Consider the following 56,628-nt stretch of genomic DNA (forward strand, 5'->3'; position numbering starts at 1 on the left):
TGCTCACCACCCTGGTCGCGCCCAGCGCCGGAAAGGCATGGGTCGCCGGGCGCGAGGTGAGTGCCGACCCGGTCGGCGTGAGGTCCCGCATCGGTGTGGTCTCCCAGGCCAACACCCTGGACCGCGCGCTCACCGTGGCGGACAACCTCGCCTTCCGCGGCCGCTATTTCGGCATGCCCGCCGCCGAAGGCGCGCGGGTTCCAGGATTCCTGGACGTCAGGCCGCAGGAACTCGTATGCGACTACTGGATCCTAGGCCCCCTGTGTACGGGTTCGGCCTCTACATCGGCACCCGGAAAGCCTTCGCCGCCCTCATCGCCGCAGCCGGCCTCGCCCTTCCCCTCCTCACCCCCACACCCGCCTCGGCTGCCACCACCACCAGCCGCTTCGCGAACTACCGCTACGGTGACTGCCTGCGCGAGACCTCCGAAACCGGCCTCAAGGGCGACCGCTGCACCACCGGACGCGGCAGCCTCCTGTGGCAGTGGACCGGCCGCCTCAACACCAGCACCACTCTTAAGAACAACTTCTGGGGCCGCTGCCTCGACAGCAATGACCGGGGCGACGTCTACCCCCTGCGCTGTAACGGCGGCTCATACCAGAAGTGGCGCACCGTCCAGCCCGCCGCCCGCAGCGCCATCATGCTCCAAAGCGTCGGCACGGGCCGCTGCCTCTACCAACAGGACAACGGCTACTACCGCACTGCCCGCTGCGACCGAAACGCCCAGAACCAGCGCTTCACCATCGGCTGAACGGATCACCCGACCGCTTCCAGATGCCGCCGGGCGAGCAGCTCTTCTTTTACGCGAGGCCGGAAGACGGTCCCAATATCATCAGCGCACTCGTCACTGGCGCCTAGGCCTGTCGAGGGTACAGCGTGACGTCAGCCGTCCAGCCCTCGTTGAACCGGCTGGTCAACGAAGTGCACCGCAAGACCCCGGCCGCCTGCCATGGCAAGGCCGGGGTCTCGTGCCACCGGACGCGGAGCCGCGAGCAGTAGCTGCTACAAACCCGGCGCCGCAACACACAGCTGTTCATCGGCCGAGCCCGGCGGCGCCTCAGCCGAATCACGTAGCCGGATAGGGCCGCGGGAAGCCCCGGCGGACATAGCCCTCAGCCGACGCAGCGCTTCAGCGTGGCCACGGCGCCGTCGTCGCCGGTGAGCACAGCGGCCGTCAGCTTGTCTGGTTGCCGGGTGCGATGCCGGTCATCGGGACCTGCCTTGCTCATGAGCCGACGGTAGGTTCCATTTCTCAGGTATCCGTAAGAGCGCGGTCCCCAGCGACGCTCTAATCCTGGCCTCAGGTTGATCGGGGACAATGAGCGGCAAAAACATCGACTGGAAGGGGGCGGGCCGGCGTGCGGATCATGATCGCGGATGATGAAGCGGCCATCCGTGAGTCGCTGGAGCGGGTGCTCCAGGTCGAGGGTTACGACACCAGCACCGTCGCCAACGGTTTCGCCGTGCTCGACGGGGTCGGTGGGGCCGACGGCGACACGCTGGATCTGCTGATCCTCGACGTGATGATGCCCCGCCTCGGCGGGCTGGAGACCTGCCGGCGGTTGCGGGCCGCGGGTCGGGATCTGCCGGTGCTGATGCTGACCGCCCGTGACCAGGTCTCCGACCGGGTCACGGGGCTGGACGCGGGCGCCGACGACTACCTGCCCAAGCCGTTCGCCACCGAGGAGCTGCTGGCCCGGGTGCGGGCCCTGCTGCGCCGGCGCACGCCGACCGACGGGGAGTCGCAGATCCTGTCGTTCGCCGACGTCCGGCTCGATCCCGACAGGTTCGAGGCGTGGCGTGGCGGGCGGCCGCTGCGCCTGACCCAAACCGAGTTCTCCCTCCTGCAGGTCCTCATGAGCAACGCGACCCGGGTCTTGACCCGCGACGCGCTGTTCGAGGCGATCTGGGGTTTCGACATGAGCGCCACCGCCAACAACCTCCAGGTGTACGTGAGCTACCTGCGCCGCAAGATGGAGGCCGAGGGTGAGCCGCGATTGATCTACACGCTGCGCGGCCTGGGTTACGTGCTGCGGGAGACTCCTCCGTGAGCAGGCCCGCCGGCCGGGAACCGCGCCGGCTGACCCGATGGTGGCGCCGGCGGTCCCTGCGGGCCAGGCTGACGGTGATCGCGGCGACGGCCATCGCGGTCAGCGTGTTCGTGGCCTTCCAGGTGGCCAGCGAACTACTGGGCTGGGAGCTGCAGGACAGCGCCAAGAATCAGCTGCGCGCCGACTCCCGCGTCCTGGCGACGAACGCGCAGCGCGCCGGTCTGGCGCAGGTCCAGCTACCGCCGTATCCGGGATCCGGTCGGCTGGTGCGGGTCATCCTGCCCGACGGCTCGACCCGGACGCCGGCCGGCCAACCCGCGCTGCCCCCGGTCGGCGAGCACGCCGAGCGGGTGGCGCAGGGCGCGTCGGCCGACCTGATGGAGTCGAACGACAGCGACGAGGACGGCTACCGCATCTACACGCTGCGGGCGGGCGACGGCGCGGTCCAGGTGGCCCAGGTCGCCGACGACAGCCCGATCAACCAGTTCGGGTTCGGCATGCTGCTGATCGGGCTGCTCTGCGTGGTCGGCGGCACCCTTGTCGGGCGGACCGTGGCGCGGACCGGGCTGGCACCGATCGACCGGCTGACCGCCGCCGCGGTACGTGTCGCGCACACCCGGGATCTCGACGCCGACATCCCGGATGAGGGCGGCGGGGAGATCCGGCGGCTGATCCAGTCGATCAACGACATGCTCGCCGCGCTCCGGGACTCCCGGCGGGCCCAGCGACTGCTCGCCGAGGACGCCGCCCACGAGCTCAAGACCCCGCTCACCAGCCTGCGCCTCAACGTCGAGCTGCTGATCCGGCTCGATCGGCGCGGCACCCTGGACAGCGCACTGCCGGCGGCGAGCCGGACCCGGCTGCTCAACGATCTCGGCGCCCAGGTGGCCGAGTTGAGCACCCTTGTCGCCGAGCTGACCGACCTGGCGCGCGGTGACGTCAGCGACGAGAACACCGAGCTGCTCGACCTCGCCGACGTGGTGGCGGCCGCCGCGACCCGGGCATGTTCCCGCGCGCCCGACATCGAGGTCGCGCTCGACGTGACCTCCGTGTGGGTGAGCGGGCGTCCCGCTGCGCTTGAGCGGGCGGTGCTCAACCTCATTGACAACGCCGGCAAGTGGTCCCCCGCGGACCAGCCGGTCCAGGTCCGGCTCCGTGCCGAGGGCGCGTCGGTGGTGCTTGAGGTCGACGACGCCGGGCCGGGCATCGACGCCGCCGACGTACCGCGGGTGTTCGACCGGTTCTACCGTGCCGAAAGCGCCCGGGCGTTGCCGGGATCCGGTCTGGGGCTGTCGATCGTGCGGCGGGTCGTCGACGCCCACGGCGGCCGGGCCGGCGTCGCCCGCTCCGCACGCGGTGGCGCGCTGCTTCGGGTCGACCTTCCGGCCGCGGCCCCGCCCGCCCCGATCGCGCGGCTCACCGCCGGGGAGGACACCGCGGCGTGCTGACCCGCCCGGCGGCGCGGCGCAGGACAAGGGACGGCGGCCCTCGGGCATGGCCCCGCGCGGCTCACCGTCGAGGCAGGACACCGCGATGCGCCGGCCCCAGCCCCGGCGTGTGGCGCAGGACCAAAGGGCGGCGGCCGTCGGGCCCATGAAAAAATCCGGGACGGGCCTGGGGCCCGTTCCGGATCTCGTCCGTGCCGCCGTGCTCACCGTTGCAGCGCGGGCTCCTCGTCGTCGGCGAGCGGCTGTTGACCGTCCGGCAGCTTTGCCGCTGGACGGGACAGCCGGCTCGGCCACCAGATCCGCCGGCCGATCAGCAAAGTGAGAGCGGGTACCAGGACCGACCGCACCAGCAGGGCGTCGAGCAGCACGCCGAAGGCGACCAGGAACCCGACCTCGATCAGCATCACCAGCGGAAGTGACGCGAGGACCGCGAACGTGGCCGCCAGGACCAGGCCTGCCGAGGTGATGACGCCACCGGTGGCCGAGAGGGCTTTGAGCATGCCCTCTCTGGTGCCGAGACGCACGGTCTCCTCCCGGGCCCGGCTGGCCAGGAAGATGTTGTAGTCGACGCCGAGCGCCACCAGGAACAGGAATGCCAGCAGCGGCACCGAATAGTCGACACCCTCGAACCCGAGGATCGTGTCGAAGACGAACACGCTGCCGCCGAAGGCCGCGGCGAATGAGACGATCACGGTGGCCATCAGGACCAGCGGGGCCAGGATCGCGCGCAGCAGCAGCCCGAGGACGATCAGGACGACGGCGAGCACCAGCGGGATCACCAGCTTCTCGTCGCGGCTGGTGGTCACCTCGGTGTCGAGGTTCTCCGCACTCGGCCCGCCGACGATCGCCTCCGCCCCGCGCACCGCGTGCACGGCGGTGCGCACCCGCTTGATCGTGTCGTACTCCGCGGCGGTGTCCGGCGCGTCCTTCGGGAACACGGAGATGTTGGCCCAGCCACCGCTGGCCTGCTCCGGGATGGCCAGGGCCACCCCGCGAGTGTCCTTGACGATGTCGAGCACCCGCTCCTGGTGCGCCGGCCGCGTGAAGACCGTCATCGGCTGGCCGCCGAGCTCCGGGAAGTGCTGGCGGAGAACGGTGAAGCCGGTGACCGACTCCGGCGCGGACAGGAACTGGTCCTGCTCCCGCAGGGCGCCCGTGTTGCCCGCCAGCCCGAGGGCGAGCACGCCGAGGACTCCGAGCGAGCCGAGCGTCGCCACCCACCGGCGGCGGCTGATGGCGGCGCCGAGCCGTCCCCACAGCCCCGGCTTCTCCTCCACGGCCGTGCTGAACCGCGGGATGGCCGGCCAGAAGATCCGCCTGCCGAGCACCACGAGCACCGCCGGGAACAGCGTCAGCATGGCCACCAGCGCGCACAGGATGCCGGCCGCACCGATCGGGCCCAACCCGCTGGTGCTGTTCAGGTCCGCGACAAGCAGGCAGAGCAGGCCGGCGACCACGGTGGCCGCGGACGCGACGATGGCCGGCGCCGCGCCGCGTAGCGCGTGGACCATCGCGACCCGGACGTTCTCATGGTGGTGCAGTGCCTCCCGATATCGAGCGATGAGCAACAGCGCGTAGTCCGTGCCGACGCCGAATACCAGGATCGTCAGCAGCGCCGAGTTCTGGTCGTTGACCACGATGCCGAAGCCCTTGACGAGCAGGTAGACGGTCCCCATCGCGGTAAGTGCGGCCGCGCCCACGGCCAGCAGCGGGATGATCCACAACACCGGGCTGCGGTAGGTGAGGATGAGCAGGAGCGTGACGACGACGATGGTGGTGAGGAGGACCTGCACGTCGATGCCGTCGAAGACGGCGTCCATGTCGCCGTCGATCGCGCCCGGGCCGGTCACGTCGAGTTCCAGGCCGGCGGGGCGGTCCTTCGCGGCGTCACGCAACGGGCCGACGATGTCCTCCGGCGCGCCGTAGGCCGTGCTCACATCTAGGGTGAACATCATCGCCTTGCGGTCGGTGGAGGGACTCGTCGGTGAGCCCTCGTCGTCCTCGTCGGCCGCCGCCGGCGCCTTCGGCGGGTACCGCTTGGCAAGGGTGTTGTAGTGGCGCTCGACCGTCGCGCGGTCGGCGTCGGTCATGCCGCCGGCGCGGTGGTACACGAAGACGAACGTGTTGTTGTCACCGCCGGGGAGACTGTCGTCCAGCACCGCCACCTTGGTGGACTCGGCACTGGCCGGCAGGGTGTCCACGGCGCTGTCGGTGGTGACCGAGCTCAACTTTCCACTCAGCGGCACCATGCCCGCCACCAGCACCAACCACAAGCCAATCACCAACCACGGCACCCACCGGCCTGCCAACCGACCGGCCGGGGCTTCCCCCGACGGCGCTGCGTTGACTGCCATCACTAGCCTCCTACATACGGGTTGCATCGCTTATCTGGATGCCTACTTCGTACTGAGCGAACCTGAGACGACTGTTAATACGGCGCTCAGGCCGGTTGGCCGAACCATGTGCCCAACGCACGCACCAGCGTGGTGGCGTCGAGGTCCTGCCCGGTCGGCAAGGCCCAGGCGACACAGCCGTCGGGCCGAATGAGCAACGCGTCGACGTCCACCCGGCCCGTGCGGGCGGTGGCGGTGTTGACCCGTCCGCTGCACGCGGACGCGGCGTCGCGGGCCTCCGCGCGGTCGACGAGGTCGAGCAGGGGCCCACGCCCCTCACGCAGCAGGTCCGCCGACCGGTTCACCGCGGTGACGACGTCCGGGTCGGGCCGCTCCGGCGTCAACTTCATGTCCGGGCACAGGGTGCCGACGAACCGGTGGTCGTCGCCCAGGTCGTACCGGGCGTCCATGCCGGCGAGCGGGTCGGCGACGTACCGGTGGGCGTCGTCGAGGTCCATCAGGTCGGAGAACATCTCCCACAGCGCCCTCGTCTGCGGGCCGGGTCGCATCAGGGCTCCTGTCGGGCTGGTGGGGCGGATCCGCAGCGACCGGGTGGTGCGGCTGCCGAAGCCCTCGATCAAGGAGTACGCCCTGGTCTGTCCCCAGGGCGGGCGACCGCCGAAGCACGGCAAGGAGTTCCGCTTCGCCGACCCCGAGACCTGGCCCGAGGCGGCGATCACCACCGTCACCGACACCACCAACTACGGCAAGGCCGAAGCCAAGGCGTGGGACCGGGTCCACCCGAGGCTGGCAGAGCGTGCCGGTCGGCCCATCGCGCCCGCGCCCGTTGCCATCGGTTCGGAGGCGGAGGCCCTGTCGGCGGCGGGGGCGCAGGCGGTGCAGACACACGATCACGGTGGGGGACGTATCGCCCGCCTGGCAGGCGAACGGCAGCCTCCACAACGGCACTTGGCATGACGTCTCTGTTGGAGCGCCGGGCCTCGGTGTACGCGCCGACGAGTGGAACGGTTGTCCTGCGCCACCGGACCTTGAGCGCGTGCCATCGCAGGTTGAGTGACCCGTCAGTCCCACGAGTTGACGCCCAGAGCCCACATCGGCAACTGGCCCCTGCTCTTGGCCACGCTGATACTCAGCGCGCTGCTCGCCTCCGCACTCGGACTGCTGCTCGGCACCGCGATCGACGCCTCCGCCTTCGGGGCGCTGCTCGGCCTGTTCCTGGCCGCGGCCACCATGCTGGGCTGCGTCTCCTACCCGTGGACCGCTCTGCACCCGATCCGCTGGGTCCAGGTCCTGACCCTCGCCAACCCGCTCGTCTACATGAGCGAGGGCCTGCGCGCCAACCTCACACCCTCCACCCGTCACATGCCCACCTGGGCCTACCTCACCGCCCTCACCCTCGGCACCGCCGCTCTGGGGCACCTCGCCCTGCGCCGCTTCGCCCGTCGGGTACAGACCTGACGATCGATCCGGCGTCGGACCGGGCCACCGTCATCCGGAGATCCCCGAACCGCGGGCGCGCGGTCCGAGGAACAGCCCGCCGCTCGCGTCGATGACCTGCCCGGTGATCCAGCCCGCCGCGTCGGAGGCGAGGAACGCGACCACGTCGGCGACGTCGTCGGGCCCGCCCAGCCGGCCCAGCGCCGTCGTCGCGGCGATGAGTTCGGTCAGGCCCGACGCTTCGAAGAACGATCCGTTGGCCGCCGTCCGAGTGGCGCCGGGAGCAACCGCGTTCACCGTGATTCCCCGGGCCCCGAGTTCGTTGGCCAACGTCATGCTCATCGTCTCGATCGCGCCCTTGGTCATGGCGAAGGACGTCTGAGCGGGGTTGGCCATCCGGGTCGCCACCGACGAGATGGTGACGATGCGGCCACCGTCGCGGAACAGGGGCAACGCCCGCTGGATGATGAAATAGGGCGCTCGCACGTTCACCGCGAAGAGGTGGTCGAACTCGCTGCGCGTCGTCACTCCGAGCGGGCCGGCGGGCGCCGCCGCGGCGTTGTTGACGAGGATGTCGAGGGGCCGCCCGGCCAGACCTTCCTCGACTCCTGCGAAAAGCGTCTCGATATCGTCGTCCACGCCCAGCTCTGCCCGGACGGTGAGCGCGGTGCCCCCGGCACTCTCGATCTCGTCGACCGTCGCTGTCGCACCGTCCTCGTCCGTGCCGAAATGCACAAGGACCACGGCTCCCCTCGCCGCCAGTCGGACGGCGATCGCCTGCCCGATGCCGCGCGATGCTCCGGTCACAAGAGCCGTCCTGCCGACCAGATCGCTCATGTCATCACCATCTCCTCAGAGTTGACGCTCCGTCATTTGGTGAGCCGGCCATAGCGGTTGGCGAGTGCGAAGAACGCCTCCTTCGGTTCCCAGGGCATGCCGGGGTAGGTGCGCGTATCGGCGGGGTGGCCGCTGTGCTCGTCGAGGATCTTGACGATGCCGTAGGAGGCGAGGTCCTCGTCCGGTCCCGAGGGGCGGTGGGGAGTGGCGAAACCGGCGAAGCTGAACCAGAAGACGGAGTCGACGCCCTCCTCCTCGAAGACGGTCATGAGGTCATCGAGGTAACGGACTTGCTCGTCGCGGTAGGTGGCGGCGTTGCGCAGGCCACGGAAGGCGTCCAGGCCCACCACGTCGAACGGGGTCCAGTCCACATCGTCCAGGGGGCAGGAGGCGTAGCTCACGCGACCGGCGAACAGGGGCCGTACGGTGTCGACGACCTCACCCAGGAAGGCGTTGACCTTGGCGGGGACGCCCTGGAGCGCGGCTTCGCGGCCGGGGCCCGCCAGGGCCGGGACGCGCTCCTCGAAGGTGTCGCCGGGCAGGTATCCGCGGGCGAACAGGCTCAGCTCACAACCCGCGACGAGGACGGCCTCGGCACCGTCACGGCGCAACCGCTCCGCGCGCTCGGCACAGTCCGCGAACAGGGGCAGCATCTCGGCGTTCGTCAGCTCGCAGGGGAACGGCGAGAACCATACCTCCAGCCCCTCCTGCGCCGCATACCGCGCCGTGGTCTCGATCCGGTCCGGGTCTCCGCCCGTGATACGGACCGCGGTGCAGTGCAGGTCCTTCGCGATGACCCGCATGTCCCGTTCGGCGTCCCGCGAGTCGAAGACGGGGCGTGAGGAATCGCCGTTGGGAAAGGTGCCGGTGTCGTAGTGGATGCCCTTGCCGCGCAGCATGCCGGATGCCTCCGAGGGGTCGACGTGACGGATTCGGCACGATCCTCCAGGTTCCAGCCGCGTCAGAGTCAAACAGGCCGGGGCTCCGGTTCGGCCGCGGTTCGACCTGGCCGGCTTGCGCAGGCCACCGAGTGTCAGCACCTGTAAAAGTCACCGGAGCAGCGCCCCGGACGACGAAGATCCGGGCGCTGCTTTGGTGGGTGGTCGGCGTCAGCGCAGCGGGGTGGCGGTGCTGTCGCGGGTGATCAGTTCGGGCAGCGGCACCTGTACGGTGCGCGGCGCCGAGCCGTCCAGCAGGGCGAGCAGTTCACGGGCGGCGGTGCGCCCGAACGCCATGCTGTCCCGGGACAGCGCGGACAGCCACGGTGTGACCATCCGGCACAGCGCGGAGTCCTCCCAGGCCACCACCGACAGATCCCGCGGCACGGCGAAGCCCAGTTCGGCCGCGGCGGCGATACCGGCCACCGCCATCACGTCGTTGTCGTAGATCAGCGCCGTGGGCGGGGTGGCGGCGGCCAGCACCCGCCGGGTGACGGCCGCGCCCTCGGCGTCCGAGTAGTCCGTGGTCAGCGAGCGGACCTCGGTCAGTCCCCGGCGTTCGGTCTCGGCCCGCAGGCTGCGCACCCGCCGCTGGGTGTGGGCGAGATGGGGCAGTCCGGCGATGTGCGCGATCCGGCGGTGGCCGAGTGTGTGCAGGGTGTCCACGATCGCGGCCATCGCGCCGGCGTCGTCGGCCCACACCGCCGACAGCCCGGAGGACGGCTCGTCGGGGCCTCCGCCGATCACCACGGCGGGCAGGCCGAGTTCGGCCAGCAGTCCGGGCCGTGGATCGTCGGTGCGGGGGTCCACCATCAGGACGCCGTCCACCCGGTGCTCCGCCCACCAGGCGCGGTAGACACCGCATTCGTCGACGATGTCCTCGACCACCTGGAAGAGCAGTCCCAGGTGCCGCTCGGCCAGCACCTCCTGGATTCCGGCGACCAGTTGCAGGAAGAACGAGTCGACGCCGAGGGTGTGCGCGGGACGGGCCAGCACGAAGCCGACCGTGGCGGCGCCCTCCCCGGACAGCTGACGGGCGGCGGTGCTCGGCCGCCAGCCCAGCTGCTCGGCCACCCGGCGGACCCGGGCGCGGGTGACCTCCGAGACCCCCGGCCGGTCGTTGAGGGCGAAGGAGACCGCGCTCTCGGAGACCCCGGCGCGCCGCGCAATGTCCTTCATCGTCGGCCGGCGTGCCGGCGAACGCTTGCCTGCCACCACTGACTTCCCATCCGCCTCGACACTAATGCGCTTGAGTCAGCCCACTCTAAAGCGCATTAGTGATCGCTGGCAAGATGCCTGTCACACCCATCTGACCTGCATGTTCGTGAAGTGGTGCACATTTCACGACAGGAATCCATTGACTTTTCCGGTCGGGACGATGCAAGGTCTCCGGCTGTACCCCGTGGCCGGCATCGTCGCCGTAGCCCGTCGTGTGAAGGAGACCCAGCCGTGCGCATATCCCGCAGAGTCCTCGCCACCGCTGCCGTCACCGCGGCCCTGCTGCCGCTGACCGCCTGCGGCTCAGGAAACGGCGGCAGTTCGTCCGGCGGCGGCTCGGGCAAGATCGAAGGAGACATCTCCTTCCAGACCTGGAACCTGCGCGCCAACTTCAAGTCCTACTTCGAGGGCCTGATCGCCGACTTCGAGAAGAAGTACCCCGGCACCCATGTGAAGTGGATCGACCAGCCCGCCGAGGGCTACGCGGACAAGATCAGCGCGGACGCCGCCGCCGGCACCCTGCCCGATGTCGTCAACGTCTCCCCCGACCTCGCCGCCCCGCTCGCCAAGGCCGGCCTCGCCCTCGACCTGGACAAGGACAAGGCGGCGGCGAAGTTCAAGAGCGAGTACCTGCCCGGCGCGTGGGCCGGCACCGAGACCCCCGGCCTGTCGGGCACCTACGCCTTCCCCTGGTACCTCAACACCGGGCCGCTGTTCTACAACAAGGCCCTGTTCAAGGATGCCGGGCTCGACCCCGACCAGCCGCCGAAGACGTACGACGAACTGTTCGAGGACGGCCTGGAGATCGCGAAGAAGTCCGGCGGCAAGGTCGCCACCCTCGCCAACGTGCCCACCATCGAGGACTTCGGCCGCTACGGCGTGGAGCTGATGAACAAGCAGGGCACCGCCTTCGCCTTCAACGACGCCAAGGGTGTGGAACTGCTCACCAAGTACAAGGAGTTGTACGACGCCAAGGCGCTGGACTCGCAGGCCCTGACCGCCACCCCGGAGTCGGCCGGCCAGAAGTTCCTCACCGGGGCGGTCGCCATGAACCCGGGCAGCGCGCTGGACCTGAAGAACTTCAAGACCCAGGCCCCGAGCCTGTACAAGAACATCGGCATCACCGACCAGATCACCAGCACCGGCCACGCCAACATGTACGTCATGGGCCTGCTGGTGAACTCGCAGTCCCAGCGGAAGCCCGCCGCGGTGGCCTTCGCGCACTTCATCACGAATGCCGAGAACCAGATGTCGTTCGCGAAGAAGGTCGCCATCTTCCCGAGCACCGCGGGCTCCCTCGACGACCCGTACTTCACCAAGGAGGACGGCACCGACGAGACCCGGGTCCGGGTCGCCGCCGCCAAGTCCCTGAAGACGGCGGTGAACTACACACCGGTGCTGTTCAGCGAGCAGATGAAGACCGCGCTGCGCAACGAGGTCGCCAAGGCCCTGCAGGGCAAGCAGAGCCCCGAGGCAGCGCTCGACAACGCTGTCAAGGCGTGTGACCGGCTTCTCCAGCAGGGCTGATCCAACATGGCCGAGTCACCGTCCGCGCCGCGCACCGCACGCTCCCGGGTACGGCGCCAACTGCCCACCAGTCCATGGCTGTTCGCCGCTCCCGGGCTCCTGATCACGGGCGCGCTGGTGCTGTACCCGTTCGTGTCGACGGTGGTGAACTCCTTCACCGACCGCCGCACCCTCATCCCGGGCCGGTTCGTCGGCCTCGCCAACTACCGCGAGCTGCTGCACGACGACATGTTCTGGATCGCCCTGCGCAACAGCACCCTGTATGTGCTCGGGGTGGTGCCGGCGCTGGTGGTCCTGCCGCTGCTGCTCGCCCTGCTGGTGCAGAAGAACATCCCCGGCATCGCGTTCTTCCGCTCCGCCTTCTACACCCCCGTCGTCGCCTCGATCGTCGTCGTCGGACTGATCTGGGTGTGGCTGCTGGACGAGCGCGGACTGATCAACTCGCTGCTGGACATGATCGGCGCGGGGCCGGTCGGCTTCCTCAGCGACCAGTGGCTGCTGCTGCTCAGCGCCATGGCCGTGACGGTGTGGAAGGGTCTCGGCTACTACATGATCATTTATCTGGCGGCGCTCGCGAACGTGCCGCGCGAGCTGCACGAGGCCGCCGCGGTGGACGGCGCGGGGGCGGTGCGCCGCTTCCTGTCGGTCACGGTCCCCGCCGTACGCTCCACCATGGTCCTGGTCGCCGCCCTGGCGTCGGTCTCGGCGTTCAAGGTGTTCTCCGAGGTGTACCTGATGGCGGGCCCGAACGGCGGCCCGGCCGGCGAGGACACCACCTTGGTGATGCTCGTCCAGCGCACCGGCACCGGCCTGTCCGGCCGGGTCGGCTACTCCTCGGCGATCTCGGTGGTGGTCTTCGTCGTCACCGTCGTCCTGATGCTGCTGGTTCTGCGCGCCGACCGGAAGGACGAGGCACGAGCATGAGTGAGAAGACCCGTACCCCCCGCCGCGCCTCGTGGCGCACCGACGAGCACGGCCGGCGCCTGCGCGCATGGGAACTCCTCCTGCGCTACGGGCTGTTGCTCGCCGTGCTGGCCCTGACGGTCGGCCCGTTCCTGTGGCAGCTGTCCACCTCGCTGAAGGGCCCGGCGGACGACATCTACTCCTCCCCGCCGTCCTTCCTGCCCGAGCACCCCACGCTGCGCAACTACGGCCGGGTCGCCGACATCGTCCCGGTGTGGGACTACGCGCTGAACTCGCTGAAGGTGGCCGCCGGCAACGTCGTCACCAACTGCGTGGGCTCGGCCCTGGCCGGCTATGCCCTGGCCAGGCTGCGCTACCGGGGCCGCGGCGCCGCCACGCTGGTGTTCATCCTGGCCATGCTGGTGCCGGCGGAGAGCATCATCATCGCCCAGTTCACTACCATGCGCTCGCTCGGGCTGAACAACACGCTGATCGGTGTGCTCCTGCCCGCGTCGATCAGCTCGTTGAACGTCCTGCTCATGCGCAACGCCTTCCTCAGCCTGCCCCACGAGGTGGAGGAGGCGGCGTACGTCGACGGCGCCAACGTCTGGCAGCGGTTCCTGCGGATCGCGCTGCCGTCGGTGAAGGGCACCCTCGCGGTCGTGGCGATCTTCGCCTTCATGGGCGCCTGGGACGACTTCCTGTGGCCGCTCATCGTGCTCAGCGACTCCTCCAAGTTCACGCTGACCGTCGGCCTCAACTACCTGCACGGCACCTTCGCCAACGACCAACGGCTGGTCGCCGCCGGCACCGTGATCGCCGTGGCACCGCTGATCGTGCTCTTCGCCTGCCTCCAGCGCTACTTCTTCCGCGGGGTCGGGGAGGGCGCCGTCAAGGGCTGAACCCCGGTCCGCCCCCGCACACCTGCCCGCACGCCCCCGGCCCGCCCCGCACACCTGCCCGCACACCCCCACACCCCCGCACCCCTCACAGACCGCATCCCCCACACCCACCGCACCCCTCACACGCCCGCATCACCTAGGACTCCCGCATGCCTTCATCCGTGCGCTTCGGCGTCAACTACACGCCCAGCGAGGGATGGTTCCACCACTGGCTCGACTTCGACCTGGACTCCGTGCGCGCCGACCTCGACTCGATCGCCGCGCTCGGCCTCGACCACATCCGGGTGTTCCCGCTGTGGCCCTACTTCCAGCCCAACCGCACCCTGATCCGCCCGCGCGCCGTCGAGCAGCTCGTCGCCCTCGCCGACGCGGCGGCGGACCGCGGCCTCGACGTCAACGTCGACGGACTACAGGGACACCTGAGCAGCTTCGACTTCCTGCCCGCCTGGACCCGCACCTGGCACCGCCGCAACCTCTTCACCGACCCGGACGTCGTCGGCGGCCAGGCCGCCTATCTGCGCACCCTCGCCGCCGCCCTCGCCGACCGGCCCAACTTCATCGGCATGACCGTCGGCAACGAGGTCAACCAGTTCTCCGCCGATCCGCACCCCGACCCCGACCGGGCCACACCGGAGCAGATCGACGCCTGGCTGGAGCGCATGCTCGCCGCCTGCGAGGAGGGCGCCCCCGGCCGGCTGCACCTGCACGCCGAGTACGACGCCACCTGGTACCAGCACGACCAGCCCTTCACCCCGGCCCAGGCGGCCCGCCTGGGCGAGATCACCGCCGTGCACTCCTGGGTGTTCAACGGCACCGCCCAGCGGCACGGCCGTACCTCGGTGCCCACCGAGCACCACGCCGCGTATCTGGTCGAGCTGAGCAAGGCCTGGGCCGGCGCGGCACATCGGCCGGTGTGGCTGCAGGAGGTCGGGGCGCCCGCACCGCTGATCCCGGCCGAGCACGCGGCCGCCTTCACCGAGGCGACCGTCGCGAACGTCCTGGACTGCCCCGACCTGTGGGGCGTGACCTGGTGGTGCTCCCACGACGTCTCCCGCGACCTGGCCGACTTCCCCGAGCTGGAGTACGGCCTTGGCCTGATGACCAACGACCGCAGGCCCAAGGACCTGGCGCATGCGCTGGCCAGCGCCGCCCGCGACAGCACATACGCCCCGGCCCCGCGCACCACCGCGCTGGCCGTCCCCGCCGATCCCGCCCGCCGCTCCGCGCTGGCCCCGGGCGGCGCGGTGTACGACGCCTTCTTCCGGCTGACCGCCGACGGCGCCCGGCCCGCGGCCGTACTCGACGTACGCGCCGAGGACGCCGGCCATCTGCGCTCCCGTGGCATCACCGAGGTGGTCACGGCCGAGCAGGTGCTGCGCGCACCGGGCGCGGACGGCCGGGAGTGACACGGCCGGGGCCCACCGTCCACCCTGGTAACCACCCGCTGATGTACGACCTGTGGAGCAGCCCGCATGCATGACGACCGCAGCCTGGTCGAGGCCCGCCTCAAGCGTGTCCTCGACGAGCGCATACGTCCCGCCGTCCACCCCGAGTCCGTGCCGCTGGATGTCGCGGTGTGGCATGCGCCCGGCGAGCCCGTGCCGGTCGCCGAGGGCCTTGCGGCCGGGCCCGAGCCGATCGAGGTGGGCGCCCGCTGGGGTGCTCCGTGGGGCACCAGCTGGTTCCGGGTGACCGGGACCGTGCCCGAGTCCTGGGCCGGCCGTACCGTCGAGGCGCTGCTGGACCTCGGCTTCGACGAGAACATGCCCGGTTTCCAGTGCGAGGGCCTGGTCTACCGGCCCGACGGCACCCCGGTTAAGGGACTCAACCCGCGCAACCAGTGGGTCCGCATCGGCGCCCCCGTCGCGGGCGGCGAGGAGGTACGGCTGCACATCGAGGCCGCCTCCAACCCCGTCATCCTCGATTACCACCCCTTCCTGCCCACTCGGCTCGGCGACAGGGAGACCGCGGGCGGCGAGCCGCAGTACACGCTGACCCGCATGGACCTCGCCGTGTTCGACGAGACGGTGTGGCAGCTGGTCATCGACCTGGAAGTGCTCGGCGAGCTGATGCCCGAACTCCCCGTGGACTCCGCCCGCCGCTACGACATCCTGCGCGCCGTGGAACGGGCGCTCGACGCGGTCGACCTGCAGGACGTGGGCGGCACCGCGGCCCGCGCCCGGCAGGAGCTGGCCGGTGTCCTCGCCGCCCCCGCCGTGCCCTCGGCGCACCGGATCAGCGCGGTCGGGCACGCCCACATCGACTCGGCGTGGCTGTGGCCGCTGCGCGAGACGGTGCGCAAGGTGGCCCGTACGACGTCCAACATGACCGCTCTGATCGAGGACGAGCCCGAGTTCGTGTTCGCCATGTCCCAGGCCCAGCAGTGGGCGTGGGTCAAGGAGCACCGGCCCGAGGTGTGGGCGCGGGTGAAGAAGGCGGTGGCCGAGGGGCGGTTCGTGCCGGCCGGCGGGATGTGGGTGGAGTCCGACACCAACATGCCCGGCTCGGAGGCGATGGCCCGCCAGTTCGTGCACGGCAAACGGTTCTTCCTCGACGAGTTCGGCATCGAGAACGACGAGGCGTGGCTGCCCGACACCTTCGGCTTCGCCGCCGGCCTGCCGCAGATCATCAAGGCGGCGGGCGCCAAGTGGCTGCTCACCCAGAAGATCTCCTGGTCGCAGACGAACACGTTCCCGCACCACACCTTCCGGTGGGAGGGCATCGACGGCACCCGGATCTTCACCCACTTCCCGCCGGTGGACACCTACAACTGCGCCATGAAGGGCAGCGAGATCGCCCACGCGGCCCGCAACTTCAAGGACAAGGGCCGCGCCCGGCGCTCCCTGGCCCCCACCGGCTGGGGCGACGGCGGTGGCGGCACCACCCGGGAGATGGTCGCCAAGGCCGCCCGGCTGCGCGACCTCGAAGGCTCGGCGCGCGTCGTCTGGGAGACACCTGAGGCGTTCTTCGAGAAGGCGCAGGCCGAATACCCCGACGCGCCCGTGTGGGTGGGCGAGCTGTATCTGGAACTGCACCGCGCCACCCTGACCAGCCAGGCGCAGACCAAGCAGGGCAACCGGCGCAGCGAGCATCTGCTGCGGGAGGCCGAACTGTGGGCGGCCACAGCCGCGGTGCGCACCGGATTCCCTTATCCCTACGAGGAGTTGGACCGGATCTGGAAGACGGTCCTGCTGCACCAGTTCCACGACATCCTGCCCGGCTCCTCCATCGCCTGGGTGCACCGGGAGGCCCGCGCCACCTACACGCGCCTCGCCGGGGAGCTGAACGGCATCATCGACGCGGCCCAGCGGGCGCTGGCCGGTGACGGCGGCACGGAGCTGGTGTTCAACGCGGCCCCGCACACCCGCGCCGGGATCCCGGCGGGCGGCGCCGCCGCGCCGGCCGCCGAGGGCGCGACGACGCTGAGCGCGCGTGAGGCCGGCGGGTTCACCCTGGACAACGGGCTGCTGCGGATCGGGATCGACGCCGACGGCCTGGTGGTGTCCGCGTACGACATCGACGCCGACCGGGAGAGCGTCGCCCCGGGCCGGGCCGCGAACCTGCTCCAGATCCACCCGGACTTTCCGAACATGTGGGACGCCTGGGACGTGGACGAGTTCTACCGCAACACCGTCACCGACCTCACCGACGCCGACACGGTCACGGCGGGCGAGGACGGCGTCTCCGTGCGCGTCGTACGCTCCTTCGGCGCCTCGAAGGTCACCCAGGTGCTGGCCCTGCCGCCCGGGGAGCGGCGGCTGGTCGTGGACACGGAGGTGGACTGGCACGAGACGGAGAAGTTCCTCAAGCTGGCCTTCCCGCTGGACGTGCACGCCGAACGGTACGCGTCCGAGACCCAGTTCGGGCACGTGTACCGCCCCACCCACACCAACACCTCCTGGGAAGCGGCCAAGTTCGAGGCCTGCAACCACCGCTTCGTGCACCTGGCCGAGCCGGGCTGGGGCGTCGCGGTCGTCAACGACTCCACGTACGGCCATGACGTGACCCGCACCGTCCGCACCGACGAAGACGGCGGTACGACCACCACGGTGCGGGTCTCCCTGCTGCGCGCCCCGCGCTTCCCCGACCCGGAGACCGACCAGGGCATCCACCGCTTCCGGCACGCGCTGGTGCCCGGCGCGGCCATCGGCGACGCGGTCCGCGAAGGCTGGCGTATCAACCTGCCCGAACGCCGCGTCGAGGGCGCGGGGGAGGTCGCTCCGCTGGTCACGGTGGACGACGACGCGGTCGTCATCACGGCGGTGAAGCTGGCCGACGACGGCAGCGGTGACATCGTGGTCCGCTTCCACGAGGCGCACGGCGGGCGGGCCCGCGCCACGCTCACGGCCGGCTTCGAGGTCGCGGACGTCACGGTCACCGACCTCCTGGAGCGACCGCTGCCCGATGCGACCACTCCCGACCGGGACGGCGCACACATTGCCGTACGACTGCGCCCGTTCGAGCTGGTGACCCTGCGGCTGCGCCGCGGCTGAGCACACGGGGCGGGGCCGCCCGGGATCACCGGGCGGCCCCGGCTCCACGCACAGCACTGCCGTCAGCGGCGATCACGGTCAATCGTTATCATCGATTTCATGACGACTACCGAGACGACACCGCAGCCACGCGAGCGCATCCTGCGGGCCGCCGCCGACCTGTTGGAGGCCGGCGGGCGCGAGGCGGTCTCCACCCGCGCGGTCAGCGCCGCCGCCGGGGTGCAGGCCCAGACGATCTACCGGCAGTTCGGCGACATGCAGGGACTGCTCGACGAGGTCGCACGACGGGGCTACGCCGCCTACCTCGCCGACAAACAGGCCAACCTCACCGCCGGCGACCCGGTCGAGCAACTGCGCCGCGGCTGGGACCTGCACATCGCCTTCGGGCGCGCCCACCCCGCCCTGTACCGGCTCCTGTACACCGACCCCCGCCCGGGTGAGGGCGCGGCCGTCATGGGCGAGGCCCACGACATCCTGGTCCGGCTGGTCACCCGGGTCGCCGAGGCGGGCCGGCTGCGGATGGGCGTGGAGGCCGCCGCCGCGATGATCCACGCCGCCGGCATCGGGGTGACGGTCACCCTGATCAGCGCCGAGGCGGCGGGGCTGAGCACCGCGCACGAGGGCCTGTCGGAGGCCACCCGGGACGCGGTGTTCGCCGCCCTGATCAGCGACGAGGAGTCGAGCGCCGGCGCCGCGGACAGCCGTGCCGTGCGGGGTGCCCGGCACGCGGTGGCGCTCAAGGCCCTACTGGACGAGGACGGCACGGACGGCGCGGACGGCACGGACGGCACGGACACCCGGTCGTTCACGCCCGGCGAGCACCTGCTGCTGAGCGAATGGCTGACGCGCCTGGCCGCACCGGCCGGTACGGAGGCCCGCTAGGGCAGGCGCCGTGACGCCGTCGCGCCCGCGCTGTCTTCACCACTCGGCGAAGCTCCCGTCGGGATGGCGCCAGACCGGGTTGCGCCACGCCGCCGCCGAGGCATCGGCCTGCCGTACGGCGGCCTCGTCCACGGTGATGCCGAGTCCGGGCAGCGTGGTGCGGCGGGCGTGGCCGTCGGTGAAGCGGAACGGGGCCGGGTCGAGCACGTAGGACAGCAGATCGGCGCTCTTGTTGTAGTGGATGCCGAGACTCTGCTCCTGGATGAGGAAATTCGGCGTGGCGAACGCGACCTGGAGGCTGGCCGCGAGGGCGAGCGGGCCGAGCGGACAGTGCGGCGCGAGCAGCGCGCCGAACGTCTCGGCGAGGGCGGCGATGCGGTGCACCTCGGAGATGCCTCCGGCGTGCGAGAGGTCGGGCTGGGCCACGGCGATGCCGGCCTGTAGCGCGGGAAGGAACTCGGCGCGTGAGAAGAGCCGTTCACCGGTCGCGATCGGCACGGCGGTCGACTCCACGAGCCGCGGCAGCAGATGCGTCTGCTCGGGCAGCACCGGCTCCTCGGCGAAGAGCGGGTGCAGGGGCGCGATCAGCTCCAGCACCCGGCGCGCCCCCGCGGGGGTGAACCGCCCGTGGAAGTCGATCGCCATGTCCCTATCCGGCCCCAGGGCCTCACGGGCCGTCGCCGCCCGCTCCACCACGGCGGCGGTCTCGACGGACGTGGGCAGCGGGGAGACCCGCCCGGCGGCATTCATCTTCACCGCGGTGAAACCGGCCGCCACCTGTGCGGCGATGTCGTCGGCAAGCTCCGCGGGCTCGTCACCGCCGACCCAGGCGTAGACGCGCACCGCGTCGCGGACCGGCCCGCCGAGGAGCGCGTGCACCGGTACGCCGTACGCCTTGCCTGCGATGTCCCACAGCGCCTGGTCGAGTCCGGCGACGGCGCTGGAGAGGACCGGACCGCCCCGGTAGAAGCCGCCCTTGGTGAGGACCTGCCAGTGGTCCTGGATGCGCAACGGGTCCCGGCCGACCAGATACTCGGCGAGGACGTCCACGGCCGTGCGCACCACTTCCGCCCGGCCCTCGACCACGGGCTCGCCCCAGCCGACGATGCCGTCGTCGGTCTCCACGCGGCAGAACAGCCAGCGGGGCGGCAGCCGGAACGTCTCGATGCGGGTGATCTTCACGGCGGGGCGGGCCTTTCGTGAGGGGCGGGATGACGGCGCCGCGCGCCACGGCGACCGGGCCACAAGTCTCGTGCGTACCGGCGCGATCCACACTCCCCGTGCACACACCCATCGCGAACCGCTATGCGGTCATGGGCCTTCCTGATGTGCGCTTCTTCTCCCGTCCTGCCCGCTCTAGCGTCTGGGTCGGAGACGGTCCCGTGGTTTTCCAAAGGGAGGGAGCAGCACTGTGCCTGTTGTCGATCTGGTCGCCGATCTCGGAGAGAGCTTCGGGGCCTACACCATGGGCAACGACGCCGAACTGCTGAAACTGCTGACGTCCGCGAACGTCGCCTGCGGCTTCCACGCGGGGGACCCGCGGGTGATGGACGCCACCGTACGGACCTGCGTGGAACGCGGCGTCCGCATCGGCGCGCACCCCAGCTTCCCCGACCTGGTCGGCTTCGGCCGCCGGGCGATGGACCTCACCCCCGACGAGGTGCGCACCGACGTGCTGTACCAGATCGGGGCGCTGTCCGCGTTCACCCGCGCGCACGGCACCCGCATCGAGCATCTGGCTCCGCACGGCCGCCTGGGCAACCTCGTGGTCACCCGGCGCGACTACGCCGAGGCCGTCGCCGACGCCGTAGCGGCCTTCGACCCGTCACTGGTGATCCTGATGCAGGAGGGCCAGATGGCGGCCGTGGCACGCGAACGCGGGCTGCGCATGGCCATGGTCGGCATCGCCGACCGCGCCTACGAGGACGACGGCACCCTGGTGTCGCGGTCCGAGCCCGGAGCCGTACTGCACGACCCGGACGAGGTCACCCGCCGCACCGTCCGGATGGTCACCGAGGGGCTGATCACCAGCCGGAACGGCAAGGACATACCGGTGCGGACGGACTGCGTGCAACTGCACGGCGACGGCCCGGCCGCCCTGCAGCTCGCCACCCGTATCCGTGACGAACTCCAGGCCGCCGGCGTCCGGTTGCGGCCCCTGGACGAGGTGCTGGGCACGCATGCCGCATGACGGAGACGCGGACAGAGACGACGATGGCCATCTCGCCGTGCGGCGACGCCGCCGTGCGCGTCGCCGTCGACGGCGACGACACCGACCGGGTGTGGACAGCCGTGCACCGGCTCGCGGGATGGCTCAACGACGGCGGGATCCACCCCACGGTGACGGCCGTCCCCACCTACGACGCGGTGCTCGTGGAGTTCGACCCGTACTACACCACCGGTGAGGAGATCGCCTCGCACATCCGCTCCTGGGACACCACGGCCGGCGAGGTCGGCGCGGCCGGCGGCGGTGTCATCGACGTGCCGGTGCTGTTCGGCGGCGAGGCGGGCCCCGACCTGGAGTGGGTCGCCGAGACGGTCGGCCACCCGGTGCCCAAGGTCATCGATCTCGTGTGTGCCGGGGAACCCCTCATCCGTTGCCTGGGCGGCCCGGCGGCCTCGGCCATGATGGACGGACCAGACTTCGGCCTGCCGATCCCACGGCTGGCCACGCCCCGGCTGCGCGTGCCGCCGGGCGCGGTGTCCGTCGCCGGCCGGCAGACGGTCATCGGGCCCGTCGCCGCGCCGAGCGGCTGGCGGCAGATCGGCCGCACGCCACTGGACATCCTGCGGACCGACACCGACGCGGTGGTCCCGTACCGGCCGGGCGACCGGGTGCGGTTCCTGCCGATCGACGAGAGCGCCTACGCGCAGCTCCTGGGCACGCCGATGAGGTACCGCCACGATGACTGACCGACCCGAACTGCACGTCGACTCGGCCACGGTGTGCGTCGTCACCGACCTCGGCCGTATCGCGGGCCCCGCACGGGGACTCGCCGTCAACGGCGCCCTCGACCAGTTCGCCGCCCGCGCCGCCAACGCCCTGGTCGGCAACGCGCCCACGGCCCCGCTCATCGAGGCCACCGCCTTCGGTCTCACCCTCCGCCCCAGCCACGACGTCCTCATGTCCGTCACCGGCGCGCCGGCCGAACCCACCGTCGACGGCCGGGCCTACCCGGCGTGGGCGCCGCTGTCGGTGCGTGCGGGCGAAACGGTGCGGGTCGGCATCTCCGACGCCGGACTGCGCGCCTATGTCGCCGTGCACGGGTCGTTCGACGTGCCCCGGCTGATGGGAAGCTGCGCACCGGACTCGATGATCGAGTTCGGCACCCAGGTCACCTCGGGCACGGTGCTGCCCCTGTTCCGCTCCCATCCGCCGCTGGTCAACCGCCGCTTCGGCGCCACCGTGTTCGACTTCGGCATCCCCCGCGACATCGGCCGCGTGTCCTCGGTCCTGGACGTGATCGACGGGCCTGACGCCGCCGAGTTCGGGCCGGGGCTCCAGCGGCTGTACGACTCCCCGTACACGGTCACCCCGCGCATCAACCACGTCGGGATGCGGGTCGCCGGACACGTGCCCCGGCGGTCGGTCGCCGGGGAGGTGCTCTCCCGCGGGGTGCCGGTCGGGGCGATCGAGGCCCCGACCGGCGACGAACTGCTGGTCCTGATGCGCGGCCGGGGGATCACCGCCGGATACCCGGTCCTCGCGGTGCTCACCTCCCGGGCGCTGGACCACGCGGCGCAGCTCAGACCCGGGCAGACCATCCGCTTCCACCGCACGACCGCCTCCGCCGCCACCGCCGCGTATGTGGAGCGGCGCCACCTGCTGGACCGCGTCGCCCTGCGCGCGCGAACGGCCTTCGCGGCGCTCGTGTGACCCGTCGGACTGCGCCCGCCGATGCCCACTGATGCCAACCAAGTCCGCCAAGTCCACCAAGTCCACCGAAGCCCACCGGAGTCCACCGAAGGAGACAGGGAATGACTCACCCCGGAACGCTGCCGGCGCCCGCGCCGGCCGAACGCATGTCCCGCGTCAAGGAGTCACCGAGTTCCCGGGTCGCCGACCGGGTGCGGGACTTCCAGGCGGCGGGCCGCAAGGTCCTGCCGCTGACGATCGGCGAACCCGATTTCGACACCCCCGACCATGTGAAGGAGGCGGCCGTCGCGGCGATCCGCGCCGGGGAGACGAAGTACACCTCGGCCAACGGCACCCCCGCGTTGCAGCAGGCCGTCACCGCCCGGCTGCGCCGAAAGACCGGGCAGTCCTACGCGACCGGCGAGATCTGCGTGGGCGGCGGCGCGAAACAGCTCATCTTCCTGGCGTTCATGGCCACCCTGGACGAGGGCGACGAGGTGATCGTCCCGGCCCCGTACTGGGTGTCGTATCCGGACATGGTCACGGTGAACGGCGGGCAGCCCGTGGTCGTCGCCACCACGGCGGCCGACGGGTACAAGCTCACCCCGGACCGGCTCGGCGAGGCCATCACCGACCGGACGAAATGGGTCGTACTGAACACACCCAACAACCCGACGGGCGCGGTCTACAGCGAGGCCGAGTTGCGCGGGCTCACCGACGTCGTCCGGGCCCACCCGCACGTCTCGCTCCTCTGCGACGAGATCTACGACGAGATCAACTACGGCGCGCGGCCGGTCCCCAGCGCCGTGACCGTCGCACCCGACCTGCGCGAACGCATCTTCCTCGTCAACGGTGTGTCGAAGGCGTACGCCATGACGGGCTGGCGGATCGGCTACGGCGCGGGAGCGGCCCGGCTGTGCGCGGCCATCGGCACGCTCCAGTCGCAGAGTTCGTCCTGCCCGTCCTCCGTGAGCCAGGCCGCGGCGGTCGCCGCGCTCAACGGCGGCCGTGAGTTCATCGACCGCACCGTCGGCGTCTACGCCGAGCGACGGGACCTGCTCGTCTCCGGCCTCGCCGCGATCGACGGACTGCGTCCGACGGTCCCCGAGGGCGGCTTCTACGTCTGGGTCGACGCCTCCGCGCTGATGGGATCCGTGACTCCCTCGGGCACCGAACTGACGACCGACGCGGATCTCGCCGAACACTTCCTGGACACCAGCGGCGTCGTGGTCATCACCGGCGACGCCTATGGCGCCCCGGGCCATTTCCGCGCCAGCTTCGCACTGTCCTCCGAGACAATCAGCGAAGCCGTCGCCGGGCTCGCGCGTTCGGTCGAGTCGCTGCGTCGCTGATATAGCATTCCGCGCCGCGCAGGACCGGCGATCCGTCAGAAATCAACTTCTCTTATGCCGGTATCGCCAGCCGGATTTCAGCTGCCGCCGGGTATACCCATCGGCAATACCGAGGAAATAATGACGGGCCAAAGTCAGACGACGACGTCACTTTGTGAAAGGTTGTGCCCGTGAACAGCAAGGTATCCGTGGCTCGCCCGCACGCGCAGCCACCCGCGGCCACCACGAGAGCGACGAAGGTGTCCATCGTCGGGGGGCTCATCGGTGTCTTCATCGAGCTGTACGACAACGCCGTCTACGGCTTCGTGGCCGGAACCCTCGCGGTCGTGTTCTTCCCCAGCGACGCTCCGAACACCAGCGTCCTGCTGACCTTCACGGCCTTCGCCATCCCGTTCTTCTTCCGCCCCGTGGGCGCCGCCGTCGCCGGATCGTGGGGCGACCGAATAGGCCGCAAACGCGTCCTGTTGGCGCTCATCACCATGATGAGCCTGTCCACCGCACTGGTCGGCGCCCTGCCGAGCTATGCGACGGCGGGCGTCTGGGCGCCGATCGGCCTGGTGCTGCTGCGCTTCGTCCAGGGCTTCGCGATGGGCGGTGAGCCCGGCAACGGCAACTCCTTCCTCGCCGAACACGCCGGTGACGGTCGCCGCGGACGGGTGGTCAGCTACGCCAACGCCGCCACGTTCATCGCCATGCTGCTCGGCACCCTGTTCGCCGCCCTGCTCATCGCGGTGCTCAGCACCGGACAGATGGAAGCCTGGGGCTGGCGGCTGCCCTTCTTGCTCGCCCTGCCGCTCGGCATCGTGGGCCTGGTGGTCCGCCGGCTCTCCGCGGAGTCACCGGAGTTCGCCGCGGCGGAGCAGAAGGGCGAGGTGACCGGCAGCCCGCTGAAGGAGGCGTTCACCACTCCCGAGATCCGCCGCGCGATGGGACTGACCATCGTGCTGCCGCTGCTCAACAGCTCCGGCTACTTCGTCCTGTTCATCTACATGCCGTCGTTCATGAAGGACGAGATGCACTTCTCCGCCCTGGAAGGGCTGCTCGTCACCGCCATCATGCTGGCCGTCGGCACCTTCGCGGTGCTCTACGCCGGACGCCTCTCGGACCGGCTGGGCCGCAAGAAGCTGCTCAGCGGCTCGGCGTTCGGCATGGTCGTCATCGGCTTCCCCTGCTACTGGCTGCTGACCCAGGGCTCCTTCGCCGCGGCGGTGACCGGCGCTGTGCTGATGGCCGTCTGTTTCGCCGGCACCAACGGCGTGATGCAGGTGACGCTCGCGGAACTCTTCCCCACCCGGGTGCGCACCGTGGCCTACGGCGTCGGCTACAACCTCGGCACCGCGGTCTTCGGCGGCGCCGCCCCGCTGTTGATCACCGCGCTCATCGCCGCGACCGGCAGCACCTGGATCCCGGCGATCTACCTTGTCCTCACCTCCGTCGTCGCCGGGTTCACCGCGCTGCGCATCAAGGAGACGGCCTTCGAACCGCTCAAGCGCTGAACCGGACCCGGCAGACGCACCCCGTACGTACACCCTCGCGAAAGGACGGTGGTCCCATGGCGAAAGCGGCCACGCACCAGGCCCCAGCCGGACTCGACAGGCTCCGCGGACAACTGGACAAAGCGGGCTACGCCGGCCTGTTGCTGACCTCGCCCACCGGGCGCCGGTACGCGACTGCGCCCGGCTCCGCCGACGCGACCGCCGTCCTGCTCACGACCGACGGCACGGTGGCGAGCGCGATCGGCGGCCTGTCCGCCGCGACCGCCGCCGCGCTGCACGCGACCGGCGTCGCGGACGGCGTGGTCGCCACCGAGGCCGATCTGCCGCCGGACGTCCTCGGGCCGGCCGCCGGCACGGGCGTGCGGCTGCGCCCGGCCGCCGACCTGGTCTTCGCGGAACTGGCCTGCTGCGAGCCCGGCGAACTGCCCGCGTTCGCCGCCGCGGCCGACCTCGCCGCCGTCGGCTACACCGCCGTCATGGACCACCTGCGCGTCGGCATGGACGTACGGGAGCTGTCCGGCAACGTCGACCGGTCGGTCCGCCGGGCCGGCGGTCTGCTCGGCTGGTACGACCCGTACGGCGCGGACGGTGCGGCCGGCACCGACCTGGTGACGGTCCGCGGCCACGACCCCGCCACCGCCCGGCTGACGGCGGCCACCCCGCTGCGCTACGTCCTGCACCCGCTGCTGGACGGGGCAGCCGGGTACGCCGCCGCGACCGCCGTGCTCAGCAAGGCCGACGGCCCGCTGCGCACCGCGGGCGACGTGTGCGCCGCCGCGACGGCCGCGCTGCTGGCGTCCCTGCGCCCCGGCGCCCGGCTCACCGACGGGTACGCGGCGTTCGAGCGGGAGGCCGGCGAGCACGGCGCGGCCTCCCGGCTGGTCGCGTTGCGCGGCGGCGGGGCCTCGCTGCCGCTGCGGACGGACAGCACGGTGGTCGCCGAGCCCGGCATGGTGCTCGGCGTGCGGACCGAGGTCCAGGTGCCCGGCCGCGGCGCGGTCGAACTCGCGGAGACCGTCGTGCTGACCGCCGAGGGCGCCGAACCGCGGGCGGGCACCCCCCTGCGCCTCGTCGAGCTGTACTGACCCCCGACCCGCCACCGCCCTACGCCCCCCGTGAACGCACAAGGAGAACCATCATGGGCACGACCCACCCGACCGGAGCGGGCCGGATACCCACGGCCGACGCGGCCGGCGTCACCATGCCGCTGGTCGGTTTCGGCACCCACCCGATGCGCGGCGACCAGGCCACCGAGGCCGTACTGACCGCCTTCTCCGTCGGATACCGGCTCGTCGACACCGCCACCCGCTACCGCAACGAGGCCGCCGTCGGCGCCGCCCTCACCGCCACCGGCCTGCCCCGCTCCGATCTGTTCGTGACCACCAAGATGCCCCCCGACCAGGTCGGCCGGGAACGGCTGACCCTGGAACAGAGTCTGACCGCACTGGGCTGCGACCACGTCGACCTGTGGCTGATCCACTGGCCGCCGGGCGGCCACCCAGGCGTCACGAGCTGGCGCGAGTTTGTGCGGGCCCGTGACGAGGGCCTGGTCCGGGCCGTCGGCGTCAGCAACTACTCGGTCGAACTCATCGACGCACTGCACCGGGAGACCGGCGTCTACCCGGCCGTCAACCAGGTGCAGTGGGGCCCCGGTGACTACGACCCGCACTTCGCCGAGGCGATGCGCGAGCGTGGTGTGGTGCTGAGCGCGCACAGCCCGCTGCGCAGCACCGACCTCGACCACCCGGTGCTGCTCGACGTCGCCCGCCGGCACGGCCGTTCGCCGCGCGACGTCGTGCTGGCGTGGAACCTGCACCATGGCGTCGCGGTCACCGTGAAGTCCGCGCACCGTGGCCGCATGGAGCGCAATCTGGCCGCGGCCGGCCTCACCCTCTCCCCGGCGGACGTCGAGGCGATCGACGGTCTGTCGACCGTGGCGACGGCGCGCTGAGCGCTCCGCTGGAAATGCCGCGCTATGCCGTCGGTCGTGTGCGGCACCGTCGTGGCTGGTCGCGCCCGCGCGGCGGAGCCGCAAATCGATACAGCCCCGCGCCCCTTCGGGGCGCTGTCCCATCGCTTTTACCGTCCCCTTTCCCATCGGCATTTTTTATGGCGCCATACGGATAGCCGCTTCGCCTATTGAGCGGGAGGCCACGGAACTACGCTCTCACCCAAGTTCCCGACCTTTCCGAGAAGGGCCGCCGTGGTTTATCAGGCAGTGGTCACCCGAGGTTATGCGCAGCCGAACGAAAAGGACCGGACATGACGGAGCACAGCACGGGCCGCCGCACCGCGGTCATCACCGGGGCGGCGTCCGGGCGGGGCATCGGCCGCGCGCTCGCCAAGCGGCTGGCCGCCGCCGGCTGGCATCTCGGGCTGCTCGACATCGACCCGGAGGTCGAGAAGGCCGCCGCCGAGATCCGTGCCGAGCACGGTGTCGGCGCGGTCGGCGCGGTCGCGGACATCGCCGACCCCGCCGCCGTGGACACGGCCGTGACCGCCTTCGAAGCGGAACTGCCGCCGGTCACCGGGCTGGTCAACAGCGCGGGCATCAGTTCGCCGGTGTCCTTCCTCGACGTGGACCTGGCCACCTGGGAACGCGTCATGCGGATCAACGCCACCGGCACCTTCGTGGTGAGCAAGCGCATCGTGCCCGGTATGGCCGAGCGCGGGCACGGCCGCGTGGTGAGCCTCGGCTCGACGGCGATGCAGAACGGCGGTGGCACGTACAGCAAGTCCACCTATGCCGCGTCCAAGGGCGCCATCGAGGCGTTCAGCCGCGCCCTCGCGCTGGAGGTGGCCCCCCGCGGGGTGACGGTCAACGTGGTCGCGCCCGCCACCATCGACACCGACATCATGGGCGGCCGGATCACCGACGACCGCAAGCCCGCCTTCCTGTCCCAGCTCCCCGTCGGGCGGCTGGGCACCACCCGCGATGTCGCCGCGCTCATCGAATTCCTCCTCGGCGAGGACGCCGGCTACATCACCGGCGCGACCTACAACATCAACGGGGGTCTTCGCATTGGCTGAGGCCCCGGCGCCCCCGGCGTCTGACGCTCCCCCGGCGCCCGCGCACACCGAGCGGCCGTCCCTGGCCACGCCGTCCCGCATCCCGGTCCCGCACACACCGCAGGACTGGCCGATCGCCGCCGCCATGCTCCAGTTCCCGCCGCACGCGGCGGACGGCACCCCGGTGGCGAAGCTCGACCCCGACGAGTGGCGCCGTCTCCTCCAGCCCGTCGTGGACGAGGGCTTCACCCACCTGGAACTGGCGACCGCCTGGCTGCCCCTGGGCGACCTCGACGCCGCACGTCTCACGGCGCTGCGCGAGGTCCTGGCCGACGCCGGACTCGGCGTACCCGGAGTCGGCGTCGTCCGCCGCAGTGTCGTCCACCCGGAGCGCGGCGAGGACAACCTCGCCTTCTCCCACCGGACCCTGGATGCGGCCGCCGCGCTCGGCGCGGACGTCGTCTGCCTCGGACTCCACGACGCGCTGAGCGCACGGCAGCGACGGGCCCGGTGGTTCTGGACGGTACCGGGCGACGACGTCCCGCCCCGCGGCGATCCGCGGGTGCGCGCACTCGCCGTCCGCCGGTTCCGGGAACTCGCCCGCCACGCCGCCGACATAGGAGTGGAACTCTCCCTGGAGCTCTACGAGAACACCTGCCTGGGCAGCGGGGACGAGGCGGTCCGGTTCCTCGACGACATCGGCCACGAAGCGGTCGGGCTCAACCCCGACCTGGGCAATCTGCTGCGTGTCCAGGGACCGGTGGACACCTGGGAGTACCTGGTCTCGGTCACCGCGCCGCGCACCAACTACTGGCACGTCAAGAACTACGTCCGCCTGGAGGACCCGGCCACCGGCACCCTCCTCACCCATCCCACGTCCCTGGAACTCGGCGTGATCGACTACCGCGCCGCCGTCCGCTACGCGATCTCCCACGGTTTCGGCGGCACCTTCGTGGTCGAGCACTACGGCGGCGACGGCCTGAGCGTGGGCGCCACCAACGCCGCCTACCTCAGGCGCGTCCTGCCCCGCACCGACTGACCGTACGACCGCCCACCGTACGAACTGGAGAGCCGTGACACTTCCACCCCCGCCCGCCACCGCGTTCCCCGCGGCCCGCACCGCGATCGTCACCGGAGCCGCGTCACCGCGCGGCATCGGCCGGGCGACCGCCGCCCGGCTCGCCGCCGAGGGCTGGTCGGTCGCCGTGCTCGACCTGGACGAGGCCGCCTGCCGGGACGTGGCGACGCGTCTGACGGACGAGCACAGCGTGACCTGCCTCGGCATCGGCGTGGACATCCGCGACCGTGCCGCCGTGGACGCCGCCGTGCGCCGCGCCGAGACCGAACTGCCGCAGCTCGTCGGGCTCGTCAACAACGCCGGTGTCAGCTCGCCGGTGCCGTTCCTCGACGTCACGGACGCCGAATGGCACCGGGTGATCGACGTCAACCTGCACGGGACCTTCCACGTCACCCACGCCGCGGCGAGGCTCATGGCCGAACACCGCCTCGGCCGCATCGTCAACGTCTCCTCCACCTCCGCCGAACGCGGTGGCGGGGTGTACGGGCGGGCCGCCTACTCGGCCTCGAAGGCGGCGCTGCTCGGTCTCTCCCGCACCCTCGCCCGGGAACTCGGCCCGTTGGGCATCACCGCCAACTCGGTGGCCCCCGGCTCCATCGACACCGACATCATGGGCGGCCGGCTCACCGACGAACGCAAGGCCGTCCTGCTGAAGGACCTGCCCGTCGGACGCATCGGCACCGTGGACGACGTGGCCGCGGTCATCGCCTTCCTGCTGGGCGAAGACGCCGGCTACCTCACGGGCGTCACCTACGACGTCAACGGCGGATCGCACATCGCATGACGCACCCGCACACGACACACCCGCACCCGCCCTCACACCAGAAGGACGACAGCACCGTGGACGTTCCGTTCTCCGCCGACCTGACCGGCAGGACGGCCGTGGTCACCGGGGCGAGCACCGGCATCGGCCATGCCATCGCCGATCTCTACCTGCGCAACGGCGCGACCGTGATCGGCGTCCACCGACGCGAGCAGGCCGCACACACCGGTGCGTATGTGCCGGTGTGCACCGATCTGGGCGACCCGGAGCAGGTGCGTGCCACCGCCGCCGGAATTCTGCGGGAGCACCGGGTCGACATCCTGGTCAACAACGCGGGCCTCAACCTCCGGCACCGGTTCGAGGAGTTCCCGGTCGAGGACTGGGACCGGGTGCAGCAGCTCAACGTGCGCACCGTCGTCGAACTGACCCAGCTCTTCGGCCGGCCGATGCTCGAACGGGGCTCGGGCGCGATCGTCAACCTGGCCTCGATGCTCTCCTTCACCGGTGGCTTCACCGCCTCCGCGTACGCCGCGTCCAAGGGCGCCGTCGGGCAGTTCACCAAGTCGGTGGCGAACGAGTGGGCGTCCAGGGGCGTCCGCGTCAACGCCATCGCGCCGGGCTTCATCGACACCGAGATGAATGTCGCGCTGACCGCCGACGAGACCCGCAACCGCCAGATCCTCGAACGCATCCCGGCGGGGCGGTGGGGCACCTCGCAGGACATCGCGGGCGCCGCCCTGTTCCTGGTGTCCGACGCCGCCCGCTTCATCCACGGAACCGTGCTGCCCGTCGACGGCGGCTACCTCGCCCGCTGACCGGAAGGAACCCGCTGCCATGAAAGCCGTCGTCGTCCACGGACCGGGAGACCTGCGCGTGGACACGCTGCCCGAACCGAAGGCGGCACCGGACCGGGTCCTGGTCCGCATCGTCTACGGAGGCATCTGCGGCTCCGACCTGCACTACGCCGCGGACGGCCGCAACGGCCCCTACACCGTCACCGAACCGCTGACCCTCGGCCACGAGGTCGTCGGCGTCGTCGCCGCGGTGGGCCAGGACGCAACGGCCGCGCCGGCCGTCGGAACCCGTGTCGCCCTGCACCCCGCGACCCCCTGCGCACCGCCCGGCACCACCACCCCCACCGGCCTGCATCTGCACCCGGACGGCACGTACTTCGGCAGCGCGTCCACGAAGCCGCACACCCAGGGCGGCTTCGTGGAACTGCTGGAGGTGCGTCCCTCCCAGCTCCGTCCGCTGCCCGCCGCGCTGCCCCTGCGCAGGGCCGTGCTCGCCGAACCGCTGGCCGTCGTCCTGCACGGCACCGCCCGCCTGGGCGAGCGGGTGCGGGGGGCGAAGACGCTGGTCAGCGGCGCGGGGCCGATCGGGTCACTGGCCGTCGCGGCGCTCCGGCACGCGGGCGCCGCCGAGATCACCGCCGTCGACCTTCAGGATTTCCCGCTGCGCACCGCGGCCGCCGTCGGCGCCACCGCCACCCTGAACCTGTCCGCGGGCGGCACGGTCGACCGGTCGGCGTTCGACGTGACGGTCGAAGCGGCGGGCGCCGTCGCCTCACTCGCCACCGCGCTGGACGCGGTACGTCCCGGCGGCGCCGTGCTCCAGCTCGGCATGCTGCCGCGCGAACCGGTGCCGGTCGCCATGTCGACGCTGATCGCCAAGGAGCTGACGCTGTACGGCTCCCAGCGCTTCGACACCGAACTGGACGCCGCGATCGCGCTGCTGGCCGCGGACCCCGCGCTGGACGCCGTACTCAGTCACGAGTTCGCCGTCGATCAAGCCACTCAGGCGTTCCGCTGCGCCGCCGACTCCTCCCGGTCCGCCAAGACAGTACTCCGGGTCTGTGCCGACCCGGACGCCTGAGCCCGCACGAGACCACCGAACGACAACGCGAGGGAATGCTCCCATGATTCATGTACGCACCCGGATCGACCGTCCGTCCGCCGACGTGGTGGCCGCGCTCGGCCGCTTCTCCGCCGCGACCATCCACGAGGCGCAGGGCCGCAAGGGCGCGCTGGCGCACCGGCTCAAGCCCGTGGACCCGGCCATGTCCTTCTGCGGGCCGGCGTTCACGGTCCAGGCGCAGGCGGGCGACAACATCATGGTCCAGGTCGCCATCTCCTACGCCCGGCCCGGTGACGTCGTGATCGTCGCGGGGTCGGAGTTCGAACAGGCGGGTTCCTTCGGGGACGTGCTGGCCACCGCCTGCCAGAGCAAGGGACTTGCCGCCTTCGTCACCGACTCCGGCGTGCGCGACAGCGCGGACCTGCGCAGGCTCGGCTTCCCCGTCTTCTCCGGTTCCATCTGTATCGAGGGGACGGTCAAGGAGACCCTCGGCCAGGTGAACCGCCCGATCTCCGTCGGCGGACAGATCGTCCGGCCCGGCGACATCCTGCGCGGCGACGCCGACGGTGTCGTCGTGATCGACCCGCAGGAAGCCGAGGAGGTCGTCCGGCTCTGCCAGGAACGCGAGGACCACGAGGCGGAGATCAGGGAACAGCACCGGCGCGGCGACCGGACGCTGATCGAGGTGCACGGACTCACCGAGAAGCTGAAGGCCAAGGGCCTGGTCGTCGAGGAGTGAGTGAGCCCGTGAACAGGCCCGGTGTCGCCGTGCTCGGCCTCGGCCCGATGGGCGCCCCGGTGGCCCGGCACATCGCCCGCGCGGGCTTCCCACTCCAGGTGTGGAACCGGACCCGCGCCAAGGCGGACGAGTTCGGGCACCGGGCCGTCGCCGAACCCGGAGAACTGCGCGCGCGCATCGTGCTGTCGGTCCTGCCGGACATCGACCGGCTCGGGGAGGTCGCACCCGAGCCGGTGGTACGCCGCTGGGCCGCACAGGGCACCACGCACGTGGCCGTGCTGAGCACCACGTCCCCCGGCAAGGTGCGCGATCTCGCCGGCCGGCTCGGCAGGCACGGCCTGGCCGTGCTCGACGCGCCGATGAGCGGCGGTGACGCCGGCGCCCGCGCCGGCACGCTGAGCCTGATGGTGGGCGCCGACCCGGAGGCGTACCGGACCGTGGAACCGGTGCTGAGATCCTTCGCCGGCACGGTCGAGCACATGGGCCCGCCCGGCGCGGGCAGCGCCGCCAAACTGTGCAACCAGGTGATCGTCGCCGGCACCCTGGTGGCCGTGGCCGAAGCCCTCGACCTGGGCCGCCGGGCAGGTCTGTCGGGCGCGCAGCTGGTCCGCGTGCTCCGCGGCGGCCTCGCCGCGGGCGCCGTCCTCGACGCCAAGGCGGCGAAGATCCTGGACCGCGACTACCGCCTCGGCGGCAGCGGCACCAACCAGGTCAAGGACCTCCGGTACGCGACCGCGCTCGCCGACACCCTCGGCGCCGGCCTGCCGCAGACCCGGCACACCCGCGCCCTCTTCGAGGAGGTGGTGCGCCGGGGCCTCGGGGACCTGGACCACTCGGCGGTGTACGAGGTCGTCTCGGCGCACGAAGAGGCCGGCGAGGAGTGATCCGCGCCCGGCTGTTCCACTGCCGGGCCCCCTCGGGATACGTTCACCCGCAACGATCAGGGAGGAGTGCGATGGACACCCGCAGGCTCGGTTACTTCGTCAGGGTCGTCGACGTCGGCAACATCACCCGGGCCGCGGACTCGCTGCACATCACTCAGTCGGCGCTAAGCCAGCACATCTCCGCGCTGGAGAGCGACTTCAAGTCCCGTCTGCTGGAGCGCACCGGCCGCGGTGTCCAGGTCACGGCGTCCGGCCGCTCCCTGTACCGCTACGCGCAGGGCATCCTGCGCCTTGAGACGGCCGCGCGGATCGATCTGCGCGCCGGCAACGACACCCCGGCGGGGCTGGTGACCGTCGGCCTGGCCTCGTACAGCATGGCGCCGGGTCTGGCCGTACCGCTGCTGCGGGCGGTGCGGGAGCGGTACCCGAACATCCATCTGCAGCTGATCCAGAACCTGACGGTGGTGATGAGCCAGGCGGTGCTGCTGGGCCAGGTGGACATGGCGCTCATATACGACCCCGGCTATGTGAAGGGTGTCGTGTTCGACCATGTCCTGGAGGAGGAGTTCCACCTGGTCACCAGCGCCCGTATGCCGCGCCTGACCAGCCGCGGGGACACGGTCACCCTGAAGGAGGCGAGCCGTCTCGACTTCATCATGCCGAACGAGCTGCACACCGTCCGGCGCATCACCGACGCCGCCTTCCACGCCGCGAGACTGCACTGCTCCGTCGTCGCCGAGGTCGAGCCGGACACGGTGCTGCGGGACGCGGTGGTCAACGGACTCGGCGTCACGGTGCTGCCGCTCACGGCCGCCCGAGCGCACTTCGCCCCCGAGGAGGTGCGCATCTACCGCTTCGCCGACGCCCGGTTGTGCACCGCGATGTCCCTGTGCACTCCCGAGGTGCAGCCGCTCTCGCACGCCGCCGCCCTCGTGGCCGACCTGCTGCGCACGCTGCTGCTCGACCCGTCGGTCTCGGACCGCAGATCGGCGTGAGCGTACGGCGTCAGCCCGCGCGCCGCTCGAATGCGAGGCCACCGGGCACCTGGAAGGTCGGCAGAATTTCGATGTGCCCGATATTGACGTGCCGGGGCGATCCGAGGGCGAACTCGATGGCGTCGGCGATGTCCCCGGGCTTCAGCGATTCGTAGCCGTCGTAGTACCGCCGCTGCGCCTCCTCCATATCCCCGAGCAGTCGGCCGAAAATCTCCGTCTCGACGCGGCCCGGGCATATTTCGGTCACGCGCACCCGCCGGCCGAAACCGTCCACGCGAAGCTGCCGGGAGATCGTGTGCACCGCCGCTTTGGTGGCGTGGTAAATGGTGTTGCCGCCGAAGTTGTACACGCCGGCGATGGAGCTGATGTTGACGATGTGGCCGAGGTCGCGCTGCACCATGCCGGGCATGAGCAGACGCAGCAGGTGCAGGACCGCACGGACGTTCACGGCCACCTGTTCGTCCACGGCCCACTCGTCGGCCGTGAGGATGTTGCCGGGGCGTGACACCCCGGCGTTGTTGACGAGTACGTCGATCTCCAGGCCGCCCACCGCTTCGGTCAGCGAGTCGGTGTCGGTGATGTCGACGGCGTGCGCGACACAGCCGGTCCTGGCGGCCAGGTCCGCCAGGCGGTCGGCGTCGCGGGCGACCGCGTGCACCTCAAGGCCGTGCCGGGCGAGACGTTCCACGACGACGGCCCCGATGCCCGTGGAGGCGCCGGTCACCAGGGCGGTCCGGTAGTCGGAAAAAGGCATGACGCTGATCCCCTCACTTTCGGAATACCGCGAGGAACATAAGCGTGCGGGTGCGGCCGCGGCAATATGCGGCAGCCCGTAATGCGCGACCCACCGGAATTCCAGATGGCGCCAGAAGAAGTTTTTATTTGCCCTCGGCCGCGTTCCTTGGCTAGCGTGCTCGGAAAATCGTGCAGCGTAACTGGGAGTCGAATATGAGTATGCGTGTTCTCGTCACCCGGGACGGGCTTCCGGGCCGTGGTGTGGAACGGCTCGGCGCCGTGGCGGAGCCGGTGTTCCACACGGGCGACGGCAAGCCGGAACCGGCGGAACTCGCCGCCCTCGCCGCGGGGGCCGACGCGGTTCTGGCCCTGGGCAACGACCTGGTGGACGCCGCCCTGCTGGACGCCGCCGGTCCGTCCCTGCGGGTGGTGGCGCTGGCCAGCATGGGGTACGACAACGTCGTCGCCGCCGCGGCGGCCGAACGGGGTGTGGTGGTGACCCACACGCCGGGGGTGCTGGCCGAGACCACCGCCGACCTGGCCTTCGCCCTGATCCTCGCCGCCCGGCGCCGGCTGGGTGCCGCGAGCGCCGACCTGGCCCGGGGCGGCTGGGACGTGTTCCGGATGCACGACTACCTCGGCCTCGACGTGCACGGCGCCACCCTCGGTCTGATCGGCTACGGGCAGATCGGCCGCGCGGTCGCCCGGCGGGCACAGGGCTTCGGCATGCGCGTCGTCCACCACGACCCGTACGCCAGGGTCGACGACGCCCTGTCCGCCGCGACGGACCTGCGCTCCCTGCTGGCGCAGTCCGACATCGTGTCGCTGCACGTCCCCCTCACGGACGCGACCCGCCATCTGATCTCCGTGCGGGAACTCGCCCTCATGAAGCCGACCGCCACCCTGATCAGCACCGCCCGGGGCGGGGTCGTCGACGAGGACGCCCTGCTGCACGCCGTACGGGAGGGGCGGCTGCACTCCGCGGGGCTCGACGTCCACGAACGCGAACCCATGGGCACGGAAGTCTCCCCGCTGGCCGCGGAGGAGAACGTCGTCATGCTTCCCCACATCGGTTCGGCCACCCACGCCACCCGCGCCGCGATGGTCGACCTGGCGGTGGACAACATCCTCGACGTCCTCGCGGACCGCCCGGCCCGCACGCCCCTGCCGGGCACCTCCGCCGTCCCTGGCCGCCCCGCCCGCACCACCGGAGCGCCCGCATGAGCCACCCCGTGTTCGACGTCGCCGGCCGGATCGCCCTGGTCACCGGGTCGAGCCGGGGCATCGGCAAGGCGCTCGCCCGCGGTCTGCTGGAGGCGGGCTGCACGGTCGTACTGAACGGCCGTGACACCGGCACGCTGGAGGCGGCCCGGGACGAACTCGCCGCGGACTTCCCGGAGCGGGTCCACACGGCCGCCTTCGACGTGACGGACTCCGCCGCCGTCGAGGCACATGTGACCGCCGTCGAGCAACGGGTGGGCCCGATCGACGTGCTGGTCAACAACACCGGCACCCAACAGCGCGCCCCGTTCACCGAGTTCACCGACGAGCAGTGGCACCGGCTGCTGGACACCAACCTCACCGGGTCCTTCCTCGTGGGCCGGTCGGTCGCGCGACGGATGACTCCACGGCGGCGCGGCAAGATCGTCAACATCTGCTCGCTGCAGAGCGAGGCGGCCCGCCCCGGCATCGCGCCGTACTCCGCGACCAAGGGCGGTCTGAAGATGCTCACCAAGGGCATGTGCGCCGACCTCGGACCGCACGGCATCCAGGTGAACGGCATCGGCCCGGGGTACTTCGCCACCGACCTCAACGCCGCCCTGGTGGCGGACGAGGAGTTCAGCGCCTGGGTGCGCAGGCGTACACCGGCCGGCCGCTGGGGAGAGGTCCAGGACCTCGTCGGCGCCCTGGTCTTCCTTTCCTCACCCGCTTCGGACTTCGTCAGCGGGCAGGTGCTGTACGTGGACGGCGGGATGCTCTCGGTGCTCTGACACCCGCGGGGCCGGTGGGGCCGGCACCGATGGGTTCCCCGGTCACGCGCCGGCCGGGTGGACGGTCAGCAGGTCGTCCAGTTCGATGCGGGTGAGGAATGTGCGGCGGATCCGGTCGGCGACGTCCGACACCTCTTCGGAACCGTCGTCGGCCGGGTCGATGTGCACCCGGTAGGGGCGCTCGCCCGCGGGCAGCGCCACGATGCGCGCGATCTCGTCGGATACCAGGGACGCCTCAGCGCCCGTGGGTGCCAGGGCCGCGAGCTTCTGCGACACCTGCTCCATCAGGCCCGCGTACTTGGTCGCGTACTCTCCCTCGACAGCGGTGTCGGCCGGGTGGCCGGAGTGCGCGAAGTGGTTGGTGCCGCTGGTGAAGGAGCCGGGGACGACGATCGACGTCTCCACGCCCCAGCGGGCCAGTTCCCCGGCGTAGCTGACGGCGAGGGAGTCCATCGCGGCCTTGGCCGCGAAGTACGGGCCGAGGTAGGGCGGGGTACCGCCCTTGACGCTGGAGCTGGACACCCAGACGACCAGCCCCCGGCCGGCCTTGCGCAGATGAGGCAGGGCCGCGCGGTTGACGCGCTGGGTGGACAGGACGTTGATGTCGAAGAGCTGGTCGAGCTGCTGCGGGGTGAACGCCTCGGCAGGACCGGTGACCATGTGACCGGCGTTGTGGACGAGGACATCGATCCGGCCGTGCTCCTCGATCAGTTGCTTGACCGCGGCGTCGACGGAGTCCTGGAAATTGACGTCCAGTTCGACGGCCCGCAGGTCGACGCCATACTCCTTGGCGTAGTCGAGGGCGGTCCGCACCTGCGGCGCGTTGCGGCCGGCGGTCTCGCGCAGGCCGGCGTAGACGGTGTTGCCGGTGCGGGCCAGGGCGCGGGCGGTGAGGGCGCCGAAACCGCTGGAAGCGCCGGTGATGAGGACGATGTTGCTCATGGAGGTCTCCGTAAGGTGTCGGGCGGCCGGTGCGCCGGATCAGGCGATGCCGCCGTTGGCGAAGAGGATCTGACCGTTGATCCAGCGCGCCGGCCCGGCGAGGAAGGCCACGGCCTCGGCGATGTCCTCCGGGGTGCCGATCCGCTCCAGCGGGGCCGCCTCGGCGAGGTTGTCGAGGGCCGCCTGGTCCTTGCCCTCCAGGAACAGGGGGGTCGCGGTGGGCCCGGGGGCGACGGCGTTGACGGTGATGTCCTTGCCGCGCATTTCGCGGGCCAGGACCAGGGTCATCGCCTCGACCGCGCCCTTGCTGGCCGCGTAGGCGCCGTAGGCGGGGAACTGGAGGCGGGTGACCGAGGTCGAGAAGTTGATGATCGCTCCGCCGCGGCGGATCCGCCGGGCCGCCTGCTGGGAGACGACGAAGGTGCCGCAGATGTTGGTGCGGTGCATGCGGTCGAGGTCGTCGAGGTTCAGCGTGGCGATCGGCGACAGCAGCATGATGCCCGCCGTGTTGACGAGCACGTCGATCCCGCCGAACTCCGCCTCGGTGGCGTCGAAGGCCGCGGCCATGGCCTCCTCGTCGGCCACGTCACCGCCCACGGCGATGGCCTTGCCGCCCGCCGCCCTGACGGCCTCGACCGCCTCGTCGGCCTTGGCCTTGTTGCCCGCGTAGTGCACGGCGACGGCGAACCCGTCACGGACGAGCCGATCCGTGACGGCCCGGCCGATGCCTCCGGTGGCGCCCGTGATCAGTGCTACGCGAGTGGTGGTGTCCGTCATGATGACCAGTCCCTGGATGAGATGCGGTGTGTTGGATCAGCGGTGATGCCCGAGACCGCGGCGAGATCGCCGATCCCCTCTTGATGTGAGCAACGATAACACAGCTCGGATCGCCGACAACACGAACTCGTGAGCGTCGATAACAAGAGGGAGGGTGGCCCTGGTTGGCGAAGGCCAGCCGGAGGATCTGGGCGGCGATGCCGCGGATGCGTCGGGTGCCGGGGTCAGGGCCGGCGGCCGCAGCTTGGGCACCCCGGCCTCTCCACCGTCCGAGCGCGAGGTGCAGCGGTTTCGGCCTGTTCAGTGCAACGCTGGTCAGCGGCGGGGTAGCACGCCCAGGAGGGTTGCGGTCAGGGCCTGCTTCAAGTAGTCCTTCAGATCCAAGTGGAAGCGGGCCAGGTCGGGCTCGGCCTCGTAGGCCGCCTGCAGGCTGGGTGGGGGCGTGCTGTACGCCGACAGCGCGCCGGCCATGACCAGGGTCTGCAGGCTGAACAGCGTTGCGTTCTCACCCAGCTCCGGCAGGTACGTCCGGATCAGGGCGGTCATGGTTGCCAGGCGGTCCAGGGAGGCGCGCTTGTAGCGTGCTACGACCTCGACGGAGACGTTGTGTTCCAGGACGCTGCCCTGTGCGCCGAACAGCTCGCACAGCACCCTTCGGCCGGACAGCGAGCGACTGAGGATCTCGGCCGCCGCCGCCGCCCGCTCGGGCATGGGGAGATCTTCGTCGATGCCGGCGGCCAACTCCCCCGCCAGTTCCGTCAGCCACTCCCGCAGGAAGCGGTCAAGCAGCTCCAGCAGCACCGCCTCGCGAGACTCGAAGTAGCGCAGCACGTTCGGCTTCGCCAGGCCTACCCGGCGGCTGAGCTCGTTCAGGGTGACCGCGGCCACAGGCATCTCGTCGAGCATCGCCGACGCCATGTCGAGGATCGCCCGTCGGCGGATCTCCCGCTGCTCTTCAGTTCGCGCCCGCTGGAAAGTCACGATCGCCAGTCTAGATTAGGTACCGTCGGTACGTTGACAACGTACCGAAGGTACTTTAACGTCGAGGACACAAGATACCTTCGGTACGTTAACTGGCTGGGAGCCTGACATGGGCGAGAAGTGGACGACAGCGAACATTCCGGACCAGAGCGGGCGGGTGGCCGTGGTGACCGGGGCCAACACCGGACTGGGGTACGAGACCGCCAAGGCGCTCGCCGAGCACGGGGCGTCCGTGGTGCTCGCCGTGCGCAACGTCGAGAAGGGCGTGCGGGCCGCGGCCCGCATGACCGGCGACGTGACCGTGCAGGCGCTGGACCTGACCTCGCTCGACTCCGTGCGGACCGCGGCGGCGGCGCTGCGGTCCCGGCTCGACCGGATCGACCTTCTGATCAACAACGCCGGCGTGATGTACACCCCGAAGCAGACCACCGCCGACGGCTTCGAGATGCAGTTCGGCACCAACCACCTCGGCCACTTCGCGCTCACCGGGCTGCTGCTTGACCTGATGCTGCCGGTGCCCGGCTCGCGCGTGGTGACGGTCAGCAGCACCGGCCACCGCATCCGGGCCGCGATCCACTTCGACGACCTGCAGTGGGAGCGGTCGTACAGCCGGGCCGCCGCCTACGGTCAGTCCAAGCTGGCCAACCTGATGTTCACGTACGAGCTGCAGCGCCGGCTCGCCGCGCACGGCACCACCGTCGCGGTCGCCGCCCATCCCGGCATGTCCGACACCGACCTCACCCGCAACACCCCCGCCGCGCTCCGCCTGCCCGTCACCTGGCTCGCGCCGCTGATCACCCAGACGCCGGCCATGGGCGCCCTGCCCACCCTGCGCGCCGCCACCGACCCCGGCGTGCTCGGCGGCCAGTACTACGGTCCCGGCGGGCGCAACGAGGTCAAGGGCCACCCCCGGCCGGTCACCTCCAGCCCAAAGTCGTACGAGGTAGCCGTCCAGCAGCGGCTGTGGACCGTCTCCGAAGACCTCACCGGCGTGAAGTTCCCCGTCGTTCAGTCCCAGTAGAACTCGTTTCGCTCCGGATCGGCCATCACGATGTAGCCCGCGCGGGTAGGAGGCGCCGGCTCGTCCGGCGCTCCGCCGCCCGACGGTCGGCGCGATCGAGAAGAGGCCCCTCCGCCCGCTGACCGGTACTCAGCAACCCGCACAGGCTCGCGGGCGTGAAGGCGCTGCTGATGATCACCAGGCTGGCAGAATATTTCGTACCTCGATATATGCTCGACGCATGACACGACAGCACCCGTCGTTGACGGAACCGCAGTACTTCATCCTCGCCTCACTCATGGATGGACCGTTGCACGGTTACGGCATCATCAAGGCCGCCGAGCGGGCCACCGACGGGCGGCTGCGGATCGCTGTCGGCACTCTCTACGGCGCGCTGGAGCGGTTGGAGCGGGCCGGGCTGGTGGCCGCCGACCATGAGGAGATCGTGGACGGTCGGGCGCGGCGCTACTACCGGCTCACCGAGGACGGCACCGCGGTGCTCAGCCGGGAGGCGCTGCGGATGCAGCAGGCGGCGGCCGTCGTCATCGGACGCTCGCGGGATGCCGGAGCGGCCCCGGCATGAACCGTTTGCTGCTTGCGGCCTATCCCAAGTCCTACCGTTCCCGGCAGGGAGAGGAGTTGCTGGCCTGCCTGGCCGAGGCGTATCCCGGCCGTCCCTGGCCCCCGCCGCGGGAAGTTGCCGCCTTGGTGCGCGCCGGGGCGCAGGCCCGCGCCCGTGCCGTCGTCGACGACGCGGCCCGGCCGTGGTGGCTGGACGGCATCCATCTGGCCGCCCTGGCCCTCGCCGCGCTGGCGCTGGTGCCGTACCTGCAGGACGTGTGGCACTGGGCACTGCACATCGACCCCGGACAGCACGCCATCGCTTTCCACTTCTCCGGCTGGTATCCGTGGGCCGGAGGTCCCACGCGGATACGGCTGCTGCCCTACGGGCTGCTCCCGCTGGGTTGCCTGATCGCTCTGCTGCGTGGCAGGGCGTGGCTCGCGCTGCCGGCCGCGGCAGCCATGATCTGGGCCGGCGCCACGACCCACGGCCGCACCCTCTTCGGCAGCGAGGGCAAGGCGGGCTTGAGCTACTACGGGTTGGGCGCCCCGCTGACGGCCCGTGACCTGGTGCTCTCGGGGACACTGTGCGCCGCGTGCGCCGTGCTGGCGCTCTGCCGTCCCAGCCGCCTGCGACGCCACTCCTACCGCTGGCTGGCCCCTGTCGTGCTCGCCATGTTCATGGCCGGGGGCCTGCACATCATCTCCGTCAGTCCGGCTTTCCAGCGCGGCCTGTTCGTCCTCGAAGTCACCGCGCTGCTCGGCGCGTGGGTTGCGACGGCCGCCACCGGCGACCACCGGTGGCTGATCCCCGTCGCGGCGGTCGCGATCGTCCGCACGCAGGCGATCGTCGTCCAGCCGGACGCGTTCATGCAGTCCCTTCCGGACCTGGTCGTTCTCCTCCTGCTGATCGCGCCCCTCCCCGCCCTGGCGATCACCGCCCAGCGCCGACAGGGGCAGGCACTCCCCGAATAGGAGCGGACCCCCGGTGGGTCGGCCGAGCCCGGCGGCCCACGTCGTGCCACAAAACGTGCGTGACCTAACTCCCCTCAACGGAAGAACAGAGCGATGACTCAGCACGATTCTCCGGCCCTGCCCGCGCACCGTCCGGGGGCCTCAAGGCAGGGCCCCGCCCGCCCCAGCCCGTCGCGTACGACACGGCCGTGGATGCCGGCTCTGCTCTACACCCTGGGGTTCCTGACGCTCTACCTGCTCGCCATCTGCACCCCGTGGGGGCAACGAGCTGAGAACGCCCTGTTCGGTCTCGGTAAAGGGAACCCCGAAGCTGCATGGATCTACCCCCTGTCAGGATCGGCCTACGGCTCGACGCCCCTGCCGCCGCTGGAATTGAGCGCCAAGCCCACCCTGATGGTGGGCCTGGCCGTCATCGTGGTCCTCACCCTGGTGCGGCGGTGCTGGTGGCAGGGGTGCGCGGCGCTCGGCGTCGTCATTCTCACGACCGGAGGCAAGGAGGTGCTCAAATCGACCCTGCCCCGCCCCGATCTGGTGGGCGCGCCCGAGAATCTCCTTGATCAGGGTTTCCCCAGCGGGCACACCGCCATCCCCGCCGCGCTGACTCTCGCCGCCGTCCTCGTGGTTTCCCCCCGCATCCGCCCCTACATCGCCACGGCCGGTGTGCTGTGGCTCGCCTGCATCGCCGCCGCCAGCGCGACCATGGGCGGCCACCGGCCCAGCGAAGTGCTGGGGGCCACACTGTTGGCCTGTGCGTGTTACGGCCTCGCAACCTGGCTGCTGCCGCCGGCCGCCGCGCCAGGCGCCACGCGGAGCACCCGTGCGCTGCCCGTCATCACCTTGACGGTGGCATTGGCCATCGCCCTCGTTTCCGGCGCACGAAACGACACCCTCACAAGGTCACTGGTCTCCGCGGCGACGGCCTTCATATGTGCGGCCCTGGTCTGGTACGCCGCAGTCGGGCGGCCCGCACACACCGCACGCCGCACACGCCCCGCACTGGGTTGACCACGCGGCCGGCTCCGGGCGGGAACCGGCGCATCCTGGCAAAGCGGCGATCCGATGCCACCGCCCAGTCGTAGAAGCCGTCGACGCCCGAGCGAGGATGCACTCCCGCCCGGCGTGTCCGCCCATAGTCCGGTCAACAAGTCTGCGACGCCCCCCAGCACACACAGTGACTGCAACGACGCTTGGGCAGCAGTACTCGCGACAGTTGAATACGCGAGTCCACCGGTATCAACCGCTCCGTCGAGCCCCCGCAAGGACCCTGGCCTGGCGCAGCGCCGTCACGACCGCATGGACAGCCTGGAGGCCAGCAGCTCCAGCGCTTCCTCCCAGCGGTAGCGGTCGGCCCCGCCGCCGGCCTTCGGCCGGTGAGGCTCGTACGAGCCGATCAGGACGCCCATCTCGCGAAGCCGCTCCAGGCTCTGACGGTAGGCGGGGTGGGCCGCCTGGGCGGAGTTCAGGTACGGCAGCACGGCAACCGGGACGCCCATGGCGGGTGCTTCGCACAGGATGCCCAGGGCGAGATTGTCGGAGATCCCGGCGGCCCACTTGTTGACGGTGTTGAAGCTGGCCGGGGCGACCGCGATCGCATCCGCAGGCCGAGTCGGGCGCGGTTCACCCGGCGACCGCCAGGCCGAGCGGATGGGGCGGCCGGTCTGGGCCTCGACCGCCTCCGCGTCCAGGAAGCCGAGCCCCTGTGGGGTGGCGATGACGCCGACGTCCCAGTGCCGCTCCTGTGCTGCGGTGATCAGCCGGCCGACGTCGGCGGCGACCCCGGCCGCGCAGACCACGATCTGGAGGAACGGCTTGTCGTGCTGATCACTCACGCGGGCACTCCCAGTCGGCGGCTGAAGTGGTGCAGCTCGGGCAGTGCCCGGCGGCGGTCGCGGGCTGCCATGTCGGCGACCAGTTCGCGTACGGCCGGGCGGCGGACGTCCTGTGCCGCGCAGCTCTCGGCGATGCGCAGGGCCTGGTAGCCGTCGGCAAGCCTGCCCTGCTGACTGTAGGCGCGGGCGCCCTCCACCCAGAGCGCGGCCCGGCGCTCGGGAACGGGAATGTGCCGCCGCATGAGCGGCCGTGCGGTCCGCAGGGCAATGCCGGGGTCGCCGAAGGAGACAGCCGCGCTGACCTCGTGGAGGGCGACGTTGGTGGGGCTGAAGTTCGCCCATGCATCCGGCCGGTCGAAGGCGACGTAACGGGCCACGTCCTTGGCCTCGGTGAGGAAGCCCCGGGTGGTGTCGCGGTCGCCGTTCCTGCTGGCGGCGGTCGTGGAGGGTCACGTGGTAGCCGTCGGAGTCCGCGAACGTGAAAATGCGGCCGAACGGCCCGTCGACGGGCGCTGAGACGATCGTCGTGCCGGCGGCGCCGCGGTTCGCCGCGTCGGGCAAGACATGCTGGCCGATCTGGATGCCAACGAACAAGATCAGAAGCGGCGCCTGCTCACCACGTGCATTGCCTCACTGACCGAACCGCCCGCATCGGCGACGTAACGGCTCCGGAATTCACGACTACAAGGCCGGCATCAAGCCGACCCTCGACCAGGACCTCGCCGCGAACCTCGCCGAGGTCATCGTGTTCGTGGGGCTGTGCGGGTTTCTCGCGGGCCCCTGGCCCCGCCCCTGCTTTCGTGATGGACGTCACACAGATCTCCGGTCTGTGCGCGTCATGAGCCGTGCGGTGGCGTCTCGTTAGGCCGAGACCGGTCAACACGGCCGGGCGACACGGTGAAGAGGAAGCCACGGTTGAAGGATGTGCGCGCGGGGCGTTCCGCGGATGCGGAGCTGTCGGTCAATCAATTCCCCCACGCCCTTGGGAGTTTGGGGATCACGCCGGTCAAGGTGCCCGGTCCGACCAGGGAGTCGTCAGCCCGGCACGGGAGAGCCGTGGGGTTCACCGTCGACGTGGCGCCGGCGCCGGATCACGATCCTGTCCCGCCTCCCGAGCCGCAGCCGCCCGCTCGTGGGGCACGGCGGCGGGCGCCGCGGCTCACCACGCAGGTGCGGGAGTTCCGTCCCCGTCCGGTCCTGCCCGGCTGGATCGCCCTGGTGTGCGTGCTGCTGTGCGGTACGGCCATCGCGGTGATCGCGGGGCGGGTCCGGCCCGCGAGGCGCTAACCGGACGTACCCGAGCCGTCACCTGCCCTCCTGACCTGTCTCGCCCTCGGCGTGCTGCTCGGCGTGAGCGGCCTGTTGGCCAACCAGGAAGGCGGTGCCGTCGTACTCTCCCGGTGGGGGCGGTACCGGGGCACGGTGCGCCGGTCGGGACTGATGTGGGTCAACCCGTTGCTCAGGCGGCACCGCGTGGATGTGCGGCTGCGTCACTTCCGGGGCGACTCCCTCGCGGCGGTGGACCGCGTCGGCCGTCCCGTCGTCGTCGGCCTGCTGGTCGTCTGGCGGGTGCAGGACACCGCCCGTGCGACGTTCGCGGTCCATGACCACGAGGAGTTCCTGCGCGAACAGGTCGCGGCCGCCGTGTCCGAAGTCGCCGCGACGCTGCCCTGCGACCGGTTCGGGGCACCCGGGCCGACGCTGAGGGACGGGGCCTGGTTCGGCGAGGAGCTGACCCGCGTCCTGGCCCCCGAGGTGGCACCGCTGGGCCTTGAGGTCTACTCCGTCCAGCAGCTCTGTCTCCGCTACGACACGGAGATCGCCGAGAGCATCCACCGGCTGCAAAGCGCCGAGTTGAACGCCGAACTGCGCACCACCGTCATCAGCGACGCCGTCGATGTCGCCCGTACGGCCCTGGAACGGATCAGGGCCGACGAAGGCGCCGACGAACACACCGACGAACACCCGTCCGCGGGCCAGGACTCCATGTTCCTGCGCCTGCTCGTGCTTTCGCTGCTCACCCCGAGCGCAAACCTCAAGGAATGGGGAATCCAGTGGCCGCACCAACAGAGTTCACCGCAACAGGCCCCGCGAACGGATGCGCGGACCGCGACCGCCGCGCCGGGCGGCTCCCGGACGGCGACATGACCGCCGGGTCGGAGCTGCCACCCCACGGGCGCCGGACCGTCCGCGGAATACAGGCGGCCGGGGCGGTGCTCGCCCTCGCCACGGGCGTCGTGGGCCTGAGCGCGATCGCCGCTCCCCCGGCCCAGGCCCTGCCTGCGCCCAGCCACGAGGGGTGGGACGGCAGCAGGTACTGGTTCAAGTCCGACGGACAGTGGCGCTGGACCAGTCACCACAGCGTCTACCTCCAGCGCACCCACACCTCCGGTTCCTCGTCCCCGTCCCCGTCCCCGTCCCCGTCCCCGGCATCGAAACCGGCATCGAAACCGGCGACGAAACCGGCGACGACCGGGAAGAGCGGCACGACCGGCACCTCCGCTGTCGAGCGGGCCGTCGACTACGCCCTCGCCCAGCTGGGCAAGCCCTACATCTGGGGTGGCAACGGGCCCGCAGGTTACGACTGTTCCGGTCTGGTGCAGCAGGCGTACCAGCGCGCCGGGATCTCCCTGCCGCGCGTCGCCGCCGCCCAGTACGGAGCCGTCACCAAGATCGGGGCCGGCAGTCTGCGCCGTGGTGACCTGCTCTTCTGGTCGTCCAACAAGAGGCAGTCGGGCATCGGGCACGTAGCCGTCTACCTGGGTGACGGCCGCTATGTGGAGGCGCCGAGGCCCGGCAGGACCATCCGCGTCTCGGTCCTGTCGAGCGGCTACTACCCGACCTTCTTCGGCCGCCCCTGACGGGGTTGCGAGCCGCCCGTCCAGGCGCGTCACCGGCGCGGGCCGGTGTCTGTCTCCAGACGCCGCCCGCGCTCGACGCCACCGGTCACCGCCCCACGAGAGAGGTCCCAGCCATGACACCGCCCACGCCGTCCTCGACGCCCTCGCCGTCCTCGACGCCCTCGCCCTCCTCGCCGTCCTCGACGCAGCCACCGCACGTTCTCACCCCGCGTCAGGAGGAAGTACTGCGGCACATGCTGAACGGTCCACGGCGGACCAGATCGCCCAAAGACTCGGCATAGGCCGGGCCACCGTGCACACCCACCTACGAGCCATCTACGCCGCCTTCGGCGTCAAGAGCCGCGCGCGTGCCGTCATAGCGGCCATCGAACGGGGCTACCTGCCGGAGAACGCCGACCCGGTCTGGACACATGACCGTAAGCAGGTGCTGCGCGCCCTCCGCCAGGCATGGAGCCCCTGCTGGGCCCACCCCGTCTACACACCCGACTGCGCGGTGTGCGTCCGCGCGGCCACCCTCGCCCACGCCATGATGCTGGTCCGAACCCCCGACGCGGCACCGAGCCCACCCCGTGCGACCGCGGGTCCGCCGGTCCACGACCCCCGGCTGCCCCTGCCCGCGATACCCGGCAGACACCCCTTGGCCCGGCCCGGCGAACCGTCCCCCGTCTCGTACACCACGACCAGAGCCACCCACAGAACCGCCTCATGACACCCAGGTGCCCCCGAAACCGGCACCGGGTCCGGAACCGGGGGCACCCGGGTGGTCTGCCTGTCGCACCTGGGTGGGTTGTCCGGCGCTACTTGAGGCCGAAGGCCCTGTCCACCGTCTGGTCGGCCGTGTTGCCGTGGGCGTCGACGGCCCGGGTCCGCAGGCTGACGTAACCGGAGGAACCCTTGGCGGGGGCGGTGAACGCGACGCGGTACCGCCCGGCGTCCGCGGTGGCCGACGTCCGCAGCGGGTGCCAAGTCCTGCCGTCGTCGTAGGAGGCCCACACCTTCACGTCGGTGACGTCCGGGCCGCCGTCGAACCAGGACCGGGCGTCCACGGTCAGCGTCTGCCGCTCACCGGCCCTGACCCGGTTGTCGAGCCCGACGGGCACGTCGTAGGCGATCTGCGGCATCGAGATCCGGGAGCCGCCGGATGTGACGCCCCCGGCCTCCAGCGACCAACTGGTCGTGGTCCTGGTGCCGAAGCCCCACGCGGCCGAGGACCGTTCGGCGACCGAGACCGCCGTGTACCGGGCCTTGCCCGCGGGGACGGTGAAGGTGCTGTACCAGTAGTCGGACTGCCCGAGCTGCTGCCCGTCCTTGAACAGCGTGATCCCGGACCGGTCGCGGGCGTCCAGGAACGACCAGTGGTCCGGGTCGGTGTCCGTGAACGGCCGGGCGGCCAGGGTCAGCACCACCTTGCCGTTGGAGCCGTTGTACCTCTCCTCGAACCAGGAGGGCTGTGCCGGATCGATCCGGGGGTTGTTGACCGCCTTGAGCCAGTCCTCGCTCCGGTGGGTTCCGGGCTCGTAGGCGTGCACGCCGCTCTCCCACATCGTGTAGCCCCCGACGTCCAGCCCGTTCTGGAAGATCGTGCCGGGATCGGCGCTGACCCACCGTTCCTGGACCGCTCCGAGGCGGGTGGGAACGGTGCCGAGCACCCAGGAGAAGTTGTTCCTGCGCCGTTCGCCCAGGATGCTCACCCCGTCCCCGGTGCCACGGCCGTGCACGCGGGCGGTGATCCTGGCGGTGCCGGCCGCGTCGACGCCCAGCCGCACCACCCGCTCGGGGATCGCACCGGTGAGGGGCTGGGCCAGCTGGTAGACGAACGGGCTGTACGGCGTCCCGCTCAGCGTGAGCACGACGTCACCGCGTGACGCGGCGAGCCGGGACAGCGCCGCCCCGTCCTCGCCGTACAGGGCGAACGCGGGCAGGGCCTGCGAACCGGCCTCGGCGACGAGCCGTCCCGGCCCGGCGTGGCTGACGGCGACCGCAGCGGCGCCGCGGGCCTTCGCCGTGTCGATGATCCGCGCGATCGTGGTGGCGGCGGACTGCGTGGCCAGGACGAGGCCGCCGCGCACCTTCTTGCGCGCGAATTCGGCGTCCGTGCCGGTTCCGACGTCGACCAGCCGCAGCGAGCGGCGTCCCTCGAACTTCCTCGCGCCGTCCAGTTGGGTGGGGGTGAGCCTCGTACCGGGCCTGCCCTGCACGGCCGCCGTCAACCGCGGTGCGACGAGCGTCGAATGGACGGTGACCTCCTGACTGCCGGCGGCGGGAGCGGGCGACGGGAAGAGATGGATGTGTTTGACGTCGGGCGAGATGAGCGTGGTGATGTCATGGGAGCCGCGGTTCGTCCCCGTCCGGTGGTACGACAGCGCGCTGCCCAGACGCTCGGTCGCCCGTCCGGTGTCCACCTTCACTTCGCCTGCGGTCCGCGCGTCGAGGGTGTACGCCACGTCCCGCGCCGTCAGGTCGACGCCCGTACGGTACGAGGCGGCGGCGCTCTCGATCCACTGACCGGAACCCTCCGAGGTGTAGATCATCGTCTGCACCGAGTACACGTCCGGTCCGACCCGGGCGGTGGCCACGCCCTTGCGGAAACCGACGATGTAGGACCTGCCGGTCTGCTCGCCCATGAGCACCACCTGGCTCGGCCCGCCGGCGGCGGCACCGTCCCGCCCGATGCCGGTGATGTCCAGTTCGTAGAGCAGCGGTTCGAGGTAGAGCGAGAACGGAACGCGCAGGGCGGCGGAGGAGTCGCCGGCCACGGCCGTGACGATGCCGCTGTACGACGTCTCGCGGGTGAGCGGGTTGGGGTCGACCGACAGGGTCACCTTCGTGTCCCCGCCCGCGGGGACCGTGACCGTGCTCGCGTCGAGGGCGAGGGAGCCGCCCGGCATCGTCGCGCCCGAGGCGGCGGTCCCGACGGCGGTCAGGGAGAAGACCTGTGCGGTGTCGGCGTCGTTGTGCAGCGTAATCTCGCCGCTGACCGGCCGGTACGCGCCGTCCTCGGCGTACCGTACGGCTCCCAGGGTGAGCGCGGCGGGCGAGGTGTGGGCCGGCTGCCCGGCGGCGCGCGGAACGTCGATACGGCCCGCGCCGCCCTGCTCGGCCCGGTAGCCGCCCTGGTCCGCCGAGTTCACCAGCGCCGTCTTGATCCGCTCGGCGCTCCAGGCGGGGTGGATCTCCTTGAGGAGGGCGGCGGCACCGGCCACGTGCGGGGTCGCCATGGACGTGCCGTTCGCGGAGGTGTAGAGGTCGTCGACCGGGGTGCCCATGGTGGTGCCCGCCGCGCGGGCCGCCACGATGTCCACGCCGGGAGCCGTCACCTCGGGTTTGACGGCATAGTCACCGATGCGCGGTCCGGTGCTGGAGAAGGCGGCCAGGGCGTCGGACTTGTCCACCGCACCGACCGTGAGGGCCTGGGACGCCGACGCGGGCTGGCCGATGGTGTGCGGGCCGGAGTTGCCCGCCGCCACGACGAACAGCGACCCGTACTCCTGCGTGAGCCGGTCCGCGGCGGCGCTCACGGGGCCGGTCCCGTCGTCGGGCGCCGACGAGCCGAGGCTCATGCTGATGATGTCGGCTCCGCCGGCGGCGGCCCACTCCATGCCGTCCACGATGTCGGAGTACGCGCCCGTCCCGTCGTCGCCCAGCACCTTGCCGACCATGAGGTCCGCACCCGGTGCGACGCCCTTCGCGCCGTTTCCGGCGCCGCTGCCGCCGATGGTGGCGGCGACGTGTGTGCCGTGCCCGAAGTGGTCGACCGTGTCCGCGGCGGCGGTGAAGTTCTTCTGGACCAAGACCCTGCCCCTAAGGTCGGGGTGGGTGGCGTCGACTCCGGTGTCGAGGACGGCGACCTTCACACCCTTGCCGTCGTATCCGCTCTTCCACACCTCGGGCGCGCGGATCTGCGGCACCGAGTCGGCCAGTTCGACCCGCACCTTGGCGTCGAGCCAGATCTTCCCGATGTTTGCGGCCTTGCGTTCGCCCGCCGTGTCGCCGGCCCGCCAGAACGACGCGGCCTGCCGCTTGGGGACGCTCGCGCCGACCGCGTGGATGCTCTCCAGCCGGTGCCCGACCCGGGCCGCCGCCGGTGCGACGGGCTGGGCCTTGCCCCGCTGGTCCCTGAGCAGCACGGGCAGCGAACTCGTCCTCGCGTCGTCGTATCCGTCGGCGACGAGTCCGTCGACGTCGAAGAGCGCCATGTCGACGGCACCGGCAGCGACCGCCTCGTTGGCGGCGAGCGGTACGACATAGGTGGCGCCGTCGGTGTGGGATATCTGCGCCGTGCCGCGCGAGGGACCGGTCGGATCGACGCTGATCGCCGGCCGGTGGTCGCCGGGGCGGCCGGTCACGGTGACGACGTCGCCGGTCACCAGCGTGATCCGGTGCGTCGTGACGTCCCTCTGAGGTGCGGCCTTGCTCGTGGCATCCGCGGCCGACGCTCCCGGTGCCGTCATCGTGGCAGCTGTCGCCATCGCGGTGACCGCGAGCACCGACGGCACCCACGGACGTCTTCTACGAGGTGGCATACTGATCCTCTCAACGTACGCACCCACATCACGGGTCGCGTATGGCAGTTGAGGGTTCCGGAGCATCTGGTGGCGTGAACAGCCTTTCCCGGTTCATGTTCCGGACACGGTCCCGTTGATGAAGCCATGGAGGAAGCCGCGACTTCCGAACGGTCCCTGTCCACGGCGCTCGGCATACCGGAGCCCGCAGCCGCGATCTACCTGTTCCTGCTGAGCCGGCGGACGGCCACCGTCGCGGAACTCACCGCGGTGTGCGGCCTCGACACCGGACGTACGACGAACACACTCATGCTGCTGCGCGGGCACGGGCTCGTGCTCCAGGCCAAGGTGCTGGCCCTGGACGGAGTCGATCAGTGGTCGGCCGCCGAGCCCGACCACGCACTGCGTGACCTTCTCGGCAAGCGGGACCGTACCCTGCACGACGTGCGTGTCGCTCTGCCCGGACTACAGGAGCGCTTCCGCCGCACGCACGACGACCCCGTGCGCCACAACGTGATCGAGCACGTGCGCGGCTGGGAGAACGTGGGGACGCGTTACCACCAGATCCTGCGTGACGCGACGGACGAGATCGCGCTGGTGGACCACGGCCCCTACACACCGGGCACCGCGCCGACGGAGGAGTCCGTGCTCGAACGGGGCGTCCGTTTCCGGGTGATGTGCGATCCGGCCGATCTGCCCCAGCAGCTGGTGGACGAACTCGCCGTCCTCAAGGGTCTGGAGGCCCGGCTGCACTCGGACGTCCCCTTCCGCGGCATCATCGCCGACCGGAGGATCGCGCTGGTCACGATGGACCGCGAGCCGCAGAACGCCACCGCGATCGTCGTACGCCCCTCCCCGCTGCTCGACGGCCTGGTGCTGCTCTTCGACACCTGCTGGAGCCGCGCGGTCCCCCTCGGCTCGGACACGATCCCGCTCGACGGACAGGCCCGCAAGGTGCTCGAACTCCTCGCCGCCGGGCTCAAGGACGAGGCGGTCGCCCGCCAGTTGAACACGACCACCCGCACCGTCCGCCGCCGGGTCCAGGAAGCGCTGACGGCCCTGCGCGCCAAGTCCCGCTTCCACGCGGGGGTCGAGGCCAGCCGACGCGGCTGGGTCTGACACCGGTGGTCATGCGGGCACGCCGGTGCCGGTACCCAGGTCCGGGACGCGCTGAGTGCCGTCCAGGGCGGCGTACACACCGGGTTTCACCGAAGGGCTGGGGGGCGGCTACGTCTGATCACGCAGCTTCGTCCGCGCCCAGTCGGCCCACTCCCGTTGCATCGCCTCCAAGCGCAGGCCCCAGTCCAGTGCCAACGCGCCGTAGACCGACAGCGCGTCGTCGCTCCAGTCGATCCGGTCGTGCAACTCGCGCAGTTCCTCGTGCCGTTCGGAGGCTGCCTCCGCGATGCGGCTCAGGAACGCGCGGGCTTCCTCCGGGCTGACGGCGTTGAGGAAGAACACGCGCAGGATCAGGTCGTCGCGTCGGGGGCGCGGCGCCACGTCGATCATCCAGCGCCGCAGCTCGACGCGGCCCTCCTCGGTGATCTCGTAGACTTTCCGGCCTCGCGGACCCTCCTCGGCCACGGTGATCAGTCCCGTGTCGGCGAGCTTGGCCAACTCGCCGTAGACCTGGCTCTGGGTCGCCGTCCACGCATGGCGAAGCGAGATGTCGAACTTCTGCATCAGGTCCCAGCCGCTGCCGGGCTCCTCGGACAGCAGGCCGAGCACGGCATGTCGAAGGCTCATACGTAAAGCCTACCTTCCATAGTTGACAGGTCAATTCACGACCTTCTAGTTTTGACATGTCAACATTGGCATGTCAGGAGGCCTCATGGCTACGACCACCTTCCATCTCAAGGGGAACTACGCTCCCGTTCACGACGAGTTGACCGCGTACGACCTGCCCGTCACCGGTGCGATACCGCCCGAGCTGAACGGCTGGTACCTGCGCAACGGGCCGAACCCGCGCGGGGAGTCCGCGCACTGGTTCGTCGGTGACGGGATGATCCACGGGGTCCGGCTGGAGAACGGGCGAGCCGCCTGGTACCGCAACCGCTGGGTCCGCACCCGCAGTTTCGAGGACCCGACGGTCCAGGAGTACCGGGAGGACGGCACGGCGGACCGGACGGCGTCGGTGGCCAACACGCATGTCGTGAACCACGCGGGGAAGACCCTCGCGCTCGTCGAGAACGCGCTGCCGTACGAGGTGACGCACGAGCTGGAGACCGTCGGGCCGTACGACTTCAACGGCAAGCTGACCACGGCGATGACCGCGCACCCGAAGATCTGCCCGGAAACCGGCGAGCTGCACTTCTTCGGCTACGACTGGCAGGAGCCGTATCTGACCTACCACCGTACGGACGCGCGCGGCGGGTTGGAGCTGTCGCAGACGATCGACGTACAAGGCCCCACGATGATGCACGACTTCGCGCTCACCAGCCGGCATGTGGTGTTCCTGGAGCTGCCGATGGTGTTCACTCCCGGTCCCGGCATGCCCTACGACTGGGACGAACGTTTCGAGGCGCGGATCGGTGTGCTGCCACGGCACGACCCGCGCGCCCGGGTGCGCTGGTTCTCGATCGACCCGTGCGCCGTGTTCCACACGCTCAACGCGCACGAGGCCGGGGACTCGATCGTGCTGCACGCGGTGCGGCATCCCCGGCTGTCGTGGAACGACGTCGTGGAGTCACCCTCGGTCCTGTGGCGGTGGACGATCGACCTGCGCACCGGAAGCGTTCGCGAGGAGCAGATCGACGACCGCCCGTGTGAATTCCCGCGCATCGACGACCGGTTCGCGGGCCTCGACGTCCGGTACGGCCACGTCACCGGGCGTGACGCGATCGTGCGGTACGACCTCCACTCGGGTGGTTCGACCGCATTCGAGTTCGGCGCGGGACAGACGCCCTCCGAAGCCGTGTTCGCGCCCCCGAACTGGCTCGTCGCCTACGTCTACGACCGCGCTCGCGACGGAAGCGATCTGATGATCCTGGACGCCACCGATCTACGGAAACCGGTGGCGACGGTGCACCTCCCCGCCCGGGTACCGCAAGGGTTCCACGGCAACTGGATCGCGGACTGAGGCCCCGGCGGCCACCGCACCGCAGCCGCCCGGGTGAACACAATTGCGTGCTTCGCGAGACGGAATGAAGCGCCGGCATAGCTGATATAGCCGGTCTATCTGACATAACGGTCGCCCCGCGCGTGGGTGTTTCGGGGAGGTCGGTCTCGCCGCGGTGGCATTCCGGTGGCCGGGTCAGTGGGCCGCCGGGCGGACCGCGCCGTCACCGCCGAAGGACGCGTGACGGCGGGCATCACGTTCGGCGCGCCCCGTCGCCCCGCCGCGCCATCGCGCCCAGACCCGCCCCGGTGCACGCCGGGCGGCCGTCCCCGACCTGGTCAGCTCCGCGGGCAGGCTGGCCCCGGGAACCTCGGCCTCCGCGGTCAGCAGCCTGCACAGCGCGCAACCGGCCAGATGGGTGTGGACCTCGGCCATCTGGCCGTCCGTCAGTTCGTAGCGCACATACGAGGCCGCCGTCAGATACGACAGGTGCTCCCCCCGGCCCTCCACGGTGCCGGTGCGGCGCAGCCCCCGCCACAGATACGCGTCGACCAGGGCGTCCTGGCCGGCCCGCAGCAGCCGGGGCGGGTGCCGCCCGGCCGGTTCGCCTTCGACGCAGACCGCCCACAGCACGTCCGCGTGGTACGAGGGGAGCGAGGCCAGGACGTCGTACGCGAGGAGCGTCTCCTCGACGTGCCGCCCGCCGCCCATGACCTCACGGCGCAGCACATGATCACTGGCAGCCAGCCTGACCCCGATCCGCACCTCCCGCTGGAAGTCGAAGGTCCGGTCGCCCCTGGCGGTCTGCTGCAACGCATGGACCGCCCGCCGGCAGGCGTGGAAGAGCACGTCCTCCATCGCGTCCTTCTCGATGGGCCCGAGGTAGCGCCTGAGGATCCTCGCGGCCGGACGCATCGCCCGCGCGCACAACCGGTGAACGGCGCCGCATTCACCGAGTCGGGCGCGGTGGACCAGGTCGGCGGTCTCGGGCGCGAGCGCGGGGAGGACCGGGGCCCCCGTGGACAGGGTGTGCGCGAACGGGTCCCGGCCGAGGCGCAGCAGCCGGACGGTGTCCTGTCCGGCCGGGGCCGGGACCGGGGCCGCCGGTGTCCTGCCCCGGGTGGTGGCCCAGCCGAGTCCGCCGCGCCGGCCGTCCCCGGCCTCGCCCCTGACGGACCTCCTGGGCTCGGTCATCGGCTCCTCGTCCTCCCGTGCGGCGCATCCCGTCCTCCGGAAAGCCGGAGGCTTCGGAAGTCCTGAGACACGGCGGCCGAAGACATGACGCGAACGGCTCCACGTTGGCGCGTCATGACGGCGGGGCTGGGCGCTCTGGTCTAGGCAGCCCCCTTCGACCGTCCCCCGAAGGGGGCGCCACCACGGGGGCGATCAGCACGCAG

The 56,628-nt window shown here is 71.1% G+C and carries 51 protein-coding genes and 3 pseudogenes (1 of these 54 running past the window's edge); 39 read left to right on the forward strand and 15 right to left on the reverse strand.

Translation table 11 applies throughout. The features are described from left to right. From ACFYTE_RS29925 to ACFYTE_RS29940, 4 genes and pseudogenes are all read left to right on the forward strand, one after another. A pseudogene (locus ACFYTE_RS29925) lies at positions 1-173 on the forward strand (ATP-binding cassette domain-containing protein) (its annotated part extends 214 nt beyond the left edge of the window); the annotation flags it as partial. A 62-nt stretch (positions 174-235) separates the two neighbouring features. Further along, positions 236-751 (forward strand): hypothetical protein, encoded by a 516-nt coding sequence (locus ACFYTE_RS29930; RefSeq protein ID WP_388717029.1) that lies wholly within the window; start codon positions 236-238, stop codon positions 749-751. A 607-nt stretch (positions 752-1,358) separates the two neighbouring features. Continuing rightward, entirely contained in the window at positions 1,359-2,051 is a 693-nt protein-coding gene (locus ACFYTE_RS29935; RefSeq protein ID WP_388717032.1) for a response regulator transcription factor, read from the forward strand. Continuing rightward, the gene (locus tag ACFYTE_RS29940; RefSeq protein ID WP_388717035.1) at positions 2,048-3,499 is read left to right on the forward strand and encodes an ATP-binding protein; all 1,452 of its coding nucleotides are present in this window, start codon (positions 2,048-2,050) and stop codon (positions 3,497-3,499) included. Before ACFYTE_RS29935 ends, ACFYTE_RS29940 begins: the two co-directional genes overlap by 4 nt. Positions 3,500-3,702: 203 nt before the next feature. Here ACFYTE_RS29940 and ACFYTE_RS29945 read toward each other — a convergent pair whose 3' ends face one another. After that, positions 3,703-5,853 carry an MMPL family transporter gene (locus tag ACFYTE_RS29945; protein ID WP_388717038.1) on the reverse strand — a complete coding sequence of 717 codons (2,151 nt, stop codon included), beginning with the start codon at positions 5,851-5,853 and terminating at the stop codon, positions 3,703-3,705. 86 nt (positions 5,854-5,939) lie between these two features. Continuing rightward, a complete protein-coding gene (locus tag ACFYTE_RS29950; RefSeq protein ID WP_388717041.1) occupies positions 5,940-6,401 on the reverse strand; it encodes a hypothetical protein in 462 nt (153 codons plus the stop codon). 7 nt (positions 6,402-6,408) lie between these two features. Here ACFYTE_RS29950 and ACFYTE_RS29955 point away from each other — a divergent pair. After that, positions 6,409-6,654, forward strand: a pseudogene (locus ACFYTE_RS29955) (transposase); the annotation flags it as partial. Between the two features lie 252 nt (positions 6,655-6,906). Beyond that, positions 6,907-7,311: an ABC transporter permease gene (locus ACFYTE_RS29960; RefSeq protein ID WP_388717044.1), complete on the forward strand. Its 405-nt coding sequence runs from the start codon at positions 6,907-6,909 to the stop codon at positions 7,309-7,311. A gap of 30 nt (positions 7,312-7,341) precedes the next feature. On the opposite strand, the gene ACFYTE_RS29965 is transcribed toward ACFYTE_RS29960, so the two are convergent. From ACFYTE_RS29965 to ACFYTE_RS29975, 3 genes are all read right to left on the reverse strand, one after another. Continuing rightward, on the reverse strand, positions 7,342-8,127 hold the full coding sequence (locus ACFYTE_RS29965) for an SDR family oxidoreductase (RefSeq protein WP_388717047.1): 786 nt from the start codon (positions 8,125-8,127) through the stop codon (positions 7,342-7,344). A gap of 32 nt (positions 8,128-8,159) precedes the next feature. Further along, positions 8,160-9,026 carry a hypothetical protein gene (locus ACFYTE_RS29970; RefSeq protein WP_388717050.1) on the reverse strand — a complete coding sequence of 289 codons (867 nt, stop codon included), beginning with the start codon at positions 9,024-9,026 and terminating at the stop codon, positions 8,160-8,162. A gap of 210 nt (positions 9,027-9,236) precedes the next feature. Beyond that, positions 9,237-10,280, reverse strand: a complete 1,044-nt coding sequence (locus ACFYTE_RS29975) for a LacI family DNA-binding transcriptional regulator (protein WP_388717053.1) — start codon at positions 10,278-10,280, stop codon at positions 9,237-9,239. Positions 10,281-10,514: 234 nt separating this feature from the next. On the opposite strand from ACFYTE_RS29975, the gene ACFYTE_RS29980 reads away from it, so the two are divergent. The 6 genes from ACFYTE_RS29980 (at position 10,515) to ACFYTE_RS30005 (ending at position 18,990) form a co-directional block, all read left to right on the forward strand. Then, positions 10,515-11,810 carry an ABC transporter substrate-binding protein gene (locus ACFYTE_RS29980; RefSeq protein WP_388717056.1) on the forward strand — a complete coding sequence of 432 codons (1,296 nt, stop codon included), beginning with the start codon at positions 10,515-10,517 and terminating at the stop codon, positions 11,808-11,810. A 6-nt stretch (positions 11,811-11,816) separates the two neighbouring features. After that, the gene (locus ACFYTE_RS29985) at positions 11,817-12,734 is read left to right on the forward strand and encodes a carbohydrate ABC transporter permease (RefSeq protein ID WP_388717059.1); all 918 of its coding nucleotides are present in this window, start codon (positions 11,817-11,819) and stop codon (positions 12,732-12,734) included. Next, entirely contained in the window at positions 12,731-13,615 is an 885-nt protein-coding gene (locus ACFYTE_RS29990; RefSeq protein ID WP_388717062.1) for a carbohydrate ABC transporter permease, read from the forward strand. Before ACFYTE_RS29985 ends, ACFYTE_RS29990 begins: the two co-directional genes overlap by 4 nt. Before the next feature lie 149 nt (positions 13,616-13,764). After that, positions 13,765-15,021 (forward strand): glycosyl hydrolase, encoded by a 1,257-nt coding sequence (locus ACFYTE_RS29995; RefSeq protein ID WP_388717065.1) that lies wholly within the window; start codon positions 13,765-13,767, stop codon positions 15,019-15,021. A gap of 66 nt (positions 15,022-15,087) precedes the next feature. Beyond that, a complete protein-coding gene (locus ACFYTE_RS30000; protein WP_388717068.1) occupies positions 15,088-18,108 on the forward strand; it encodes an alpha-mannosidase in 3,021 nt (1,006 codons plus the stop codon). Positions 18,109-18,207: 99 nt separating this feature from the next. Beyond that, positions 18,208-18,990, forward strand: coding sequence for a TetR/AcrR family transcriptional regulator (locus ACFYTE_RS30005; RefSeq protein ID WP_388717071.1), 783 nt, complete (start codon positions 18,208-18,210; stop codon positions 18,988-18,990). A 36-nt stretch (positions 18,991-19,026) separates the two neighbouring features. On the opposite strand, the gene dgoD is transcribed toward ACFYTE_RS30005, so the two are convergent. Continuing rightward, the gene (gene dgoD, locus ACFYTE_RS30010) at positions 19,027-20,172 is read right to left on the reverse strand and encodes a galactonate dehydratase (protein ID WP_388717074.1); all 1,146 of its coding nucleotides are present in this window, start codon (positions 20,170-20,172) and stop codon (positions 19,027-19,029) included. Positions 20,173-20,401: 229 nt separating this feature from the next. On the opposite strand from dgoD, the gene ACFYTE_RS30015 reads away from it, so the two are divergent. From ACFYTE_RS30015 to ACFYTE_RS30085, 15 genes are all read left to right on the forward strand, one after another. Then, entirely contained in the window at positions 20,402-21,181 is a 780-nt protein-coding gene (locus ACFYTE_RS30015; RefSeq protein ID WP_388717077.1) for a LamB/YcsF family protein, read from the forward strand. Continuing rightward, complete coding sequence (locus ACFYTE_RS30020) at positions 21,178-21,903, forward strand: allophanate hydrolase subunit 1 (RefSeq protein ID WP_388717080.1); 726 nt, start codon at positions 21,178-21,180, stop codon at positions 21,901-21,903. The genes ACFYTE_RS30015 and ACFYTE_RS30020 overlap by 4 nt, the downstream gene beginning before the upstream one ends. Continuing rightward, positions 21,896-22,867, forward strand: coding sequence for a biotin-dependent carboxyltransferase family protein (locus ACFYTE_RS30025; protein ID WP_388717083.1), 972 nt, complete (start codon positions 21,896-21,898; stop codon positions 22,865-22,867). Before ACFYTE_RS30020 ends, ACFYTE_RS30025 begins: the two co-directional genes overlap by 8 nt. Before the next feature lie 101 nt (positions 22,868-22,968). Then, the gene (locus ACFYTE_RS30030; RefSeq protein ID WP_388717086.1) at positions 22,969-24,198 is read left to right on the forward strand and encodes an aminotransferase class I/II-fold pyridoxal phosphate-dependent enzyme; all 1,230 of its coding nucleotides are present in this window, start codon (positions 22,969-22,971) and stop codon (positions 24,196-24,198) included. A 170-nt stretch (positions 24,199-24,368) separates the two neighbouring features. After that, complete coding sequence (locus tag ACFYTE_RS30035; RefSeq protein WP_388717089.1) at positions 24,369-25,694, forward strand: MFS transporter; 1,326 nt, start codon at positions 24,369-24,371, stop codon at positions 25,692-25,694. Positions 25,695-25,750: 56 nt separating this feature from the next. After that, positions 25,751-26,779, forward strand: coding sequence for a M24 family metallopeptidase (locus ACFYTE_RS30040; RefSeq protein WP_388717092.1), 1,029 nt, complete (start codon positions 25,751-25,753; stop codon positions 26,777-26,779). A 53-nt stretch (positions 26,780-26,832) separates the two neighbouring features. Then, positions 26,833-27,645: an aldo/keto reductase gene (locus tag ACFYTE_RS30045; protein WP_388717095.1), complete on the forward strand. Its 813-nt coding sequence runs from the start codon at positions 26,833-26,835 to the stop codon at positions 27,643-27,645. Between the two features lie 311 nt (positions 27,646-27,956). Then, positions 27,957-28,724: an SDR family NAD(P)-dependent oxidoreductase gene (locus tag ACFYTE_RS30050; protein ID WP_388717098.1), complete on the forward strand. Its 768-nt coding sequence runs from the start codon at positions 27,957-27,959 to the stop codon at positions 28,722-28,724. Further along, positions 28,717-29,742 (forward strand): sugar phosphate isomerase/epimerase family protein, encoded by a 1,026-nt coding sequence (locus tag ACFYTE_RS30055; RefSeq protein ID WP_388717101.1) that lies wholly within the window; start codon positions 28,717-28,719, stop codon positions 29,740-29,742. Before ACFYTE_RS30050 ends, ACFYTE_RS30055 begins: the two co-directional genes overlap by 8 nt. 34 nt (positions 29,743-29,776) lie before the next feature. After that, positions 29,777-30,565 carry an SDR family NAD(P)-dependent oxidoreductase gene (locus ACFYTE_RS30060; RefSeq protein ID WP_388717104.1) on the forward strand — a complete coding sequence of 263 codons (789 nt, stop codon included), beginning with the start codon at positions 29,777-29,779 and terminating at the stop codon, positions 30,563-30,565. Beyond that, positions 30,562-31,359, forward strand: coding sequence for an SDR family NAD(P)-dependent oxidoreductase (locus ACFYTE_RS30065; RefSeq protein WP_388717107.1), 798 nt, complete (start codon positions 30,562-30,564; stop codon positions 31,357-31,359). The genes ACFYTE_RS30060 and ACFYTE_RS30065 overlap by 4 nt, the downstream gene beginning before the upstream one ends. A 19-nt stretch (positions 31,360-31,378) precedes the next feature. Continuing rightward, entirely contained in the window at positions 31,379-32,419 is a 1,041-nt protein-coding gene (locus tag ACFYTE_RS30070) for a zinc-binding dehydrogenase (protein WP_388717110.1), read from the forward strand. Positions 32,420-32,462: 43 nt separating this feature from the next. Next, positions 32,463-33,140: a 4-carboxy-4-hydroxy-2-oxoadipate aldolase/oxaloacetate decarboxylase gene (locus ACFYTE_RS30075; RefSeq protein ID WP_388717113.1), complete on the forward strand. Its 678-nt coding sequence runs from the start codon at positions 32,463-32,465 to the stop codon at positions 33,138-33,140. A gap of 8 nt (positions 33,141-33,148) precedes the next feature. Continuing rightward, positions 33,149-34,024, forward strand: coding sequence for an NAD(P)-dependent oxidoreductase (locus ACFYTE_RS30080; protein ID WP_388717116.1), 876 nt, complete (start codon positions 33,149-33,151; stop codon positions 34,022-34,024). Between the two features lie 71 nt (positions 34,025-34,095). Further along, positions 34,096-35,019: a LysR substrate-binding domain-containing protein gene (locus tag ACFYTE_RS30085; protein ID WP_388717119.1), complete on the forward strand. Its 924-nt coding sequence runs from the start codon at positions 34,096-34,098 to the stop codon at positions 35,017-35,019. 10 nt (positions 35,020-35,029) lie between these two features. On the opposite strand, the gene ACFYTE_RS30090 is transcribed toward ACFYTE_RS30085, so the two are convergent. Further along, positions 35,030-35,773 carry an SDR family oxidoreductase gene (locus ACFYTE_RS30090; RefSeq protein WP_388717122.1) on the reverse strand — a complete coding sequence of 248 codons (744 nt, stop codon included), beginning with the start codon at positions 35,771-35,773 and terminating at the stop codon, positions 35,030-35,032. A gap of 194 nt (positions 35,774-35,967) precedes the next feature. Between ACFYTE_RS30090 and ACFYTE_RS30095 the strand changes: the two genes are divergently transcribed. Next, complete coding sequence (locus tag ACFYTE_RS30095) at positions 35,968-36,978, forward strand: 2-hydroxyacid dehydrogenase (protein WP_388717126.1); 1,011 nt, start codon at positions 35,968-35,970, stop codon at positions 36,976-36,978. Continuing rightward, complete coding sequence (locus tag ACFYTE_RS30100; RefSeq protein ID WP_388717128.1) at positions 36,975-37,745, forward strand: SDR family oxidoreductase; 771 nt, start codon at positions 36,975-36,977, stop codon at positions 37,743-37,745. The genes ACFYTE_RS30095 and ACFYTE_RS30100 overlap by 4 nt, the downstream gene beginning before the upstream one ends. A gap of 42 nt (positions 37,746-37,787) precedes the next feature. Here ACFYTE_RS30100 and ACFYTE_RS30105 read toward each other — a convergent pair whose 3' ends face one another. From ACFYTE_RS30105 to ACFYTE_RS30115, 3 genes are all read right to left on the reverse strand, one after another. Then, positions 37,788-38,687 (reverse strand): SDR family oxidoreductase, encoded by a 900-nt coding sequence (locus tag ACFYTE_RS30105; protein WP_388717131.1) that lies wholly within the window; start codon positions 38,685-38,687, stop codon positions 37,788-37,790. Between the two features lie 39 nt (positions 38,688-38,726). Further along, positions 38,727-39,464, reverse strand: coding sequence for an SDR family oxidoreductase (locus tag ACFYTE_RS30110; RefSeq protein WP_388717134.1), 738 nt, complete (start codon positions 39,462-39,464; stop codon positions 38,727-38,729). A gap of 315 nt (positions 39,465-39,779) precedes the next feature. Continuing rightward, complete coding sequence (locus ACFYTE_RS30115; protein WP_388717137.1) at positions 39,780-40,445, reverse strand: TetR/AcrR family transcriptional regulator; 666 nt, start codon at positions 40,443-40,445, stop codon at positions 39,780-39,782. A 109-nt stretch (positions 40,446-40,554) separates the two neighbouring features. Here ACFYTE_RS30115 and ACFYTE_RS30120 point away from each other — a divergent pair, with 109 nt between their 5' ends. The 4 genes from ACFYTE_RS30120 (at position 40,555) to ACFYTE_RS30135 (ending at position 43,986) form a co-directional block, all read left to right on the forward strand. Next, complete coding sequence (locus ACFYTE_RS30120) at positions 40,555-41,466, forward strand: SDR family NAD(P)-dependent oxidoreductase (RefSeq protein WP_388717140.1); 912 nt, start codon at positions 40,555-40,557, stop codon at positions 41,464-41,466. Positions 41,467-41,686: 220 nt separating this feature from the next. Then, positions 41,687-42,028: a PadR family transcriptional regulator gene (locus ACFYTE_RS30125; RefSeq protein ID WP_388717143.1), complete on the forward strand. Its 342-nt coding sequence runs from the start codon at positions 41,687-41,689 to the stop codon at positions 42,026-42,028. Next, on the forward strand, positions 42,025-42,981 hold the full coding sequence (locus ACFYTE_RS30130; protein ID WP_388717146.1) for a hypothetical protein: 957 nt from the start codon (positions 42,025-42,027) through the stop codon (positions 42,979-42,981). The genes ACFYTE_RS30125 and ACFYTE_RS30130 overlap by 4 nt, the downstream gene beginning before the upstream one ends. A 192-nt stretch (positions 42,982-43,173) precedes the next feature. Next, positions 43,174-43,986: a phosphatase PAP2 family protein gene (locus tag ACFYTE_RS30135; protein ID WP_388717149.1), complete on the forward strand. Its 813-nt coding sequence runs from the start codon at positions 43,174-43,176 to the stop codon at positions 43,984-43,986. Positions 43,987-44,264: 278 nt separating this feature from the next. On the opposite strand, the gene ACFYTE_RS30140 is transcribed toward ACFYTE_RS30135, so the two are convergent. Both ACFYTE_RS30140 and ACFYTE_RS30145 read right to left on the reverse strand, forming a co-directional pair. Beyond that, the gene (locus ACFYTE_RS30140) at positions 44,265-44,810 is read right to left on the reverse strand and encodes a flavoprotein (protein ID WP_388717152.1); all 546 of its coding nucleotides are present in this window, start codon (positions 44,808-44,810) and stop codon (positions 44,265-44,267) included. After that, positions 44,807-45,250 (reverse strand): annotated as a pseudogene (locus ACFYTE_RS30145) (transcriptional regulator); the annotation flags it as partial. The gene ACFYTE_RS30140 and the pseudogene ACFYTE_RS30145, both read right to left, overlap by 4 nt. 616 nt (positions 45,251-45,866) lie before the next feature. Between ACFYTE_RS30145 and ACFYTE_RS30150 the strand changes: the two are divergent. From ACFYTE_RS30150 to ACFYTE_RS30165, 4 genes are all read left to right on the forward strand, one after another. Further along, complete coding sequence (locus ACFYTE_RS30150; RefSeq protein ID WP_388717155.1) at positions 45,867-46,097, forward strand: hypothetical protein; 231 nt, start codon at positions 45,867-45,869, stop codon at positions 46,095-46,097. A gap of 63 nt (positions 46,098-46,160) precedes the next feature. Then, the gene (locus ACFYTE_RS30155; protein ID WP_388717157.1) at positions 46,161-46,958 is read left to right on the forward strand and encodes an SPFH domain-containing protein; all 798 of its coding nucleotides are present in this window, start codon (positions 46,161-46,163) and stop codon (positions 46,956-46,958) included. Further along, entirely contained in the window at positions 46,955-47,671 is a 717-nt protein-coding gene (locus ACFYTE_RS30160; RefSeq protein WP_388717160.1) for a C40 family peptidase, read from the forward strand. The genes ACFYTE_RS30155 and ACFYTE_RS30160 overlap by 4 nt, the downstream gene beginning before the upstream one ends. 259 nt (positions 47,672-47,930) lie before the next feature. Further along, positions 47,931-48,380, forward strand: a complete 450-nt coding sequence (locus ACFYTE_RS30165; RefSeq protein ID WP_388717259.1) for a response regulator transcription factor — start codon at positions 47,931-47,933, stop codon at positions 48,378-48,380. Positions 48,381-48,468: 88 nt separating this feature from the next. Here the strand turns inward: ACFYTE_RS30165 and ACFYTE_RS30170 are convergent, their stop codons facing one another. Next, positions 48,469-52,122 (reverse strand): S8 family serine peptidase, encoded by a 3,654-nt coding sequence (locus ACFYTE_RS30170; protein ID WP_388717163.1) that lies wholly within the window; start codon positions 52,120-52,122, stop codon positions 48,469-48,471. Between the two features lie 198 nt (positions 52,123-52,320). Between ACFYTE_RS30170 and ACFYTE_RS30175 the strand changes: the two genes are divergently transcribed. Continuing rightward, positions 52,321-53,292 (forward strand): TrmB family transcriptional regulator, encoded by a 972-nt coding sequence (locus tag ACFYTE_RS30175; protein ID WP_388717166.1) that lies wholly within the window; start codon positions 52,321-52,323, stop codon positions 53,290-53,292. 108 nt (positions 53,293-53,400) lie between these two features. On the opposite strand, the gene ACFYTE_RS30180 is transcribed toward ACFYTE_RS30175, so the two are convergent. Then, positions 53,401-53,919: a PadR family transcriptional regulator gene (locus tag ACFYTE_RS30180; protein ID WP_079256922.1), complete on the reverse strand. Its 519-nt coding sequence runs from the start codon at positions 53,917-53,919 to the stop codon at positions 53,401-53,403. A gap of 85 nt (positions 53,920-54,004) precedes the next feature. On the opposite strand from ACFYTE_RS30180, the gene ACFYTE_RS30185 reads away from it, so the two are divergent. Continuing rightward, a complete protein-coding gene (locus ACFYTE_RS30185) occupies positions 54,005-55,252 on the forward strand; it encodes a carotenoid oxygenase family protein (RefSeq protein ID WP_388717169.1) in 1,248 nt (415 codons plus the stop codon). A 174-nt stretch (positions 55,253-55,426) separates the two neighbouring features. Here the strand turns inward: ACFYTE_RS30185 and ACFYTE_RS30190 are convergent, their stop codons facing one another. After that, complete coding sequence (locus ACFYTE_RS30190) at positions 55,427-56,425, reverse strand: hypothetical protein (protein ID WP_388717172.1); 999 nt, start codon at positions 56,423-56,425, stop codon at positions 55,427-55,429. Positions 56,426-56,628: the final 203 nt, after the last annotated feature.

Source organism: Streptomyces sp. NPDC004629, assembly GCF_042873595.1.
In the GTDB taxonomy this organism is placed as follows: Bacteria; Actinomycetota; Actinomycetes; order Streptomycetales; family Streptomycetaceae; genus Streptomyces.

Excerpts from the sequence above, each read along its gene's own strand:
- ACFYTE_RS29965 (WP_388717047.1), bottom strand. The coding sequence starts at position 8,127 with ATGAGCGATCTGGTCGGCAGGACGGCTCTTGTGACCGGAGCATCGCGC.
- ACFYTE_RS30045 (WP_388717095.1), top strand. The coding sequence starts at position 26,833 with ATGGGCACGACCCACCCGACCGGAGCGGGCCGGATACCCACGGCCGAC.
- ACFYTE_RS30065 (WP_388717107.1), top strand. The coding sequence starts at position 30,562 with ATGACGCACCCGCACACGACACACCCGCACCCGCCCTCACACCAGAAG.
- ACFYTE_RS30000 (WP_388717068.1), top strand. The coding sequence starts at position 15,088 with ATGCATGACGACCGCAGCCTGGTCGAGGCCCGCCTCAAGCGTGTCCTC.
- ACFYTE_RS29990 (WP_388717062.1), top strand. The coding sequence starts at position 12,731 with ATGAGTGAGAAGACCCGTACCCCCCGCCGCGCCTCGTGGCGCACCGAC.
- ACFYTE_RS30175 (WP_388717166.1), top strand. The coding sequence starts at position 52,321 with ATGGAGGAAGCCGCGACTTCCGAACGGTCCCTGTCCACGGCGCTCGGC.
- ACFYTE_RS30040 (WP_388717092.1), top strand. The coding sequence starts at position 25,751 with ATGGCGAAAGCGGCCACGCACCAGGCCCCAGCCGGACTCGACAGGCTC.
- ACFYTE_RS30075 (WP_388717113.1), top strand. The coding sequence starts at position 32,463 with ATGATTCATGTACGCACCCGGATCGACCGTCCGTCCGCCGACGTGGTG.
- ACFYTE_RS29985 (WP_388717059.1), top strand. The coding sequence starts at position 11,817 with ATGGCCGAGTCACCGTCCGCGCCGCGCACCGCACGCTCCCGGGTACGG.
- ACFYTE_RS30100 (WP_388717128.1), top strand. The coding sequence starts at position 36,975 with ATGAGCCACCCCGTGTTCGACGTCGCCGGCCGGATCGCCCTGGTCACC.
- ACFYTE_RS30120 (WP_388717140.1), top strand. The coding sequence starts at position 40,555 with ATGGGCGAGAAGTGGACGACAGCGAACATTCCGGACCAGAGCGGGCGG.
- ACFYTE_RS30185 (WP_388717169.1), top strand. The coding sequence starts at position 54,005 with ATGGCTACGACCACCTTCCATCTCAAGGGGAACTACGCTCCCGTTCAC.
- ACFYTE_RS30130 (WP_388717146.1), top strand. The coding sequence starts at position 42,025 with ATGAACCGTTTGCTGCTTGCGGCCTATCCCAAGTCCTACCGTTCCCGG.
- ACFYTE_RS30160 (WP_388717160.1), top strand. The coding sequence starts at position 46,955 with ATGACCGCCGGGTCGGAGCTGCCACCCCACGGGCGCCGGACCGTCCGC.
- ACFYTE_RS30180 (WP_079256922.1), bottom strand. The coding sequence starts at position 53,919 with ATGAGCCTTCGACATGCCGTGCTCGGCCTGCTGTCCGAGGAGCCCGGC.
- ACFYTE_RS30020 (WP_388717080.1), top strand. The coding sequence starts at position 21,178 with ATGACGGAGACGCGGACAGAGACGACGATGGCCATCTCGCCGTGCGGC.
- ACFYTE_RS29970 (WP_388717050.1), bottom strand. The coding sequence starts at position 9,026 with ATGCTGCGCGGCAAGGGCATCCACTACGACACCGGCACCTTTCCCAAC.
- ACFYTE_RS29950 (WP_388717041.1), bottom strand. The coding sequence starts at position 6,401 with ATGCGACCCGGCCCGCAGACGAGGGCGCTGTGGGAGATGTTCTCCGAC.
- ACFYTE_RS30095 (WP_388717126.1), top strand. The coding sequence starts at position 35,968 with ATGAGTATGCGTGTTCTCGTCACCCGGGACGGGCTTCCGGGCCGTGGT.
- ACFYTE_RS30030 (WP_388717086.1), top strand. The coding sequence starts at position 22,969 with ATGACTCACCCCGGAACGCTGCCGGCGCCCGCGCCGGCCGAACGCATG.
- ACFYTE_RS30110 (WP_388717134.1), bottom strand. The coding sequence starts at position 39,464 with ATGACGGACACCACCACTCGCGTAGCACTGATCACGGGCGCCACCGGA.
- ACFYTE_RS30085 (WP_388717119.1), top strand. The coding sequence starts at position 34,096 with ATGGACACCCGCAGGCTCGGTTACTTCGTCAGGGTCGTCGACGTCGGC.
- ACFYTE_RS30105 (WP_388717131.1), bottom strand. The coding sequence starts at position 38,687 with ATGAGCAACATCGTCCTCATCACCGGCGCTTCCAGCGGTTTCGGCGCC.
- ACFYTE_RS30190 (WP_388717172.1), bottom strand. The coding sequence starts at position 56,425 with ATGACCGAGCCCAGGAGGTCCGTCAGGGGCGAGGCCGGGGACGGCCGG.
- ACFYTE_RS30070 (WP_388717110.1), top strand. The coding sequence starts at position 31,379 with ATGAAAGCCGTCGTCGTCCACGGACCGGGAGACCTGCGCGTGGACACG.
- ACFYTE_RS30125 (WP_388717143.1), top strand. The coding sequence starts at position 41,687 with ATGACACGACAGCACCCGTCGTTGACGGAACCGCAGTACTTCATCCTC.
- ACFYTE_RS30050 (WP_388717098.1), top strand. The coding sequence starts at position 27,957 with ATGACGGAGCACAGCACGGGCCGCCGCACCGCGGTCATCACCGGGGCG.
- ACFYTE_RS29995 (WP_388717065.1), top strand. The coding sequence starts at position 13,765 with ATGCCTTCATCCGTGCGCTTCGGCGTCAACTACACGCCCAGCGAGGGA.
- ACFYTE_RS30005 (WP_388717071.1), top strand. The coding sequence starts at position 18,208 with ATGACGACTACCGAGACGACACCGCAGCCACGCGAGCGCATCCTGCGG.
- ACFYTE_RS30090 (WP_388717122.1), bottom strand. The coding sequence starts at position 35,773 with ATGCCTTTTTCCGACTACCGGACCGCCCTGGTGACCGGCGCCTCCACG.
- ACFYTE_RS30170 (WP_388717163.1), bottom strand. The coding sequence starts at position 52,122 with ATGACGGCACCGGGAGCGTCGGCCGCGGATGCCACGAGCAAGGCCGCA.
- ACFYTE_RS30025 (WP_388717083.1), top strand. The coding sequence starts at position 21,896 with ATGACTGACCGACCCGAACTGCACGTCGACTCGGCCACGGTGTGCGTC.
- ACFYTE_RS29945 (WP_388717038.1), bottom strand. The coding sequence starts at position 5,853 with ATGGCAGTCAACGCAGCGCCGTCGGGGGAAGCCCCGGCCGGTCGGTTG.
- ACFYTE_RS29930 (WP_388717029.1), top strand. The coding sequence starts at position 236 with ATGCGACTACTGGATCCTAGGCCCCCTGTGTACGGGTTCGGCCTCTAC.
- ACFYTE_RS30135 (WP_388717149.1), top strand. The coding sequence starts at position 43,174 with ATGCCGGCTCTGCTCTACACCCTGGGGTTCCTGACGCTCTACCTGCTC.